Source organism: Burkholderia cepacia complex sp. TUM26381, assembly GCF_057439935.1.
Map to the genome: position 1 here is coordinate 2,881,723 of NZ_CM172006.1, position 55,151 is coordinate 2,936,873.

Genomic DNA, 55,151 nt, shown 5'->3' on the forward strand with positions numbered 1-55,151 from the left:
GTGCCCCGCCCTCGCGGCGCACCGGCTTTTCAGCCGATGGGGCAGCATCGGACGGAACAACCGCTTTGCATGGGACCTCCCTAGGCGCTGAAGCGCCAAGGGCGGTCGACGCTTTGCATGGGACCTCCCTAGGCGCTGAAGCGCCAAGGGCGGTCGACGCTTTGCATGGGACCTCCCTAGGCGCTAAAGCGCCAAGGGCGGTCGACACCGGAGAAAGTCATGGACATTCGCGGCAACGTCTTTCTGATCACCGGCGGTGCATCGGGCCTCGGCGCCGGCACCGCGCGGATGCTCGCGCAGGCCGGCGGCACGGTCGTGCTCGCCGACCTGAACGAAGCGGCGGGCACCGCGCTCGCAACCGAGCTGGGCGGCGTATTCGTCCGCTGCGACGTGTCGAGCGAGGCCGACGCACAAGCAGCCGTCGACGCGGCAACGCACGCGGGCACGCTGCGCGGCCTCGTGAACTGCGCAGGCATCGCGCCGGCCGCGAAAACCGTCGGCAAGGACGGCGCGCATCCGCTCGACGTGTTCGCGAAGACGATCAACGTGAACCTGATCGGCACGTTCAACATGATCCGGCTCGCGGCCGCCGCAATGGCCGCGACCGCGCCGACCGCGGAAGGCGAGCGCGGCGTGATCGTCAGCACCGCGTCGGTCGCCGCCTTCGACGGCCAGATCGGCCAGGCCGCCTATGCGGCGTCGAAGGCCGGCGTCGCGGGCATGACGCTGCCGATCGCGCGCGACCTGTCGCGCAGCGGCATCCGCGTGATGACGATCGCGCCCGGCCTGTTCGAGACGCCAATGCTGCTCGGCATGCCGCAGGACGTGCAGGACGCGCTCGGCGCGATGGTGCCGTTCCCGCCGCGGCTCGGCAAGCCGGCCGAATACGCGATGCTGGTGCGCCAGATCGTCGAGAATCCCATGCTCAACGGCGAAGTGATCCGCCTCGACGGCGCGATCCGGATGCAGCCGAAGTAAGCACCCAAGCAAAACGCCCGCGATGCGGGCGTTTTTTCCGGTTCCGGCAACGGCTCGATCGCGGCTCAGTCCTCGCCGTCGCGCTGCATCCGCTGCCGCAATTCGCTCACCTGCGACTCGACGACGGTCGCGTCGTCCGCTTCCGGCCGCTCGCCGAGATACTGCTCGAGATCCTCGAGCGCGGGGCGCAGGTAATCGAGCCGCGCATACGCGAAGCCGCGGTCGCGCACCTCGTCGAGCTGCTCGGGCAACAGGATCACGAGCCGCTGCTGCACCGCGAGCAGCCGCTGCCAACGTTCCGTCTGCAGATAGATCGTCTTCAGGTTGCGCAGCATCCGCGCGATGATCTCGCGGCTCGTCGCCGGTTGCAGCAGCGCGCGCAACGCGCTGTCGACCGCACCGGCCGCACGCGCGACGTACGGCTCGAGCATCTCGACCATCTCGGCTTCGGACAGCGAATGGCCATTGGTCGGATCGATGATCAGATCGCCGTCCGGCAGCGTCACGCGCAGCAGGAAATGGCCGGGGAACGATACGCCGCGCGCCGGCACGCCGACCTGCTCGGCGAGCTCCAGATACAGCACCGACAACGAGATCGGAATCCCGCGCCGCCGTTTCAGCACGGCGTTCAGGTGGCTGTTATCGGGGTCGTAGTAATCGTTGTGATTGCACGCGAAGCCGAGCTCGCGGAAAAAGAAATCGTTCAGCGCGGCGACGCGGCCTTTCAGGTCCGCATCGTCAGTGAAGCGCCGGCGCAGCCGCGCCGCCAGCATGTCGAGTTCGGCCAGCGTGCCCTGCAGGTCGAGGTCGGGATACGCGTCCTGCGCCAGCGACAGCGCGGCTTCCGTGACGGGCAGGCTGTCGTCGTCCGCCACGAGCGTGCTGAAGTAGTCGAGGACGCGGGTCATTGCGGTCGTCACTTGGCGCGCCTTCTGAAGTAAGCGTATTTGAAGCCCATCACCCACAACATACCGAAATATAGTGCAGCGAACAGCACGAGGCACGCGGCCATCAGCGCAATGCGGTCGAGCGGCTGCGCGCGCATCCCGGTCCAGTCGAAGCTGATCGAGCACCAGTGCATCAGGCCCGCGAGCACGAGCGTCGCGCCGACGAGCTGCACGAAGAAGCGCAGCCAGCCCGGCGACGGCTGGTAGATGCCGCGCTTGCGCAGCCCGATGAACAGCAGCAGCGAGTTCAGGCACGCGCCGACGCCGATGCTCAGCGTGAGGCCCGCATGGCCGATCAGCGGCACGAACACGTAGTTCGAGATCTGCGTGACGATCAGCACGCCGATCGCGATCTTCACGGGCGTCTTGATGTCCTGCTTCGCATAGAAGCCCGGCGCGAGGATCTTGATCAGGATGATGCCGACGAGGCCGATCCCGTAGGTGGCGAGCGCCCGCGCGACCATCGTGACGGTATGCGCGTCGAACTTGCCGTAGTTGAACAGCGTCGCGGTGAGCGGCGTCGCGAAGAAGAACAGCGCGAGCGCGCTCGGCGCCGCGAGCAGGAACGTGACGCGCAGCCCCCAGTCGAGCAGCGCCGAATACTCGTGCGAATCGGCGTCGACGTGGGCCTTCGACAGGCTCGGCAGCAGGATCGTGCCGAGCGCGACGCCGAGCAGCGCCGTCGGGAATTCCATCAGGCGGTCGGCGTAGTTGATCCACGACACGGCGCCCTGCCCGAGCCGCGACGCGATGTTGGTGTTGATGATCAGCGACAGCTGCGCGACCGACACCGCGAACGTCGCGGGCACCATCTTCGCGAGCACGCGCTTCACGCCCGGGTGACGCAGCGCGCGCAGCGGGTTCAGGCCGATCAGCGGCACCATGTCGATCTTCTTCAGGCCCGGCAGCTGCACGAGGAACTGCAGCACGCCGCCGACGATGACGGCCCACGCGAGCGCATAGACCGGCACCTTCAGGTGCGGCGCGACGAACACGGCCGCGCCGATGAACGCGACGTTGAGCAGCACCGGCGCGAACGCGGGCAGCGAGAAGCTCTTGTACGTGTTGAGCACGCCGGACGCGAGCGTCGTCAGCGAGATGAACACGATGTACGGGAACATGATCTGCGTCATCGTGACCGCGAGCGGGAACGCCTGGCCATCCTTGTGCAGGCCGGACGCGACCGCGAACACGACCCACGACGCGCCGGCGATCCCGGCGACCGACAGCACGGCAAGCGCCCACGCGAGCACGGTGGACATCGCGTCGACGAGCGCCTTCGTCGCATCGTGCCCCTGCTGGTTCTTGAACTCGGCGAGGATCGGCACGAACGCCTGCGAGAACGCGCCTTCGGCCGACAGGCGGCGCAGCAGGTTCGGAATGCGGAAGGCGACGTAGAACGCGTCGGTATATTGACTGGCACCGAACGCACGGGCGATCAGCGTCTCGCGGGCCAGTCCGGTCACGCGCGACAGCAGCGTGAAGCCGCTGACCGTCAGCAGGGCTCGGAATAGATTCATGGGGCGCTTATTATACGGACGTTGCGCGACCCGGCCAGCGGCGTGATGCCGAAAAGCGCGCACGCCGCCGGCACTCCGTCCGGCGAATGTCACTTCGAACTTGCCACTCGCTTGATTTTGTTGCTATAATCGCCGGTTTCTGGGCTCGTACATGCACGGCAACTGCCGTTTTCATGTCCCTGCCTCGGTTAAAATCACCGTTTTTTTATGCGCCCCTGGGCAATCGTTCTCAGGGGACGGATCGAAAAGCAGCGCTTGGCCGTCAGGCTCCAAGCTCTGGAAACAGGACAGGATAAGGAACCGTCATGGCTAACTCCGCACAAGCACGCAAGCGCGCCCGCCAGGCCGCGAAGGCAAACTCGCACAACTCGGCGCTGCGCTCGAAATTCCGTACCGCGATCAAGTCGGTTCGCAAGGCTGTTGACGCCGGCGACCAGGCAAAGGCTGCCGAGCTGTTCAAGGCTGCCGTGAAGACGATCGACACGATCGCCGACAAGAAGATCGTTCACAAGAACAAGGCCGCTCGCAGCAAGAGCCGCCTGGCCGCAGCCGTCAAGGGTCTGCAGGCAGCAGCGTAAATCCGGTGCGCCCGCTCGCGCGGGCGTTCCTGTTTCCTGCGATCGCAAAAAAGCCCGCCTAGGCGGGCTTTTTTGTTGCCTGTCGCCTGCGCATCACGCGGGCGACGGGTTTTGCCGCGGCGAGCGCATGCGCCCTCGCCGGAAGGCCTTACTTCTTCGCGCTGTAGTCCGGCAATTCGCACGCCTCGGTGACGACGAGGTTGTTGTCCTTCGCGAAATTCAGCACGAAATCGAAAGCCATCGGTTCGATGTCGCGCAGCCGCGAATCGAGGATCACGCATTTCAGGTCGCCGAGCATCGTCGGGCGCACGTACAGCGAATACTTGAGACGCGCATTCGGCCCGCTCGCCCCCGGCCCGAAGCAGGCCATCACACCGGCCAGACGTTCCGACCAGTCGCTCGGGCGAAACTTTTTCCCGTCTTTCGTGATGCCCTGGATGAAGAATTCGGTCGGAGGGGTTTCAGCCATGTGGTTACCCAAGTGACGGCCCGGCGATGTCCAGGCAACGGCGCCTGGATACGCGAACACAAAGCTGGAACGGACGGCGGCACAAGCATTCCGATATCCCCAAAACGGGACGTCGATGCGCGCCGCCGGTAGACTGCACCGGATTTGTGCAGCGCACGGCTTGTGTCCGGCAGAGCGCGAAAAGCCTTGCCTGCCGGGCTGGAGAAAACTTTCGAATTATACCGCAGCGCGCCATCGCGCGTCGTCCCGACGGCCTCCTTCCCGCGCCGTCCGCCCCCTGTCGCGATCGTGCCCCGCTTCGTGCCACGGCTCGTCAAAGCACAGAAAATCCTTTATGCTGCTTTGAGTTATCCACACCCGACGGCGGCGCCGTCCGGCCTCGCTGCCGGGTGAAACCCGCCGTATTTCGCTTCATGACCGCCAAAACCATTCGTCACTACCTGCAGTTCAAGGATTTCTCGCTGGAAGACTACGAGTACGTGCTCGAACGCACGGGTATCCTGAAGCGCAAGTTCAAGAACTACGAGACCTATCACCCGCTGCACGACCGCACGCTCGCGATGATCTTCGAGAAGAGCTCGACGCGCACGCGCCTGTCGTTCGAGGCCGGGATCTTCCAGCTCGGCGGCCACGCCGTCTTCATGAGCACGCGCGACACGCAGCTCGGCCGCGGCGAACCCGTCGAGGATTCCGCGCAGGTCATCTCGCGGATGGTCGACATCATCATGATCCGCACGTTCGAGCAGGAGGTCATCACCCGCTTCGCGGAAAACTCCCGCGTGCCGGTGATCAACGGCCTGACGAACGACTACCACCCGTGCCAGGTGCTCGCCGACATCTTTACGTACTACGAGCACCGCGGCCCGATCGCCGGCAAGACCGTCGCGTGGGTCGGCGACGCGAACAACATGCTCTACACGTGGATCGAAGCCGCGCAGATTCTCGGCTTCAAGCTGCGCCTGTCCACGCCGCCCGGCTATGCGCTCGACATGAAGCTCGTGTCGCCCGGCAGCGCGCCGTTCTACGAGGTGTTCGACGATCCGAACGAAGCCTGCAAGGGCGCCGATCTCGTCACCACCGACGTGTGGACGAGCATGGGTTTCGAGGCCGAGAACGAGGCACGCATGCAGGCGTTTGCCGACTGGTGCGTCGACGAGGAAATGATGGGTCACGCGAACCCGGACGCGCTCTTCATGCACTGCCTGCCCGCACACCGCGGCGAGGAAGTGACGGCCGGCGTGATCGACGGCCCGCAGAGCGTCGTGTGGGACGAAGCGGAAAACCGCCTGCACGTGCAGAAGGCGCTGATGGAGTTCCTGCTGCTCGGCCGCCTCAAGCACTGACGCGCCGGAACGCACACGCGTAAAAAAAGCGCCGATCGACGATCGGCGCTTTTTGTTTGGGCGCACGGAAAACGGTGCCGTGCCCGCGCTACAGGCAGACCGGTTCCGCCTCCAGTTCGACGCCGAAGTGCGCGCGCACGTCGGCCTGGATCGCCTGCGCCAGCGCGAGCACGTCGGCGCCCGTCGCGCCGCCGCGATTGACGAGCACGAGCGCCTGCCGGTCGTGCACGGCCGCCGCGCCGAGTGCGCGGCCCTTCCAGCCGCAGCGGTCGATCAGCCAGCCGGCCGCGAGCTTGACCCGCCCGTCCGGCTGCGGATACGACACGACTTCGGGGGCGCGGGCGCGCAGCGCCTCGAACTGCGCGGCGTCGATCACCGGATTCTTGAAGAAACTGCCCGCGTTGCCGAGCACGAGCGGGTCGGGCAGCTTCGCGCGGCGGATCGCGACGACTGCGTCGAACACGTCGCGCGGCGTCGCCGCATCGGGTGCGATGCCGCGCGCGTCGAGCTCGCGCGTGACGTCCGCGTAGCCGAGCCGCGGCGTCCATTGTTTCGGCAGACGGAACGTCACCGATACGATCGCGAACCGGCCACGCCCGTCCCGCTTGAAGAAGCTGTCGCGGTAGCCGAACGCGCAGCGCGCGGCGTCGAAGCGCTCGCTGCGCCCCGTCGCCAGTTCGACCGCGACCAGCGAATCGAAATACGCCTTCATTTCGAGGCCGTATGCGCCGATGTTCTGGATCGGCGCGGCGCCGACGGTGCCTGGGATCAGCGCGAGGTTCTCGAGGCCCGGCATCCCGTGCTCGAGCGTCCATGCGACGAATGCGTGCCAGTTCTCGCCGCCGCCGGCCTCGACGTACCACGCGTCGCCGTCCTCGCGCACGACGCGGCGGCCGGCGATCTCGTCGAGCAGCACGACGCCGTCGAAATCGCGCGTGAACACGACGTTGCTGCCGCCGCCGAGCACGAGCTGCGGCAGGTTCGCGACGCGCGGGTCGCGGTGCAGCGCCTCGAACTGCGCCGCGTGCGTGACGCGCGCGGCAAAGCGCGCGCGCGCGGCGATGCCGAACGTGTTGTGCGCGGCAAGCGCATGGTCGGGAAGCAGCGACAGGGTGGAATCGTCAGGAGGCATCGGCATTCGCGGTCACGTCGGCCCGGTCCGGCAAACGGCCGGTCTTGGGCAAACGGAGGGGCATCGGTAAAATGGCAAACAGTCCGCAATTATAGCGAGTGCCCGCGCGCGAGCCGGGTGCCCGCATCTCAAGGGAGAATGCCATGCCATCGTTCGACGTCGTTTCCGAAGCGAACATGATCGAAGTGAAGAACGCCATCGAGCAGTCGAACAAGGAAATTTCGACGCGCTTCGACTTCAAGGGCTCCGACGCGCGCGTCGAGCAGAAGGAACGCGAGCTGACGCTGTTCGCCGACGACGATTTCAAGCTCGGCCAGGTCAAGGACGTGCTGATCAGCAAGCTGGCCAAGCGCAACGTCGACGTGCGCTTCCTCGACTACGGCAAGGTCGAGAAGATCGGCGGCGACAAGGTCAAGCAGATCGTCACCGTGAAGAAGGGCGTGAGCGGCGATCTCGCGAAGAAGATCGTGCGCCTCGTGAAGGACAGCAAGATCAAGGTGCAGGCGAGCATCCAGGGCGACGCGGTGCGCGTGGCCGGCACGAAGCGCGACGACCTGCAGAACGTGATCGCGATGCTGCGCAAGGACGTGACCGACACGCCGCTCGACTTCAACAACTTCCGCGACTGATCGCCAGCCGATCCGTCACGTCATTCGGCCGGGCCCCGCATGCGCGGCGCGCCCGGCGCGCGGCAAGCGCCGCGCTTTCTCAGGCTTTCCCGCCGTCCTGCGCGCCGCCGTCCGCGGCCGCCTTCTTCTTGTCGCCGATCCGGCTCTCCTGCCCCGCGAGCAGCTTCGAAATGTTGCCGCGGTGACGCCACACGAGCAGCACGCTCATCGCGAGCACGGCCCACGCGACCGGGTTGTGGCCCGTGCCGAACAGGAACACGTCGAACACCGGCGCGAACACGGCTGCCACCAGCGCCGCAAGGGACGAATAGCGGAAGAAGAACGCGACGATCAGCCAGGTCAGCGCAGTCGCGAGCCCGAGCACCGGGTGCACGGCGAGCAGCACGCCGGCCGCGGTCGCGACGCCCTTGCCGCCCTGGAAGCGGAAGAACACCGGATACAGGTGGCCGAGGAACACGGCGATCGCAACCCACGCGACCGCGACGTCGGGCAGGCCCAGGCGTCGTGCGAGCCAGACGGCAAACCAGCCCTTGAACGCGTCGCCAACGAGCGTCAGGATTGCGGCCTTCTTGTTGCCGCTGCGCAGCACGTTGGTCGCGCCGGGATTCTTCGACCCGTACGAACGCGGGTCGGCCAGGCCCATCGCAGAACTGACGACAACGGCGAACGACACCGAACCGATCAGGTAGGCAACGAGGGCGGCGAGCAGGATCTGCATGCGGAGGACTCTTCTTTCAACGTATCGGTAAAGGGACGGCCGTGCGCGGCAAGCCGGCAAGCCGAAACGGCGCCCATTCTACCGAACGGGCGCGGGGTGCCACGAAGGTGAAACCCTCAGTCGACACTCGCGCACTGCACGGGCTGCGCGCCGAGCAGCGATACGAGTACCGCCGGCGCGAGGCTGACGAGGTAGCCGCGGCGGCCGCCGTTCAGGTAGATCGTCGGCAATTCGAGGATCGTCGCCTCGACGTAGACGGGCATCGTCTTGCGCGTACCGAACGGCGACGTGCCGCCGACGAGATAGCCCGAATGGCGGTTCGCGACCTCGGGCTTGCACGGTTCCACGCGCTTCGCGCCGATCTGCCGCGCAAGGTTCTTCGTCGACACGGTACGGTCGCCGTGCATCAGCACGATCAGCGGCTTCGCGTGTTCGTCTTCCATCACGAGCGTCTTCACGACGCAGTGCTCGTCCGCGCCGAGCTGGCGCGCCGATTCGCCGGTGCCGCCGTGCTCGACGTAGTCGTACGGATGCTCGCCGAACGCCACGCCATGGCGGCGCAACAGCTGGGTCGCGGGGGTTTCGGACACGTGTCTGGATTTGCTCATGGCGGCATTTTAATGGCGAACGACCGGCAGGCGGGCGGCGACGTGCGCAGGCCGGCGGTATACTCGCGGCCCGTTTTCCGCCGGACGGCCGCCTGAGCCGCCGCCCCGATTCCGCCCGCCATCATTGCGGACATCGCGAAGGGCTATTGCCCGATTGGCCGATTGTCGCGCGCGCGACGTCATGGCACGATCGTTCGCAAACAACGTCGCGCCGCCGCCCGGCGCCCTTTTCTGGAGACGCCATGTCCTCGCCCATTCGTTCGTCCGAGTCGCTCGACGTCGACGCCCTGCTCGCCGCGCTGCCGCGCCGCATCGCCGACGTGCCCGCGCGCTGGGCCGCACAGGCGCCCGCGCACCCGGCGCTGATCGAAGACGCGCGCCGCCTGACGTACGGCGAGCTGGCGCAGGCCGTCGATGCGGCGGCCGCGCGGCTCGCGAGCCTCGGCGTGCAAGGCGGCGACCGCGTCATGATCGTCGCGGAAAACTGCGTCGCGCAGATCGTGCTGCTGTTCGCGGTGGCCCGCCTCGACGCGTGGGCGCTCGTGTCGAACGCACGGCTGTCCGCCGGCGAACTCGATGCGATCGCCGCGCATGCGCGCCCGAAGCTGGCCGCATTCGCGACGGACGCATCGCCCGACGCGCGCGCGCATGCCGCGCGGCTCGGCGCGACACCCGCCGGCGCGCTGCCGGTCGACATCGGCGCGTGGTCGTATTGCATCGACGCGAGCGCGCCCGCCGAACCGGTCACGGCAGACGGCGCCACACAATGCGCGGCGCTGATCTACACGACCGGCACGACGGGCGCACCGAAAGGCGTGATGCTGTCGCACCGCAACCTGCTGTTCATCGCCGCAACGTCGAGCACGCTGCGCCGCGTGTCGCCCGACGACGTCGTCTACACGGTGCTGCCCGTGTCGCACGTGTACGGGCTCGCGTCGGTCTGCCTCGGCAGCCTGTACGCAGGCGCGACGCTGCGGCTCGCGCCGCGCTTCTCGCCGGAGGCCGTGCGCGTCGCGCTCGCCGACGAAGGCGTGACGATCTTCCAGGGCGTGCCCGCGATGCACGCGAAGCTGCTCGAGCACCTGCACACGCACGGCCACACGTGGCATGCGCCGCGCCTGCGCTTCGCGTATTCGGGCGGCTCGCCGCTCGACGCGAACCTGAAGGCGCGCGTCGAGCGTCAGTACGGCGTGCCGCTGCACAACGGCTACGGGATGACCGAAAGCAGCCCGACGATCACGCAGACGCCGCTCGACGCGCCGCGTGCCGACAGTTCGGTCGGCGTGTCGATTCCGGGCGTCGACATGCGGATCGTCGCGCCTGACGGCACCGACGTGGCGCCGGGCGACGTCGGCGAGATCCGCGTGCGCGGGCCGAACGTGATGCTCGGCTACTACCGCAACGCGGACGCGACGCGCGCCGCCGTGTCGCCGGACGGCTGGCTGAGCACCGGCGATCTCGCGCGGCAGGAGCCGGACGGCGCGGTGACGATCGCCGGCCGCAGCAAGGAACTGATCATCCGGTCGGGCTTCAACGTGTATCCGGTCGAGGTCGAGCAAGTGCTGAATGCGCATCCGGACGTCGTGCAGGCGGCCGTGATCGGCCGCGCGGTCGAGGGCAACGAGGAAGTGCTCGCGTTCGTCGAGCTGGTGCCGGGCGCGACCGCGGACGAAGCCGCGTTGCACGCGTGGTGCGCGGAGCGGCTCACGCCTTACAAGCGCCCTGCGTACATCCGCGTGCTCGATGCGCTGCCGGCCGCATCGACCGGCAAAGTGCTGAAGCACAAGCTGCGCGAGCTGGTCTGACGCCGGCCGCTGCGCGCCTGCGTACGCGTCGAGCGCGTACCGGCGCCCGCGCGGCGCCGGTACGCGCGCCCCGCGTACTAACCGCGCGGGTGGTGCTGCGCGTGCAGCGTCTTCAGCCGCTCGCGCGCGACGTGCGTATAGATCTGCGTGGTCGAGATGTCGCTGTGGCCGAGCAGCAGCTGCACGACGCGCAGGTCGGCGCCGTGGTTCAGCAGGTGTGTCGCGAATGCATGCCGCAGCGTATGCGGCGACAGGTGCGCGCGCACGTCGGCCTGCTGCGCGTGACGCTTGATGATGTTCCAGAACTGCTGGCGCGTCATCCCGTCGCCGCGCGCGGTCACGAACAGCGCGTCGGCCGCGCGCGCGCCGAGCAATGCCGGCCGTGCACCGCGCAGGTAGCGCTCGATCCAGCCGTGCGCCACTTCGCCGAACGGCACGAGCCGCTCCTTCGAGCCCTTGCCCATCACGCGCACGACGCCTTCGTTCAGGCCGACCTCGACCGTCTTCAGCGTCACGAGCTCGCTCACGCGCAGCCCGCTCGCGTACATCAGCTCGAGCATCGTGCGGTCGCGCAGGCCGAGCGGCGTGCCGACGTCGGGTGCGCCGAGCAGCGCCTCGACCTGCGCCTCCGACAACGTCGACGGGAACCGCGCCGCCTGTTTCGCGGACGTGATCCGCAGTGTCGGGTCGGCGCTCGCGCGATGCTCGCGCACGGCCCAGCCGTAATAGCGACGGAACACCGACAGCCGCCGGTTCGACGACGTCGCCTTGCCGTCGCTGCGCGCGGCGATGTAGCCCGTCACCATCGCTTCGTCGGCCGCATCGAGCGGCGCATCGTGCGTCTCGGCCAGCCATTGGGAAAACAGCACCAGATCGCGCCGGTACGCGTCGAGCGTGTTGCGCGCGAGCCCGTGCTCGAGCCACAGCGCATCGCAAAACTCGTCGATCGACGCGCGGCTCGCGAGCAGCGCGGGTGACGCCGCGGCGGCATCGCCGTCGGCTTCGGGGGAAATCATGGGTTCACTCATCAGTACGGCACGCCTTCGTGCGCCAGCAGCCAGCGCTTCACTTTCTGGTAATAGCCGTTGTCGTCGTGGTTCGCGAAGCCGCCGAGGCCGCCCGCCGCGACGACGCGATGGCACGGAATCACGAGCGGGAAGTAGTTCGCGCCGCACGCCTGGCCGACCGCGCGCGGTGCGCTGCCGATCCGCTTCGCGACCTGGCCGTAGGTCAGCACGGTGCCGGGCGGGATATCGCTGATCACGTCCCACACGCGGTGCTGGAATGCGCTGCCGACTTCCGCGAGCGGCAGGTCGAAGCGCGCCGACGCACGCTCGAAATAACGCTCGATCTGCTTGACCGCGCGCTTCGCGAGCGCCGAATCCGGATCGACCGACTTCACCGATTCGGGCAGATAGACGATCTCGCGCACCACCGCGGCATCCGTACGGATGCCGACCTTGCCGAACGGCGCGTCGATGACTGCGTTGAACATTGCCTTCTCCTGACCGGGGGATGCGCGCGGCCCCGCCACGCGCCGACGACACTTTACGCCGCCTTCACGCAGCACGCAGCGCCCATTCGACATGCTCGCGCACAACCGGCGACGGGTCGTCGGCCCGCGCGCGCAACGCGGCGACGATCGCGTCGCGCGCCGGCGGCGCGAGCCGGTCCGGACCCACGCGCAGCGCATTGCCGAGCCCGACCGCGAGATTGCGCAGCCAGCTTTCGTAGCCGATGCGCCGGATCGCGCTGCCCTGCATCCGCGTGTCGAATGTGTCGGCATCCCATGCAAACAGATCGACGAGCGTCGCGCGGTCGAGACCGTGCCGCACGTCGAAATCGGCGACGGGCGCGGCCTGCGCGAACTTGTTCCACGGACACACGAGCTGGCAGTCGTCGCAGCCGTACACGCGATTGCCGATCATCGGCCGCAACGCTTCGGGGATGCTGCCTTTCAGTTCGATCGTCAGATACGAGATGCAGCGGCGCGCGTCGACGCGGTACGGCTCGACGATCGCACCGGTCGGGCACGCGTCGATGCAGCGCGTACAACTGCCGCAGTGCGCGCCGGGCGTCTCGGGTGCGGTGTCAGGCGACGTGTGCGCGTCGGCCGGCAACGGCAGGTCGACGTAGATCTCGCCGAGGAAGAACAGCGAACCGGCATCGCGCTGCAACAGCAGCGTGTGCTTGCCGCGCCAGCCGACGCCCGCCTTCTGCGCGAGTTCGACCTCGAGCACGGGCGCCGAATCCGTGAACACGCGGTAGCCGAATGCGCCGATCTCGCCCTCGATGCGCTCCGCGAGCGTCTGCAACCGGTTGCGCAGCACCTTGTGATAGTCGCGGCCACGCGCATAGATCGACACGACGGCCGCCTGCGGATCGTCGAGCCGCGCCCGTTCGCGTGCGCGCCAATCGTGCGGCACGAGCGCGCCGGGCTCGCCGCCCGGTGCATCGCCGGCGAGCGTTTGGGCCGGCAAATAGGCGAGCCGCACGGAAATCACGCGTCGCGTACCGGCCACAAGTTCGGCCGGACGCGCGCGTTTCATCCCATGTTTCGCCATATAATCCATTTCGCCGTGGTATCCGGCTTCCAGCCAGGCGGCGAGGCCTGCTTCGGCATCCGAGAGATCGGTATCGCTGATGCCGATCGCCCCGAAACCCAATTCGCGCCCCCACGCCCTGATGCGAGCGGCAAGCGCAGTCAACGCCGCATCATCGAGCGCGCACGGCGCCGCGCCTTCGGCTTGAGTCGAAGGCCTGTCGGATGCGGCGAGTTCCGGTAATCGGTTCATCGCACTATTTTACGAGAATGCCAGCCACGTCCAGCCAATCGCCTCATGACGCCATGCTGCCCGCCCCGCTCGCGGAGCGCGTGATCGCGCTCGCCGACGAAGCGGCGACCGAGGCCTTCGGCACCCGCTTCGCGCACGCGCTCGACGCGGCGCGCATCGAACTCGACCGCGCGCATGCGTTCGACGGGCTGCAAATCCAGCTGGTCGGCGATCTCGGCGCAGGCAAGACGACCCTCGTGCGCGCGATCCTGCGCGGCCTCGGCCACCCGGGACGCGTGCGCAGCCCAACCTATACGCTCGTCGAGCCATACGCGCTCGAACGCGACGATGGGGAACTCGAGGTCTATCACTTCGATCTGTATCGATTCAACGATCCGGCCGAATGGTCCGATGCAGGCTTTCGCGAATATTTCAATTCCAGCGCGATCTGCCTCGTCGAATGGCCGCAACAGGCGGGCACCCTGCTCGGCGTGCCCGATCTGGTTTTCTCGCTCGACGTGGATGGCGACGGCCGCGCCCTCACCGTCCGGGCGTATAGCGCTTCAGGAAAGGCATGTCTCGAAAGATGTTGATCAAACCGTTCCGCTCGATCGAATCGGCGGCCACCGCGACGCACAACTGGCGCCGCCGCCAGATTCTGTGCGCGGGCGCGTCGACGCTGGTGCTCGGTCTCGTCGCGCCGCGGCTCGCGCACGCGTCGTCGGTGCTCGGCGTGCGCGTGTGGCCCGCGCGCGATTACACGCGCGTCACGATCGAATCCGACCAGCCGCTGCAGAATAGCCAACAGCTGCTGCAGGGTCCCGACCGCCTCGTCGTCGACCTGACCGGCCTCGACCTCGACCAGGCGCTGCGCGACCTCGTGTCGAAGATCGCGCCGAACGATCCGCAGATCCAGTCGGTGCGCGTCGGCCAGTATCAGCCGCACGTCGTGCGGATGGTGTTCGACCTGAAAGGCTCGGTGAAGCCGCAGGTGTTCACGCTGCCGCCCGTCGGCACCTACAAGTACCGGCTCGTGTTCGACCTGTATCCGGCCGTGGCGCCCGATCCGCTGTCCGACCTGATCGCGCAGACGGAACGCAAGGAGCAGGCGCTCAACGATACGGCGCGCGCGCAGCAGATGCAGCCGCCGACCACGCTGGCCGGCCCGGGCACGCCGCCGCCCGGCGCGGGCGACAACAGCGACGCGTTCTTCCAGCGTTTCGCGCAGAACACGCCGGCCACGCCGCACACGCCGCCGGCGGCCGGCACGCCTTCGACGCCCGCGAAGCCGGCCGTCAAGCCGCCGCCCGTCATCGCGCGCCGCGACGACAGCGACGACGACGGCGACACCTACAAGTTCACCGCGCCGAAATCCGGCAAGGGCAGCACCGTGCGCCTGCTGACGGTCGCGATCGATCCGGGCCACGGCGGCGAGGATCCGGGCGCGATCGGCGGCGGCGGCACCTACGAGAAGCACATCGCGCTCGACATCGCGAAGAAGCTGCGCGCGAAGATCGACGGCGCGCCGAACATGCGCGCGATGATGACGCGCGACGCCGACTTCTTCGTGCCGCTGAACGTGCGCGTGCAGAAGGCGCGCCGCGTCGGCGCCGACCTGTTCGTGTCGATCCACGCGGACGCGTTCACGACGCCGTCCGCGCGCGGGTCGTCGGTGTTCGCGCTGTCCGACCACGGCGCAACGAGTGCCGCGGCGCGCTGGATGGCGAACAAGGAGAATTCGTCCGACCTGATCGGCGGTATCAACATCAAGACGGCGGACGCGGCCGTGAACCGCGCGCTGTTCGACATGTCGACGACCGCGCAGATCCGCGACTCGCTGCGCTACGGCAACTACGTGCTGAAGGAAGTCGGCGGCATCAACAAGCTGCACAAGGGCTCGGTCGAGCAGGCCGGGTTCGCGGTGCTGAAGGCGCCCGACATTCCGTCGATCCTCGTCGAGACCGCGTTCATCAGCAACCCGGACGAAGAGCGCCGGCTCAACGACGACAGCTATCGCGACGAGATGGCCGACGCGATCTTCCGCGGCATCAAGCGTTACTTCTCCGCGAATCCGCCGCTCGCGAAGAACCGGATGGCCTGACGGCCGCCCGTTCCCTGCCGCCGGCACGCGCTGCGTGCCGGCGCGTCACGACGCCGCGAAGCGGCGCACCAGTTTCCCGCCGAACACGTTCACCGCGAGCCCGCCCATCACGAGCGCGGTGCCGATCAGTTGCGTGCGCGTCAGATGTTCGTCGAGCAGCAGCGCCGACGACGCGAGCCCGACGACCGGCACCAGCAGCGAGAACTGCGCGACCTGCGCGGCCGGGTAGCGCGACAGCAGCCGGCTCCACAGCCCGTAGCCAAGCAGCGTCGCGACGAACGCGAGATAGACGACCGCGAAGATCGACGCGCCGTTGAGCCCGGCGAGCGCGGTCGCGATGCGCTGCGGCCCTTCGAACCACAGCGACAGCAGGAAGAACGGCACGGGCGGCACGAGGCTCGCCCACACGACGAGCGACACGAGATTCGCCTTCCCGACCTTCTTCGTGACGATATTGCCGAACGCCCACATCGCGGCCGAGCAGATCGTCAGCAGGAAGCCCGCGAGCGTCATCGCGCGGCCGCCCTGCGCGGCGATCACGACGAGGCCGCCCGCGGCGATCGCGAGCCCGATCAGGTTCTGCACGTGCAGCCGCTCGCCGAGGAACAGCATCGCGAACACGAGCGTGAAGAACGCCTGCGACTGCAGCACGAGCGACGCGAGGCCGGCCGGCATGCCGACGTACATGCCGGTGAACAGGAACACGAACTGGCCGAGCTGGATCGTCGCGCCGTACAGCACCAGCAGGCGCCACGGAATCTGCGGCCGGCGCACGAAGAACACGGCGGGCACGGCCGCGAGCGTGAAGCGCAGCGCGCCGAGCAGCATCGGCGGCATGCCATGCAGGCCGACCTTGATCACGACGAAGTTCACGCCCCACGCCAGGATCACGACCAGCGCGAGCAGCAAGTCCTTCGGGGCCATCATCGGCGTCTCCTCGATTCGAATCATTGTGCCAGGCCCCCACCCTGTCGCTTCGCGCCAGGCACTCCGAGGGGGTCAGGAAAACTTGGGGCGGCCCAGCGTTTTCCCGAGAAGCGCGTCAGTCTACCGGGTTTCGCCGGGGGCCCGATACCCGCGCGGCGCGCATGGAATCGGCGGCGGTCGGCCAGTACAATGACCGGCATCCCCTGCCGCCCCACTGGAGCCGCCATGACCGACTCGATCAAAGCCCTGCTGAAGCCGCACGTGCGCGACATCGGCAACCTGCAGGTACGCCGCACGCTGCCCGCGCTCGCCGCACGTCTCGTCGGCCCGTTCATCTTCTTCGATCACATGGGCCCCGCTACGCTGCCGGCCGGCACAGGGCTCGACGTGCGCCCGCATCCGCACATCGGGCTCGCGACCGTCACCTACCTGTTCGACGGCGCGATCCTGCACCGCGACAGCCTCGGCTCGCTGCAGGCCATCGTGCCGGGCGACGTGAACTGGATGACGGCCGGCCGCGGGATCGTCCACTCCGAACGCACGCCCGACGCGCAGCGCGCCAGCGGCCATACCGTGCACGGGATCCAGACCTGGGTCGCGCTGCCGCAAGCGCACGAGACGACCGAGCCGTCGTTCGAGCACCATCCGGCCGACACGCTGCCGAAGCGCAACGAAGACGGCGTATCGCTGACGGTGATCGCGGGCGACGCGTTCGGGCTGCGCTCGCCCGTCACGACGTTCTCGCGCACGCTGTACGTCGCGGCCGACTTCGCGGCCGGCGGCCGGCTCGAACTCGACGCGTCGCACGAGGAGCGCGCGGTCTACGTGGTCGACGGCGAGCTTGCGATCGACGGCACGCCGGTGCCGGCCGAACAGATGGCCGTGCTCGCACCGGGCGCGACGGTCACGCTGACGAGCGGCAGCGGCGCACGCGCGATGCTGCTCGGCGGCGACAAGATCGACGGCGAACGCTTCATCGAATGGAATTTCGTCGCCAGCAGCCGCGACGCGATCGAGCGCGCGAAAGCGGCCTGGACGCGCCAGGAAATGGGCAAGGTGCCGGGCGAGACCGAGTGGATCCCGCTGCCCGAGTCGAAACCGCGTTGAAAAAGGGGCGCACCGCCCCCATCCTGACGATATTCGAACCGAAGAGAACGACATGGACACCACGCTTGCCACTTTCGAGAAAGACGTCATCGAGGCGTCGCTGGACACGCCCGTGCTGGTCGACTTCTGGGCGCCGTGGTGCGGCCCCTGCAAGACGCTCGGCCCGCTGCTGGAAAAGCTCGAAGCCGACTACGAAGGCCGCTGGAAGCTCGTGAAGGTCAACGTCGACGAGAACCAGGAACTTGCCGCGCACTTCCAGACGCGCAGCATCCCGCACGTGATCGCATTCGCCGACGGGCGCCCGGTCGACCAGTTCGTCGGCGTGCTGCCCGAAGGCCAGTTGCGCGCGTTCCTCGACCGGCTGCTGCCGGCGCCCGAGGAAGCCGAGCGCCGCGCCGCGCAGTACGCGATGGCCGAGCAGCGCTTCGACGATGCGCTCACGCACCTCGAAGCGGCGCTCGCGCTGAACCCCGGTTTCGACGACGCACGCCTCGACCTGATTGAACTGCTGCTCGCGAGCAACCAGGTCGATGCCGCCCGTGCGGAGACCGAACGCCTGTCGCCGCAGACCGTGCAAAACGGCGATCCGCGCTACCAGGCGATCAAGACCCGTTTCGACGCGCTCGAGGCCACGGCCGACCTGCCGCCGACCGACGCGCTCGAAGCACGCATCGCGGCGAACCCGGCCGATCTCGACGCGCGCTTCGACCTCGCGCAGAGCCTGATCGCGCGGCGCGCGTACGAAGGTGCGGTGGAGCAGTTGCTGGAAATCGTCACGCGCGACCGCGCGTACGGCGACGATCTCGGCCGCCGCACGCTGATCTCGGTGTTCGAACTGGCCGGCGATCGCCCGGACCTCGTCGCCGGGTGGCGACGCAAGCTGAGCATGGCGCTCAACTGACGCGCGGCACGCCGGGCCGCAATGGCCCGGCCGGGCCGCCGTCTCGCTTGCGGCGCACTACCCGCGCCGCAGCCTCATCCCGCTACGCCCGCGCGGCGCGGGCTCAGCCGGCCGCCTGCGCCGCGATCGCGCGCAGCGCATGCGCGGCGGCCGCGAACCCGAAGCTCGCGGTCACGCACACGCTCGAACCGAATCCCGCACAGTTGAGCCCCGCGACATGCGCCGCGGCGGACGGCTCCGCACCGTCCTCGATGTCGCACGCGGCGGCTTCCGGATAGATCAGCGGCTCGTCCGAATACACGGCGCTGACCTTGAAGCGCGCCTTCGGCCCGCGCGGAAAGCCGTGCTGCTTGCGCAACTGCGCGCGCACCTTCGACAGCAGCGGATCCTGGATCGTCAGCGCGAGATCGTCGATGCGGATGCGCGTCGGGTCGAGCTGCCCGCCCGCGCCGCCGACGACGACGAGCGGCTGCCGCTTCGCGACGCACCACGCGATCAGCGCGACCTTCGTGCGCACACTGTCGATCGCGTCGATCACGTAGTCGAAGCCGCCGCCGAGCAGCGCGTCGAAGTTGTCGGGTTCGACGAAATCCTCGATCCGGTTCACGCGGCACGCGGGATCGATCAGCGCGATCCGCTCGGCCATCGCGTCGACCTTCGGCTTGCCGTAATTGCCGTCGAGCGCGTGGATCTGCCGGTTCGTATTGCTTTCCGCGACGTTGTCGAGATCGATCAGCGTCAGCGTGCCGACCGCGTTGCGCGCAAGCGCCTCGGCCACCCACGACCCGACGCCGCCGATCCCGATCACCGCGACGTGCGCACGCTCGAACGCGGCGGCGGCCGGCGCGCCGTACAGGCGCGCGACGCCGCCGAAGCGCCGGGCGCGATCCACGTCAAGCTGGATTTCCGGGGTCGGGGTAAGATCAGAAGAACTGGGCGGGGAAGCTTCGGCAGCGGACATGGCAGCAAGGAAAACGTAAGTCGTGCAGCCCTCTATTTTGCCTGAACTCCCCGCTCGCACGCGCCACTGTGCACGCACGATTCTCGCGCGTTCGCTATACTGGCCCCAGATTGAAGCGTTTGCATAACATGACGACTCTCGCCGATCTCCGCATCAACTATTCACGTGCTTCGCTCGACGAAGCCGATGCCGCCCCCGACCCCCTCGCCCAGTTCGATCGCTGGTTCAAGGAGGCGCTCGCCGCCAAACTGCCCGAGCCGAACACGATGACGCTCGCGACCGTCGGCGCCGACGGCCGGCCTTCGGCACGGATCGTACTCATCAAGGGCGTCGACGAACGCGGGTTCGTCTTCTTCACCAATTACGAAAGCCGCAAGGGGCACGACCTCGCCGTGCATCCGCAAGCCGCGCTGCTGTTCTACTGGATCGAGCTCGAGCGCCAGGTGCGCATCGAAGGCCGGATCGAGAAAACCAGCGCCGAAGAAAGCGACCGCTATTTCGCGTCGCGCCCGCTCGGCTCGCGCATCGGCGCGTGGGCATCGGAGCAGAGCGCCGTGATCGACAGCCGCGCGACGCTCGAAGCGCGCGAAAAGGCCATCAGCGAACGCTACGGCGACAACCCGCCGCGCCCGCCGCACTGGGGCGGCTACCGCCTCGTCCCCGACGCGATCGAGTTCTGGCAAGGGCGCCCGTCGCGGCTGCACGACCGTCTGCTCTATACGCGCGACGCCGCGGCGTCGCCGGGCTGGACGATCTCGCGCCTGTCGCCGTAAGCGCGGCGCCGGCGCACGCCGGTCGTGTCTCGTGTTGCATCCGGGTGCCCGCTTCGCAAGCGGCGGGCGCCGGTCAAGATACTTGGCTGTATTCGATTCAACGAACAAACGGAGAATCCAAATGTTCTGGGAAAAGAAGCTGGCACAGTGGGCGGACGAAGTACGGGCGAAAGCGAACATACCGGCGCGCCTCGTGCTGTGGAACGGCGATCAACTCGATTTCGGCACCTTCAGCGCACCGCAGGTCACGCTGAAGGTGAACAGCGCGTCGGCGTTGCCGCTGCTGCTCGATCCGAGCCTCGACAATCTCGGCGAAGCGTACGTGAAGGGCAAGATCGACATCGAAGGCAGGCTGTCGGACATCATCAACATCAGCTACTCGCTCGCGCGCAGCACGGTAACGAGCGCGAGCAAGCTGGCGCGCGTGAAGCGCTACTTCAATCACTCGAAGAGCACCGACAAGAAGGCGATCCAGTATCACTACGACGTCTCGAACGAGTTCTACCGGCTGTGGCTCGACGAGAACATGGTGTACTCGTGCGCGTACTTCGAGAACGGTGACGAGGATCTCGCCACCGCGCAGATCAAGAAAATCGATCACATCCTGACGAAGATCCGGCTCGAGCCCGGCCAGCGCCTGCTCGACATCGGCTGCGGCTGGGGTGCGCTCGTGCTGCGCGCCGCGCAGAAGTTCGGCGCGACGTGTCTCGGCGTGACACTGTCGCAGAACCAGTTCGACCTCGCGACCGCGCGCGTGAAGGCCGCGGGGCTCGAAGACAAGATCGAGATCCGCCTGCAGGATTACCGCGAGATCGACGGCCAGTTCGACCGCATCACGAGCGTCGGGATGTTCGAGCACGTCGGCCGCAAGAACCTGCCGCTCTACTTCTCGCGCGTGCATGACCTGCTCGCCGACGACGGCATCGCGATGAACCACGGGATCACGTCGACCGATGCGGAAAGCGGCGAAACGGCGCTCGGCGGCGGCGAATTCATCGACCGCTACGTGTTCCCGGACGGTGAGCTGCCGCACATCAGCCTCGCGCTCGAAGCGGCGCAGCGCGGCGGACTCGAGGCGGTTGACGTCGAAAGCCTGCGGCGGCACTATGCGCGCACGCTCGAGATCTGGACGGAGAACTTCGAGGCGAAGGCCGACCAGGCGAAAGCCCTCGTCGACGACGAAAAATTCCGCATCTGGCGCGTATATCTTGCCGGCTGCGCGTATGCATTCGAGCACGACGACGTGTCGATCTTCCAGATCGTGTGCCGCAAGGCCGGACGCAGCGCGAAAACGCTGCCGTGGTCGCGGCGCTATATGTACGAACACGCGCTGCCGCGCTAGGCGGCGCTTCACGCTGGGCATGCATGGGTGACGGCAGGACGCGGCGCAAGGCGCCGCCGGAACGACAGCGGCGCGACGATGCGGACGAGTCGCACGCCGACGGGCAATTCGACCTGTTCGGCGTGCCGGCGGATGGCGCACGCGCGTCGCCGGCGCCGGCGGACGATGGCCGCCCCGCCGGCCCCGATGAGCACGTAACACCGCACGGGCAGGACGATCCGCGGCCTGCCCCTACTCCCCCGCGCCCTGTCGACGACGAACCGGCACCTGCCTCCGGCCTGCTGTGGGACGAGCCGTCGCCGCCCGTCGCGCCGCCGAAGAAAGGCCGGCGCAAGCGCGGCGTGCTGCCCGCGCCGATCGCGGCGGACGTCGCCGACGCCGCGGCCGGCCTGCCGCCGAACGTCCGGCTCGGCACGTCGTCGTGGTATTTCCCCGGCTGGAACGGCATCGTCTACGACGGCGATTTCGCGCAGACGAAGCTGTCGCGCGAAGGGCTCGAAGCATACGGCGCGCATCCGCTGCTGAGGAGCGTGAGCCTCGACCGGTCGTTCTACGGCCCGCTGTCGGTGGCCGACTACCTGCGCTACGCGCAGCAGGTGCCCGACGATTTCCGCTTCGTCGTGAAGGCGCCGGCTTCGGTGACCGATGCGGTGATCCGCGGCCGCCGCGGCGAGCCGTCGGGGCCGAACCCGACCTTTCTCGACGCATCGCTCGCGACCCGCGAATTCGTGCAGCCGTGTCTCGAAGGGCTCGGCCGAAAAGCGGGCGTGCTCGTGTTCCAGTTTTCGCCGCTGCCCGATCAATTGCTTGCCGAACCGGCTGCGCTGATCGACCGGCTGACCGCGTTTTTCGCGGCGCTACCGCCGCTGCCGCCGGAAGCCGACGGCACGCGCTACGCAATCGAGATTCGCGACGCGAGCCTGCTCACGCCGCGCTTCATCCGTGCGCTCGCCGCGCTCGGCGTGCGCTACTGCGTCGGCCTGCATGCGCGGATGCCCGACCCGTTGCGCCAGGCCGCCGCGCTCGCGCTGCTCGACGGCGACGCGCCGGGGCCGCTGATCGTGCGCTGGAGCCTGCACGGCGGCTTCAAGTACGAACAGGCGAAAGCGAAATACGAGCCGTTCGACAAGCTCGTCGACGAAGATCCGGCCACGCGCTCGGCGCTCGCCGAACTGGCCGCGCGCTACGCGCTGGCCGGGCAGCCGGTGATCATCACGATCAACAACAAGGCGGAAGGCTCCGCGCCGTTGTCGTGCATCGCGCTCGCGCGCGAAATCGCCGCCGCGTGCGCGCAGTGGCGCAACGAGGCGGCGTAACGCGCGTTTCCGCCGGCTGTCGCCGGTCATGCGCTTACGCGCCGCGCAGCGACTTCAGCCGGTGCGAGAACTTCTGCCGGAACTTCGCGAGCTTCGGCCCGATCACGACCGAGCAATAGCCCTGCCCCGGGTTCTGCGCGTAATAGTTCTGGTGATAATCCTCGGCCGGCCAGTAGTTGCCGTCGAGCGGCACCACCTGCGTGACGATCGGCTGCCCGAACACCTGCTCGCGTTCCAACTCGCGGATCACGTCGAGCGCGGTGTCGCGCTGCGCATCCGAATGCGTGAACACGACCGACCGGTACTGCGTGCCGACGTCGTTGCCCTGCCGGTTCAACTGGGTCGGATCGTGCGTCGCGAAGAAGATCTCGAGAATCTCGCGATAGCCGATGCGCGCCGGATCGAACGTCACGTTGACGACTTCCGCGTGGCCCGTATCGCCTTCGCAGATGTCGCGGTAGCCGGGATTGCGCGTATGGCCGCCCGCGTAACCCGACTGGACGGCCGTCACGCCGTCGACGTCGAGAAACACGGCCTCCGTGCACCAGAAACACCCGCCTCCCAACGTCGCGGTTTCAAGCATCTCGTTCCCCATGAAATCAGTCCCTCGTTGATGACGGCAACCGCTACGCATGTACCGGCGCCGCCGTTTCGTCTCGCCGCCGCCCGCACGCGGTGCGGACGCAGCGGCACTCCGGCAAGTATCTCACTCGCGCGCGAACCTGGCAGAGCGGACAGGTGCCGCACGCGACCGTGCCGCACATTTCTCGTCTACACTTAGGCACGCGCAAGCGGCGGCAAACCCGTCGCGCCAGCCAAGCGTCCGATGCACGCCCGACCCTGATGCAAACATCATCTGCCGGAACATCGATATGCATGCCTTAGCAGACATCCCCCGCATCGCGGGCCCGGTCGCCGCCACCTCGCGCGCCGGCACCTCAATCGCACCATCGCGATGCCGCACGGCCGTCCCGCCCCGGGCACGGCGGTCCAGTACCTCGTCTTTTCCCGCTTTCACGATCTGATGCACGGCGCCGTACGCGTCGCCGACGCGTGCATCCGCCTGCCGATCGCGCCCGCCGGCGCCATCCACGCCGAACGGCACCCGCAGTCCGCACGCCCGCAACGAACGGCCGTGCGTCCACGATCCCAACCCATCGAGAGGGCATCACCATGAGCATGCGGCCTGACCCGACGTTTCACGCCTCGCCGGCGCTTGCGATGCAGGCACCCGCCGAAGAATTTGCCTATACGTTGTTGCTGAGCCCCGATTTTTCCAGACCCGACGCGCTTGCCGTGATCGACGTGAAGCCCGGTTCGCCGACTTACGGAAAGATCGTGCATACGGTAACGATGCCGAACACCGGCGACGAGTTTCACCACTTCGGCTGGAATGCGTGCTCGTCGTCGCTGTCGCCGCTGACCGGCCATGCGTTCCTCGAACGCCGCTTCCTGATCATCCCCGGCCTGCGCTCGTCGCGCATCTACGTGATCGACACGAAGCCGCATCCGACACAGGCGCGCATCCACAAGATCATCGAGCCCGACGAGATCTTCGCGAAGACCGGCTATTCGCGTCCGCACACCGTACACTGCGGCCCCGAAGGCATTTACGTGAGCACGCTCGGCGGCGCGGGCAAGGACGGCACCGACGGCGCGCCCGGCATCTTCATCATGGATTGCGAAACCTTCGACGTGCTCGGCCGCTGGGAGATCGACCGCGGCCCGCAGGACAAGCACTACGACTTCTGGTGGAACCTGCCGCGCGACTACATGGTGTCGAGCGAGTGGGCGCTGCCGCCGCAGTTCGAAAACGGGATCGTGCCGGCAGACCTGCTCGAGAACAAATACGGGCACCGGCTGCATTTCTGGGACCTGCGCGCGCGGCGCAACGTGCAGACGATCGATCTCGGCGCGCAGCACCAGATGGCGCTCGAGGTGCGGCCCGCGCACGACCCGGCGCGCGAATACGGGTTCGTCGGCGTCGTGGTCGATACGACGAATCTCGAAGGCTCGATCTGGACCTGGTGGCGCGAAGGCAGCAAGTTCCATGTGAAGAAGACCGCGACGATCCCGGCCGAGCCGGCCGCGGCCGACGAGCTACCGCCGCTGCTGAAATCGTTCGGCGCGGTGCCGCCGCTCGTGACCGACATCGACCTGTCGCTCGACGACCGCTTCCTGTACGTGTCGTGCTGGGGGACCGGCGAGATGCGCCAGTACGACGTGTCGGATCCGCACAACCCGGTGCTCGCGGGGTCGGTACGCATCGGCGGCATCGTGCGCCGTGCGCCGCACACGAACGGGCGCAGGTTCGCGGGCGGCCCGCAGATGGTCGAGATCAGCCGCGACGGCCGGCGCGTGTACTGGACCAATTCGCTGTATTCGACGTGGGACGACCAGTTCTATCCGGACGGCGTGCCGGGCGCGCAGGTGCTCGCGCATGCGGGGCCGGAAGGCGGGCTGACGCTCGCCGAAGATTACTGGGTCGAATTCCCCGACGGCTACCGTGCGCACCAGATCCGGCTCGAAGGCGGCGACTGCTCGACCGACTCGTTCTGCTATCCGTCGGTCCGGCGTTGAGCACCGGCCTGCACGCGCAGGCCGCCCTGTGGGCGGCCGTGCTCGCGAGCGGCATCTATCACGGGCTCAATCCCGCGATGGGCTGGCCGCTCGCGGTGTCGAACGCGCTGATGACGCGCCGCGGCGCCGCGCTCGTCGCGGCGCTCGGCTATCTCGCGCTCGGCCATGCGCTCGCGGTGTTCGCGGTGATGCTGCCGTTCGGGCTGCTCGCCGCGCTGCTCGCGTGGCAGTCGGCGATCCGGATCGGCGCGAGCGCGCTCGTGATCGGCTTCGGCGCCGTGCTGCTGATCCGGCGCAGGCATCCGCGCGCGCTCGCGCGGATCCCGCCCGCGCGGCTCGGCCTGTGGTCGTTCGCGGTCGCGCTCGCGCACGGCGCGGGGCTGATGCTGGTGCCGATCTATCTCGGGCTGTGCGGGCTCGACGGCGATGCCGGCCACCGCGCGGCCGCGATGCTCGTCGATGCGCATCTCGGGATGGCGCTCGTCGTCGCGGCCGTGCATGCGGCCGCGATGATCGCCGCCGGCGGCGGGCTCGCGTGGCTCGTGTACCGCTATCTCGGGCTGAAGTTCGTATCGCGAAGCTGGTTCAATCTCGATGCGGTGTGGGCATCGAGCCTGATCGTGACAGGCGCGCTGTCCCTCGGGCTGGCAGCGGCGCGCTAGCGCGGGGATCGATGGCAGGCGTGATGCGGCGCTGCCGGTTGGCGCAGCAGGCCTGCTTGAAAAACGCGACAGAACGGCGATGCCGGCCGCCCGCGATGCGCATCGAGCAGCGCGCCGCAGTGTTCGGTACGCCACCTTGCCCCCGCAATGCACCGTCCGGCCGGGCCCGGCGGCTGCGATTCCGCTAAAATCGGGCCATGCGCACCCCTTCCCAATCGACCGCCTTGTCGCCTTTCGTCCGCCGTGCCCGCCCCGTCCGCGTCGCGCCGCGCCTGCCCGTCTCGTTCCGGATGGTGGCCCGATGAGCCGCGCCAACCCGCCGGATTTCGACGCGGCCGCGTTCCGGCAGGCACTCGGCCAGTTCGCGACGGGCGTGACGGTGATCACGACGCGCGCGCCGTCCGGGCAGCTGATCGGCATCACCGCCAGCTCGTTCAACTCGGTCTCGCTCGATCCGCCGCTCGTGCTGTGGAGCCTCGCGCACAAATCGGCGTCGACGCCCGTGTTCCGCGGCAACAGCCATTACGTGGTGAACGTGCTCGCGGCGTCGCAGCTCGACCTGTGCAAGCGTTTCTCGACCTACAAGGGCGACCGCTTCGAAGGGATCGCGCATGCGGCCGGCAACTCGGGGATGCCCGTGCTCGACGGCGCGCTCGCCTGGTTCGAATGCCACAACCGCAGCCGCTACGATGAAGGCGACCACGTGATCTTCGTCGGCGAAGTCGAACGCTGCGGCGTGCGCGCGGTATCGGACACGGCCCCGCCGCTCGTCTTTCACGGCGGCGGCTTCCACGGCCTCACACCGCTTTGATCGCCCCCGTGCGCGCCAGCCCGACCGGCGCGCCCGCTTCATCCTTCAGCGTCTGCAGCACGATGTTCGAACGGATGTCCATCACCCCGGGCGCCTTGTAGAGCCGGTTCAGGACGAAATCCGAATAGTGCTTGAGGTTGTGCGCGAGCACGCGCAGCAGATAGTGGCTCTCGCCCGTCACGACGAATGCGCCGACCACCTCCGGCCATTCGCGCAGCGCTTCCGCGAAGCGCTCGTGCCATTGATTCTCTTCGTTGCGCATCGACACCTGCACGAATGCCTCGAGCTCGAAGCCGAGCTTCTCGCGGCTCAGGCACGCGCGATAGTGCTCGATCACGCCCTGCTCCTCGAGCAGGCGCATGCGGCGCAGGCAGGCGGATGGCGAAAGCGAAATGCGTTCCGCCAGGTCGAGATTGCTGATTCTGCCCTCCTCCTGCAGTACCGCCAGAATCCGGCAGTCGGTGGCATCGAGCGTGATCGCGTGCATTTTTGGTCCCCGTTTTCCCTCTGAGTCGAATTATCTGCCAATCCGGCGGATTGTCCATGTTTATTTCGCAAGCACTTTCTGCGAGCGTCCACCTATCATTCGAAGGATCGATTCACCGATTCGTCATGCCATGGACACTCTCTGGGACATCTCGCCGCCTGTCAGCCCCGCCACCCCCGTGTGGCCGGGCGATACGCCGGTTTCCGTCGAACGCGTGTGGCGGATGGAGGCCGGCTCGCCGGTCAACGTCGCGCGCCTGACGTTGTCGCCGCACACGGGCGCGCATTGCGACGCGCCGCTGCACTACGACGCCGACGGCGCCCCGATCGGCGCCGTGCCGCTCGACACCTATCTCGGCCCGTGCCGCGTGATCCATTGCATCGGCGCGTCGCCGGTCGTGCAGCCGGCCGACATCGCGACCGCGCTCGACAACGTGCCGCCGCGCGTGCTGCTGCGCACGTATGCGCGTGCCAACGTAGAACAGTGGGACAGCCATTTCTGCGCAGTCGCGCCCGAAACCGTCGATCTGCTCGCCGCGCATGGCGTGAAGCTGATCGGCATCGATACGCCGTCGCTCGACCCGCAGGAATCGAAGACGATGGATGCCCATCACCGCGTGCGTGCGCACCGGATGGCGATCCTCGAAGGCATCGTGCTCGACGACGTGCCGCCCGGCGACTACGAACTGATCGCACTGCCGCTGAAATTCGCGACGCTCGACGCGAGCCCGGTGCGCGCGGTACTGCGCGCGCTGCCTGCACGTGCCTCCTGATTACCCCGACCCACGACCCCACATCATGATCAAGACCCGTGAAGACGCGCTCGCGCTCGACCGCGACGACCCGCTCGCCCCGCTGCGCGGCCAGTTCTCCCTGCCCGATGGCGTGATCTACCTCGACGGCAACTCGCTCGGCGCGCAGCCGAGCGCCTCGGCCGCCCGCGCGCAGCAGGTGATCGGCGCCGAATGGGGCGAAGGCCTGATCCGCAGCTGGAACACGGCCGGCTGGTTCGCGCTGCCGCGCCGTCTCGGCGACAAGCTCGCGACGCTGATCGGCGGCGCACCGGGCGAAACGGTCGTCACCGACACCATCTCGATCAACCTGTTCAAGCTGCTGTCGGCGATGCTGCGCCATCAGGCCGAACGTGCGCCCGAGCGCCGCGTGATCGTGTCGGAGCGCTCGAACTTCCCGACCGACCTGTATATCGCGCAGGGGCTGATCGAACAGCTCGGCGGCGATTACGAGCTGCGCCTGATCGACGATCCGGCCGACCTGCCGGCCGCGCTCGGCGCGGACACGGCCGTCGCGATGATCACGCACGTGAACTACCGCACCGGCTACATGCACGACATGCCGGCCGTCACGCAGCTCGTGCACGACGCGGGCGCGCTGATGCTGTGGGATCTTGCTCACTCGGCCGGCGCGGTGCCGGTCAATCTCAACGGCGCACGCGCGGACGGCGCGGTCGGCTGCACATACAAGTACCTGAACGGCGGCCCCGGCTCGCCCGCGTTCGTGTGGGTGCCGCAGCGCCATCTCGCGCATTTCTCGCAGCCGCTGTCGGGCTGGTGGGGCCACCGCGCGCCGTTCGCGATGCAGCCGGCCTTCGCGCCCGATCCGGGCATCGCACGCTTCCTGTGCGGCACGCAGCCGATCGTGTCGATGTCGATGGTCGAATGCGGGCTCGACGTGTTCCTGCAGACCGACATGCACGCGATCCGCCGCAAGTCGCTCGCGCTGACCGACGCGTTCATCGCGCTCGTCGAAGCGCGCTGCGCAGGCCTGTCGCTCAAGCTCGTCACGCCGCGCGCACATCACCAGCGCGGCTCGCAGGCAAGCTTCGAGCATCCGCACGGCTACGAAGTGATGCAGGCGCTGATCGCGCGCGGCGTGATCGGCGACTACCGCGAGCCGTACGTGCTGCGCTTCGGCTTCACGCCGCTCTACACGCGTTTCGCCGATGTGTGGGATGCCGTCGAGACGCTGCGCGACATCCTCGCCACCGACGCGTGGAAGGCACCCGAGTTCGCCGAACGCGGCGCGGTGACCTGACCGGTTTTGCCCGGCGCGCGCGCCGCGCGCCAGGCCCCCCGTCATTCAAATCTGGAGAGAGTCGTGAATTCTGGTCATATGCAGCCACCCGGCGAAGACGCGCCGGCGGGCTGCCCGTTCTCGGGCGCACGCGCCGCACAACCGGCGCAGGCCGCGCACGAGGCGCCGCACGTGCCGGGCGATGCCGGCTGGCACAACGCGCAGCTCGATTTCTCGAAGTCGATGAGCTATGGCGACTACCTGTCGCTGAATTCGATCCTCGACGCGCAGCATCCGCTGTCGCCCGATCACAACGAGATGCTGTTCATCATCCAGCATCAGACGAGCGAGCTGTGGATGAAGCTCGCGCTGTTCGAACTGCGCGGCGCACTCGACGCGGTGCGCACCGACGCGCTGCCGCCCGCATTCAAGATGCTTGCGCGCGTGTCGCGGATTCTCGAGCAGCTGGTTCAGGCGTGGAGCGTGCTGTCGACGATGACGCCGTCCGAATACTCGGCGATGCGTCCGTATCTCGGCCAGTCGTCCGGCTTCCAGTCGTACCAGTACCGGCAGCTCGAATTCCTGCTCGGCAACAAGAACACGCAGATGCTGCAGCCGCACGCGCACCGGCCCGACATCCTCGAACAGGTGCGCGCAACGCTCGAAGCGCCGTCGTTCTACGACGAAGTCGTGCGCCTGCTCGCGCGGCGTGGTTTCCCGATCGCGCCCGAGCGGCTCGAGCACGACTGGACGCAGCCGACGCGGCACGACGAAACCGTCGAAGCCGCGTGGCTCGAGGTGTATCGCCACCCGCAGCAACACTGGGAGCTGTACGAGATGGCCGAGGAGCTGGTCGACCTCGAAGACGCGTTCCGCCAGTGGCGCTTCCGTCACGTGACGACGGTCGAACGCATCATCGGCTTCAAGCAGGGCACCGGCGGCACGAGCGGCGCGCCGTACCTGCGCAAGATGCTCGACGTCGTGCTGTTCCCGGAACTCTGGCACGTGCGCACCACGCTGTAACGCGCGTCCCGCGCCCGCCGTCACGACGACGTGCGGGCCAGCTCCTCCCCTTCGCGCGGCGCCGCCTGCGTGCGCGACAGCCGCGGAATGTGCCGCCGCACCGCGAGCAGCGCGATGCACACGACACCCATCGCGACGGCCAGCATCGTCAGATACGCGCCCGCGCCGCCCGTCGTGATCACGATTGCGCCCGCGAACGCGCTGAGGATCGCGCCGAGCCGGCCGAACGCAAGCGCACTCGCGGTGCCCGTCGCACGCACGGCCGTCGGATAGATGTACGCGCAAAGCGCATACATCGTCGACTGCACCGCGTTGACGAACAGCCCGTGCAGGCCGAGCCCGACGATCAGCCAGCTCGTATGGCGGCTGGCATCGACCCCCATCAGCCACACCGCACTCGCCGCGCCGCCGATGCTGCACAGCGCGAGCGGCCAGCGCGACCCCGCATGCGCGATCGCCCATGCGCACAGCAGCGCGCCGATCACGCCGCCGAGGTTGTACGCGGTGAGCCCCGCCCCCGCGACCGACACGCTCAGCCCGCTCGCCGCGAGCATCGTCGGCAGCCAGCTGAACGCCGCGTACACCGCGAGCAGGCACATGAAGAACGCACACCACAGCGCGATCGTGTCGCGCGCCTGACCGCTCGCGAACAGCGCGCCGAAGCCGCTGCGGCCGCCGGCCGCGCGCGCGTCCTTCATGTCGGTGAACACGGTGCCCGGTGCGACCGGCCGCTGCATCCTGGCGAGCAGCGCGGCGAGTTCCGGCCAGCGCGCGGGACGCCGCGCGAGATAGCGCGGCGATTCCGGCAGCGCGCGCACGAGCACGAAACCAAGCACGAGCGGCAGCGCGCCGCCCGCGAAGAACAGCCCGCGCCAGCCGTAGCGCGGCAGCACCTCGTGCGCGAACAGGCCGGCCAGCATGCCGCCGAGCGGCACGCAGACGATCGTTGCCGTCACCATCATCGTCCGGCGCCGCGCAGGCGTGTATTCGGCCGTCATCGTCGTGGCTGTCGGCAGCGCGCCGCCGATCCCGAGCCCCGCGACGAAGCGCAGCACCGCGATCGCCGCGACGTCGGGCGCGAAGCCGATCGCGCAGGTCGCGATGCCGAACAGGAACACGCTGCCGATCACGGCCTGGCGGCGGCCGAAGCGGTCCGCGACGATCCCCGCGCACGCGCTGCCGATGCCCATCCCGATCAGCCCGGCCGCGACGGCCGGCGCGAACGCGCCGCGCGTAATGCCCCATTCGCGGATCAGCACCGGAATCGCGAAGCCGATCAGTTGGCCGTCGAAGCCGTCGAGCACGATCGCGAGCGCGGCAAGCAGCACCACGCAGCGCTGCATCGTCGTGAACGGCCCGTCGTCGAGCGTCGTGCCGATGTCGACCGACGGCGTCGGCAATCCGTCGCGCGTGCTCATGCGGCCTCCCGTGCACCGCCCATCGGCGGCAACGTGCGCGACCGGCGCGCGGCAAGACAACGGCATTCGATGGCTTTCATGGCGTCTCCAGTTGCCCGGGCTGGCGCGCGCACGCGTGCCCGGATCGCTTGCAGCGCGGCCGACGTCGATGCGCCGGTGCCCGCGCGGTGTCCCATCCGTGTCGATCCGGCGCCATCGGCTATAGGTCGTGCGCGCGGCTCGTCATGCGGCGCCAGCCGGCCGCCGGCCTGATGCTCAGTTCATCCGTGCGTCGATCAGCCGGACGAGCGCGAGCATCGTCTCCGCATGCGGCACGGGGACACCCGCTTCACGCGCGGCCGCGACGACCTTGCCGCCGATCGCGTCGATTTCCGTACGGCGGCCCGCCAGCACGTCCTGCAACATCGACGGGCGATGGCCGCGATGTTCGCGAATGGCATGTTCGACGTTGCGCGCGATGCGCTCGCCATCGACGGCGATCCCTTTCGCACGCGCGACCGCTGCGGTCTCGGCCGCGATCGCCAGCGCGAGCCGCGGCCCGTCGTGATGATTGCCGAGCTGGTCGACCGTGCAGCCGGTCGCCGCGCACAGCGTGTTGAGCGCCGCGTTGAACGCGACCTTCTCCCAGATCGCGGCCCACACGTCGGCGTCGAGCGTGCACGCCAGCCCCGCGCGCGACAGCGCATCGGCCACGGTCGCCGCGAACGGGCGTACCGCGCCGTCGGCCGTCATCATGCGGATCGTGCCCGCGCCGTGCGAGCGCACGTGTGCAGGCCCGGCCGCATCGGCCGGCCACGTCGTCACGCCGACCAGGATGCGGTCGAGCGGCACGAACGCATTCAGCGCCTCGACATTGCCGAGCCCGTTCTGCAGCGTCAGCACGGCCGTGTCCGGCGTCAGCAGCGCGTGCACGCCTTCGAGCGCCGCGCGCGTGTGCAGCGACTTCGTGAAAACGATCAGCAGGTCGAACGGTGCATGGGGCGACGCAAGCGCTTCGGCGTTCGCCGCTTCCGGCCGCACGGCCTGCAATGTGCGGATACGTCGCTCGCCGTGGTCGTCGTCGATGCGCAGCCCGTCGCGGCGAATCGCGTCGAGATGCGCGTCGTTCACGTCGATCAGCGTGACGGCCTCACCGCTTTCGGCGAGCAACCCGCCGAACAGCGAGCCCATCGCGCCCGCTCCCAGAATCGCGATCCTCATCGTCGGCAGCCTCGTCAGAACGGATAGTGGCGCGGCGCGGTCTGCACGGTGATCCAGCGCAGGTCCGTGAATGCGGCGATGCCGGCCTTGCCGCCGAAGTGGCCGAAGCCGCTGTCCTTCACGCCGCCGAACGGCATCTGCGCCTCGTCGTGCACGGTCGGGCCGTTCACGTGGCAGATGCCCGATTCGATGCGCGCCGCGACGCGCAGCGCACGCGCGACGTCGCGGCTGAACACGGCCGACGACAGCCCGAATGCGTTGTCGTTCGCGCAGCGGATCGCGGCCTCCTCCCCGTCGACGCGCACGATGCCCTTCACCGGGCCGAACGATTCTTCCGCATAGATGCGCATTGCGGGCGTCACATGGTCGAGCAGCGTCGCGGGAAACAGCGTGCTGTCCGCGTTGCCGCCGCACAGCAACGTCGCGCCATGCGCGAGTGCATCGTCGATCAGCGCGTTGCAGCGCTCGACGGCCTTCATGTCGATCAGCGAACCGAGCACGACGGGCCCGTTGCGCGGATCGCCGAGCGGCAGCGACGCGGCCTTGTCGGCGAGCTTCGCGACGAACGCATCGGCGATCGACGCATCGACGACGATGCGCTCGGTCGACATGCAGATCTGCCCGGAATTCGCGAATGCGCCGAACGCGGCCGCCGCGACCGCCGCGTCGAGATCGGCATCGTCGAGCACGACGAACGGCGCCTTGCCGCCAAGCTCCAGCACCGACGGTTTCAGGTGGCGCGCGCAGGCTTCGGCGACGATCCGTCCGACACGCGTCGAGCCCGTGAAATTCACGCGGCGCACGGCCGGATGCGCAATCAACGCATCGACGACGGTGCCTGCGTCGTCGGGCGCATTCGTGACGAAGTTGACGACGCCCGGCGGCAACCCGGCTTCCTGCAGCGCCTCGACGATCAGCCCGTGCGTGACGGGACACAGCTCCGAGCCCTTCAGCACGACCGTGTTGCCGCATGCGAGCGGCAGCGCGAGCGCGCGCGTCGCGAGGATCACCGGCGCGTTCCACGGCGCGATGCCGAGCACGACGCCGGCCGCTTGCCGCACGCCCATCGCGAGCGAGCCCGGCACGTCGGACGGAATCAGCTCGCCGCCGACCTGCGTGGTCAACGACGCGGCCTCGACGAGCCCGCTCGCGGCGAGGTGCACGTTGAAGCCGGCCCACAGCGCGGACGCGCCCGTCTCGGCCGCCATCGCGGCGACGAACTGCTCGTGCTTCGCTTCAAGTGCGGCGGCCGCCTTCAGCAGCAGCGCGCGACGCGCGCCGGGGCCGAGTGCGGCCCAGCCGGGAAACGCGCGGGCGGCCGCGTCGGCCGCCGCACGCGCATCGTCGACGGTGCATGCGGGCGCTTCGGACGCGACTTCGCCGTCGAGCGGATTGCGGCGCACGAAGGTCGCGCCACTGGACGCATGACGGCGTTCGCCGTCGATCAGCATCGATACGGTTTGCATGAATTCTCCGGAAGGACGCGCGCGGGGCGCGTCAGGCAATCTCGACTTCGACGACGACCGGCGTCGCGGCGCGCAGCGCGTCGGTCAGCGTGTCGCGCAATTGCGCCGCATCGGACACGCGCACACCGCGGCAGCCCATCCCTTGCGCAAGCGCGACGAAATCCAGGCCCGGCAGATCGGTGCCCTGCACCGGGTCGTCCGGGCCGAAGCCGAACACGGGCGCGAAATCCTGCAGCGCGGCGTAACGCCGATTGTTCAGGATCACGAACGTGATCGGCAACTTCAGCTGCGCGGCGCTCCACAGCGCCTGGATCGAATACAGGCTCGAGCCGTCGCCGATCAGCCCGATCACCCGCCGCGCCGGGTGCGCAAGCGCGACACCGACGGCGGCCGGCATCCCGTAGCCGAGCCCGCCGCTGTCCATCGTGTAGAACGTGCCGCTGCGCGTGAACGGCAGGTGTTCCTGCATCACCGGCCGCGCGCTCGGCGCCTCCTCGACGACGATGTCGTGCGCGTCGCGCACGTCGGCAAGCGTCTGCAGCGCGAATGCGACCGACATGCGCTCGCCTGCAGCGGGTGCGTCGACGCGCACGCGCGGCGCGCGCGGCGCGGGCATCGGCCGCTCGAGCGGCGCCGGGCGCGCCAGCAGGTCGCGCGCGGCCAGCCGCAGGTTGCCGACGACGGCATCGCCCGACGGCGTCCACGCGGCGACGCCCGGATCGTCGACGAGCTGCACGAGCGTCGCGCCCGGCGGCACGTGCGGACCGAAGCCTTCGATGTGATAGGTGAACGCGGGCGCGCCGAACGCGAACACGAGGTCGTGCCCGTCGAGCCGCGCGACGATCTTCTCGCGGATCGCGGGCAGGAAGCCGGCGAACAGCGGATGATCCTCGGGGAAGCTGCAGCGCCCCGACATCGGCGCGACGTACACGCGCGCACGGTGCCGCTCGGCGAGCCGCACGAAGTCGTCCCACGCACCGGCGCGATCGACGGCCGCGCCGACCACGAGTGCGGGACGCCGCGCGGCGTCGAGCGCGTCGCCGAGCCGCGCCAGCGCATCGGGATCGGGCCGCACGACGCTGCTGACGTCGCGGCGCGGCAGCAGCGCGGCCGGCTGGTCCCAGTCGTCGACCGGAATCGACACGAATACGGGGCCGCGCGGCTCCTGCATCGCGATGCGGTACGCCCGCGCGATCGCGGCCGGCACGTCCTGCGCGCGCGCAGGCTCGATGCTCCATTTCACGTACGGCTTCGGCAGCTCGGCGGCTTGCGTCGCGCCGAGGAACGGATCGAACGGCAAAGTCGCACGCGCCTGCTGGCCCGCGGTCACGATCAGCGGCGTACGGTTCTTGAATGCGGTGAAGAGGTTGCCCATCGCGTTGCCGGTGCCTGCCGCCGAATGCAGGTTGACGACCGCCGCATTGCCGGTGGCCTGCGCATGGCCGTCGGCCATCCCGACCACGACGGCTTCATGCAGGCCGAGCACGTAGCGGAAATCGTCCGGGAAGTCGCGGAACATCGGCAGCTCGGTCGAGCCGGGATTGCCGAACACGCGGTCGATGCCGAACTGGCGAAACAGGTCGATGACCGAATCGCGTACGGTGATCGGTGCGGCGGATGGGGGCGGATGGCCGGACATGCTCGGGTGTCTCCTCGATGGCTTGGCGGTTTCCACAGTATCGAAGTGCAAGCCATTCTCGGATACTGTATTTTCTGTCCAAAGCCATTACGTTCCGGCATGACTTTCGATCTCCGACAATTGCGCGCGTTCACGACGATCGTCGCGTGCGGCAGCCTCGGCCGCGCGGCCGACGCGCTGCATGTGACGCAGCCGGCGCTGAGCCGGATCCTGAAGCGGCTCGAGGATCAGGTCGGCGCGCCGCTGTTCGAGCGCCACTCGAAGGGCGTGCAGCTCACCGCGTTCGGCGAAGCGCTGCTGCCGCATGCGACGCTGCTGCAGCATGAGGCCGAGCATGCGCGCGAGGAGCTCGACGCGATGCGCGGGTTCGCGAAGGGCACGATCAAGGTCGGCACGGTGGGCAGCATCGCGAGCCTCGTGCTGCCGGTCGCGGTCGGCCGCGTGCTCGACCGCTGGCCGAACCTGCGTGTCGAGATCATCGAAGGTGTGTGGGACCGGCTCGCGGAAGGGCTGAACAAGCACGAGATCGATCTCGCGCTGTCCGCGCACGGGCCCGATACCGACGAGATCGTCGCGATTCCCGAATGCCGCTGGGAAGATCGCAGCCACATCGTTGCGGCGCCGCACCATCCGCTGCGCGCGCTCGGCCGCGCGCCGACGCTCGCCGATACGCTGCACGCGCGCTGGGCGATTCCGCCGCGCGGCACCGCGCCGTTCGACCACATGCGCGCGACTTTCGACGCGCATGGGCTCGCGCTGCCCGACATCGCGGTCGAAACGCGCTCGGTCACGACGCTGAAGAGCCTCGTGGCGCACGCGGGCTTCCTGAGCTGGATGGCCGAGCCGATGTACGGCGCCGAACAGCGCGCCGGCACGATCGATACGCTGCCCGTGCGTGAAGTCGTCGCGGTGCGCACGCTCACCGCGTTCCGGCGCCGCCACGGCATCCTGCCGGGGCCGGCCGGCAAGCTGCTCGACGAACTCGTCGCGCTGACGCGCGAAGGGCGCTGACGCCGTTTTTCCGTCCGGCCTTTCGCGCTCGCCCTGGCCGCGCGCCACCGCAGCGCACCATCGAAATGCCGTTTCCCCGCCTTGACTTTCGCTCGCCCGAATACGATCATTCGCTCACACAAAGAGCAAATGATCGTATTCGACTGGAAAGACAGGCACGAACAGGAGACACCGGATGAGCGAATCGTCCTCCGCCCGCGCGCCCGTGCTGCTGCACATCGGCGCAGGCTCGTTTCACCGCGCGCACCAGGCGTGGTATCTGCATCGCGTGAACGCGGCCGTGCCGGCCGGCGAACGCTGGTCGCTGAGCGTCGGCAACATCCGCGACGACATGCGCGCGACGATGGACGCGCTCGCCGCGCAGCACGGCGAATACACGCTCGAAACCGTCACGCCGCAAGGCGAACGCGCCTACGAGACGATCCGCGCGATCACGCGGGTGCTGCCGTGGTCGCTCGACCTCGCCGCGCTGATCGACGCCGGCGCCGACCCGGCCTGCCGGATCGTGTCGTTCACCGTCACCGAAGGCGGCTACTACCTCGACGAACACAACCGGCTCGACCTCGCGAACGCCGATCTCGCCGCCGACCTGCAGGGCGCGCGCACGACGCTGTACGGTGCGCTCGCGGCGCTGCTCGCCGAACGCGCGCAGCGTGACGCGGGCCCGCTCACGCTGCAGAGCTGCGACAACCTGCGCAACAACGGCGCGCGCTTTCGCGCGGGGATGCGCGAATTCCTCGAACGGCGCGGGCAGGCCGACCTGCTCGCATGGTTCGACGCGCACGTCGCGACGCCGAGCGCGATGGTCGACCGCATCACGCCGCGCCCGACCGCCGACGTGCGCGAGCGTGTGCGCGCGGCCACCGGCTTCGACGATGCGTGCCCGGTGATGGGCGAATCGTTCATCCAGTGGGTGATCGAGGACCGCTTCGCGGCCGGCCGGCCGCGCTGGGAACTGGCCGGCGCCGAGCTCGTCGACGACGTGCATCCGTACGAGGAAGCGAAGATCCGCATCCTCAACGCGACCCACAGCTGCATCGCGTGGGCCGGCACGCTCGCGGGCCACACCTACATCCACGAAGGCACGCACGACGCGGCGATCCGCCGCTTCGCGCACGACTACGTGACGCAGGACGTGATCCCGTGCCTCACGCCCAGCCCGCTCGATCTCGCGCGCTACCGCGACGTCGTGCTCGAGCGCTTCGGCAACCCGTACGTGCTCGACACGAACCAGCGCGTCGCCGCCGACGGCTTCTCGAAGATCCCCGGCTTCATCGCGCCGACGCTCGTCGAATCGTTCGCGCGCGGCGCGGCGCCGGTCGCCACCGCGGTGCTGCCCGCGCTGTTCCTGCGCTTTCTCGAACGCTGGGCGCGCGGCACGCTGCCATATGCGTACCAGGACGGCGTGATGGACGACAGCGCCGCGCGCGCGATCGTCGACGCCGACGACCCGGCCGTCGCGCTGTGCGCAAGCCGCCCGCTGTGGGGCTCGCTCGCGGGCAACGCGGCGCTGTTCGAGGCGCTGCGCGCCGGGCTCGCGCGCGTCGACGCATGGCTCGCGGCGCGCTGATGCGCGCACGCCGGCGCCCGGCCGCCCGGCCGGGCGAACCCGCTTGGCACAGGCCGGGCGGCACGGCTAAAGTAGCGGCTCCTCTCTGACGGAACGGATCGCTCATGTATCTCGGCATCGACCTCGGCACCTCGGAAGTGAAGGTGCTGCTGCTCGCCCCGGACGGCGCGGTCGTCGGCACCGCCGGCTCGCCGTTCACCGTGTCGCGGCCGCACCCGCGCTGGGCCGAGCAGCATCCGGACGACTGGTGGCACGGCACGCTCGCCGCGCTCGCGGCGCTGCGCGAACGGCACCGCCAAGCGTTCGCGCAGGTGCGCGGCATCGGCCTGTCGGGCCAGATGCACGGCGCCGTGCTGCTCGACCGCGACGATCGCGTGCTGCGGCCCGCGATCCTGTGGAACGACATGCGCAGCGCCGACGAATGCGCACTGCTCACCGAGCGCGCGCCCGATCTCCATGCACTGGCCGGCAACCTCGCGATGCCCGGCTTCACCGCGCCGAAACTGCTGTGGGTCGCGAAGCACGAACCCGACGTGTTCGCGGCAACCGCGTGCGTGCTGATGCCGAAGGACTACCTGCGGTTCCGGCTGACCGGCGCGAAAGTGTCCGATCCATCGGACGCCGCCGGCACGCTGTGGCTCGACGTCGCGCGCCGCGACTGGTCCGACGCGCTGCTCGCCGCGTGCGGGATGACGCGCGACCAGATGCCCCGCATCGTCGAGGGCAACGCGCCGTCCGGCACGCTGCGTGCGGACGTCGCCCGCGAACTCGGGCTGTCGGAGGCCGTCCTGGTCGCGGGCGGCGGCGGCGACAACGCGACGAGCGCGCTCGGCATCGGCGCGATCCATGCGGGCGACGGCTTCGTATCGCTCGGCACGTCCGGCGTGCTGAGCGTGGTCGGCGACCGCTTCATGCCGAATCCCGCATCGGCCGTGCACGCGTTCTGCCACGCGATTCCCGATCGCTGGCAACTGATGAGCGTCGTGCTGTCGGCCGCGAGCTGCCTGCGCTGGGTCTGCAAGCTGACCGGCACCGACGAGCCCGCGCTGCTCGCCGAAGTCGAGGCGCTCGACCCCAACGCGCTCGCGACGGCCCCGCTGTTCCTGCCCTACCTGTCCGGCGAGCGCACGCCGCACAACGATCCGTACGCGCAGGGCGTGTTCTTCGGGATGACGCACGCGACCGAACGCGCGCACCTCGGCTACGCGGTGCTCGAAGGCGTGACGCTCGGCCTTGCCGACGGCCTCGACGCGCTGCACGCGGCCGGCGTCGAAACCGACCGGTTGTCGCTGATCGGCGGCGGCGCGCGCAGCGCGTTCTGGGCGCAACTGATCGCGGACGCGCTGAACGTCAGCACGCGCCAGATCGGCGGCGGCGAAACGGGCGCGGCGCTGGGGGCGGCACGGCTCGGCTGGCTGGCCGCCGGCGGCGATCCGCATACGGTGCTGACCAAGCCGCCGGTGCGCGCCGAATATGCACCGGACGCCGCCCGCCATGCACTGCTGCGCGAACGCCTCGACGCATTCCGGACGCTGTACCGCCACGTGCGCCCGCTGTACGAACCGTCGCGCGCACGACTCGCGTAGGCGCCGCGGCCGTGCGCCCGGCCGTCGGCCGCGCGCGCGACATGCGGTACAGTGGATGCCGTCATGCGGCCCGCCGGCCGGTCCGCGGGGCGGCCCCCAGATCCGAACCGAATCGCTATCGTGTCCAAGTCCTCAGAAAAACTCGATCTCGCCACGCGCGCCGCGTGGCTCTATTACGTCGCGGGCGACACGCAGAACGAAATCGCCGAAAAGCTGCAGGTATCGCGTCCCGTCGCGCAGCGCCTCGTCGCGTTCGCGGTCGAGAAGAACCTGATCCGCGTGCGCGTCGACCACCAGCTTGCCGACTGCCTCGATCTCGGCGCGCAGTTGTCGAAGCGCTACGGCCTCGCGATGTGCGAAGTCGTGCCCGTCGACACCGATGCGCCCGACGCGATCGACCGCAAGCTCGCGGTCGCCGGTGCGCAGGTGATGGAGCGCTACCTGAACGAAACCCGGCCGATGGTGATCGCGGTCAGCAGCGGCCGGACGCTGAAGGCCGCGGTCGCGCAGATCGCGCAGATCGACCGCCCGCAGCACCGGCTCGTGTCGATGGTCGGCGCGATCGCGGCCGACGGTTCGTCGAACCGCTACGACGTCGCGCAGTACATCTCCGAGAAAACCGGCAGCAAGCATTTCCTGCTGCCCGCGCCGCTGTTCGCCGACAGCAACGCGGAACGCGCGCAGTGGTGCAATCACCGGCTGTACCGGATCGTCGAGGCGCTGTCGGGCGAAGCCGACGTCGCGTTCGTCGGGATCGGCAACATCGGCCCGCACTGCCCGCTCTACGAAGACGGCTTCATCACCGAGCAGGAGCGCGACGAGATGACTGCGCTCGGCGCGGTGGCCGAACTGCTCGGCGTGCCGATCGACGCGCAGGGTACGCAGATCACCGTGTCGACCAGCGCGCGCGTGACGAGCGTGGCGCTCGCCACGCCGCCGAAGCTGCCGACGATCGCGTTCGCCGGCGGCCCGAAAAAACGCGACGCGGTGATTGCCGCACTGCGTGGCGGCTGGCTGTCGGGGCTCGTCACCGACGAAACCTGCGCACGCGCCGCGCTCGACGCGAAGGCGGCCTGACGCCGCCGTCGAACGCGCTGTCTCAGGCCGCGCGCGGCGCCGGAAACGCATGCCGGCGCGCGCGCCACGCGCCGACCCACGCGGCCGCCAGCAGCACGACGAGCACCCACGGAATCGCGCCGGCACCCGTGGCGCCGAGCAGCATCCCGCCCGCGATGCCGCCGCCGGCGATCGCGAGATTCCATACCGTCACGAGCATCGACTGCGCGACATCGGCCGACTCCCCGGCCGCGTTCGCGGTGGCCGTCTGGAACAGCGTCGGCGCGCCGCCGAACGCGAGCCCCCACAGCACGACGCCCGCATAGACGACCGTCATCCCGGAACCCGCGCCGAGCAGCGCGGCCGCCAGCGCGAACAGCGCGATGCTGGCGAGCGTCAGGCGTCGTTGCGCGGCGCCGATCCATGCACCCGTCAGCGCGATGCCGGCCAGCGACGCGATGCCGAACACGAACAGCACCACATCGACCTGCGCGCCCATGCGCACGCCCGCGAGGAACGGCGCGACGTACGTGTACAGCATGTTGTGCGCGAGCACGTACGCGAACATCACCGTCAGCACCGGCCGCACGCCGGGCAGCGCCATCACGCCGAGCACCGGCTCGCGCGCGCCGGCCGGCTGCCCCGGATAGTCGGGCACGCGCACGCGGATCCAGCCGATCAGCGCAAGCGCCGCCAGCGTGATGCCCGCGAACGCGACGCGCCAGCCGAACGCCGCGCCCAGCGCGGTGCCGGCCGGAATACCGATCGACATCGCCACCGGCGCGCCGAGCATCGCGACCGCGATCGCGCGGCCGCGCAGCGACGCATCGACCATCCGGCTCGCATAGCCGGCCAGCAGCGCCCACAGCAGCCCGGCCGCCATGCCCGCGACGAAGCGCGCGGCAAGCGTGAGCGCGTAGTACGGCGACACGGCCGTCACCGCATTCGACACGACGAAGCCGGCCAGCGCCGCGAGCAGCAGGCCGCGACGCCGCATCGCGCGCGTCGCGGCAACGAGCGGAATCGCCGCGACGATCGAGCCGAGCGCATACACGGTCACGAGCTGGCCGATCAGCGCCTCGGGCACGCGCAGGTCGGCGCTCATCAGCGGCAAGAGGCCCGCCGGCAACGCTTCGGTGAGGATCGTGATGAAGCCGGCCGTCGCGAGCGCCAGCAGGTTCGAGACCGGCAGGCGTTCGCTCGCCGGCGCCGGCTGGCCGGCAACCCGGTCGTCCATCAACGGGCAATCGCTCATGACGCGCTCCCGGTTTCGACGCCGTAGACCGCATCGCGCACCGCGGTCACGATCCGTCCGTCGAGGCCTTTGTACAGCGTGTTGGTCAGCGCGACGACCGTCAGTCCGGCCGCGCGGTCGACGAACCACGTATGCCCGTACGCGCCACCGCCGCGCCAGGTGCCGACCGACTCCGGCGACTGCGCGGCGGCCGGATCGCGCAACACCGAAAAGCCGAGCCCGAAGCCGAAACCGGGCGCGTCCGGCAGTTCGCGCGCCCCCGGCTGGACACGCGCCATCTCGTCGCCCCATGCGGGGTCGAGCCAGCCGTCGCGGCCCGTGCGCAACGCGTCGAGCAGCGTCACGCAGTCGCGCGCGGTGCCGGCCATCCCCGCGCCGCCCGACGGCCAGGCATCGGCATCGAACACGCGCGCCGGCTCGAAACGGATGCCGATCGTGCCGTCGAACACCGGTACGAGATCGACGTCCGCCATCCGGCGCGGCGCGCCCGGCGTGGTCACGTATGGCGTCGCGAAGCGTGCGGCGTCGTGCGCGACGAACGCGGTGTCGGTCATCCCGAGCGGTGTCGTGACGCGCTCGGCCACCGCGTCGGCGAGCGGCCGCCCGTCGACCGCCTCGATCAGCGCGCCGACCACGTCGAGCGCGAGCGAATAGCCCCACGACGTGCCTGGCGCGAACTGCAGCGGCACGCTGGCGATGCGCCGCAGGTTTTCGGCGAGCGAGAGCCCCGCGCGATCCATTCCGTCGGACACGCCGGCGCGCGCATACGGGCCGTCGCCGTCCGCTTCGAGGAAGCGGTAGCCGAGGCCGGCCGTATGCGACAGCAGATGACGCAACGTGATGACGGCAGGCGTACCGTCGGTCAACGTCGGGCGGAATTCGGGCAACCAGCGAGCGACCGGTTCGTCGAGCGTGATGCGTCCCGCCGCGACGAGCCGCATCGCGGCGGCCGCCACGACCGGCTTCGTGACCGACGACAGACGGAACAGCGCGTCTTCCCGCATCGGCGTGCCGGCTTCGCGATCGGCGAGCCCGACGGCGCGCGCATAGCGCAGCTCGCCGTCCTGGGCGACCCGCACGACCGCGCCGACCATGCGCTCGTCGGCGAGCGCGCGATCGAGTGCGTCGTCGAGCCGGTGGCGCAACGCGGCGTCCGGTGCCACGCGGAAAGCGGTGACAGGCAGGGATGACATGACGTGACCTCATACGGTGAACGAGCGCTCATCGTAGGGAGCCGACGCAAGAAGAAAAACCGGGTTAGAGTTCCGGACAATCCGGACGTGGAAGTCCGCAATCGGGAACCTGCATGGAAAATCTGGGCGGCTTCGTCGTGTTCGTTCAGGTCGCGGAAACGCGCAGTTTCGTCGCGGCGGGCCGCGCGCTCGGGCTGTCGGCATCGGCGATCGGCAAGCGCATCGCGCGGCTCGAGGCGCGCCTGAACGTGCGGCTCTTTCACCGCAGCACGCGCAGCATCACGCTGACGGCCGAAGGCGCACGCTTTCTCGAACGGTGCCGGCGCGTGATCGCCGAGATCGACGCGGCCGAACAGGAACTGACGCACAGCGCGGAAGCGCCGCGCGGGCGGCTACGCGTGAGCCTGCCGACGATCGGCACGCTGCTGTTGCCGGTGCTCGCCGATTTCATGGCCGCGTATCCGGAGATCGAACTCGACATCGATTTCAGCGACCGGCTCGTCGACGTCGTCGACGAAGGGTTCGACGCGGTGCTGCGCACCGGCCAGCCGTCGGATTCGCGCTTGTCGTCGCGGCTGCTCGGCCACTTTCGCCAGCACCTCGTCGCGTCGCCCGACTATCTCGACCGGCACGGCACACCGCGCACGCCGGCCGATCTCGCGCAGCACCGCTGCCTGCACTACCGCTTCCCGACCAGCGGCAAGCTCGAGACCTGGCCGCTGCGCGCGCCGCGCGCGGGCACGCTGCCCGAGGTGCCGGTCGCGATGGTCAGCAACAGCGCGGAAGCGCGGCTGTGCTTCGTGCTGCGCGGGCTCGGCATCGCGTGCCTGCCCATCTTCTTCGTGCGCGACGCGCTCGCCGACGGCACGCTGCACGCGGTGCTCGACGAACACGTCGCGAGCTGCACGCCGGTCTACGTGCTGTGGCCGTCGGGCCGGCACCCGACGCCGAAGCTGCGTGCGTTCGTCGACTACATGGCCGAACACCTGCGCATCTGAGCGGCGCCGGCGCCGCCCGTCACGCGGCGTTTGCGTGCGCGCTCAGCCGGCGGAACGCCTGACCGTGCTCGTCGAACAGATGACAGTGCTCGGCCTGAGCGTGCACGCGCAGTGCCTCGCCGGTGCGATACGTGTCGAGCGGCGGAATCCGCGCGATCAGCCCGTCCGGCGCAACGGCCGACTCCGCATACAGGTACGCGGCATCGCCGAGCGATTCGACGGCCATCGTCCGGGCGGCAACGCCCGTGCCGGCTGCATCGACCAGCAGGTGTTCGGGCCGCACGCCGACTGTCACCGCGGCGCCGCGTTGCAGCCCCACCGCTTCCACCGCGACGCGCTGCGTCTCGCCGCTGTCGAAGCGCACGAGCACGCCGCCCGCATCGGCCGATTCGACCGTGCCCTTCAGGAAGTTCATCTTCGGCGAGCCGATGAAGCCCGCGACGAACTGGTTCGCCGGCGCGTGATACAACGCGTTCGGCGTGCCGACCTGCTGCACCGCGCCGCCTGACAGCACGACGATCTTGTCCGCGAGCGTCATCGCTTCGACCTGGTCGTGCGTCACGTAGATCATCGTCGTCTTCAGCTCGTCGTGCAGCCGCGCGAATTCCAGCCGCATCTTCACGCGCAATGCGGCGTCGAGGTTCGACAGCGGCTCGTCGAACAGAAACACCTTCGGCTTGCGCGTAATGGCGCGGCCGATCGCGACGCGCTGCCGCTGGCCGCCCGACAGCTGCTTCGGCTTGCGGTCGAGCAGGTGATCGATGTGCAGGATCTTCGCGGCCTGCTTCACGGCCTGGTCGATCTCGGGCTTTTTCGCGCCCGCGAGCTTGAGGCCGAATGCCATGTTGTCGTACAGCGTCATGTGCGGGTACAGCGCATACGACTGGAACACCATCGCGATGCCGCGTTTCGCGCTCGGCACGTCGTTGACCTTCGCGCCATCGATCAGCAGGTCGCCGTTCGAAATATCCTCGAGGCCCGCAATCATCCGCATCAGCGTGGATTTGCCGCAGCCGCTCGGCCCGACGAACACGACGAATTCGCCGTCGGCGATGTCGAGGTTCACGTTGCGCAGCACTTCGGTGTCGTCGTAGCGCTTCGCGATGTTGCGCAGGAGCACGCTTGCCATGATCTGTCTCCGTTCGTTCGTGATGCGCCGCCTTGCCGGCAGCGCGCAATCGTTGCTAGTTCGGCAGCACCGCGCCCGTCGCCTGCCAGCGCGCGACGTAGCCGGGCAGCTCGTGCATGTCGTCGAATACGTGACGCGCGCCGATGCTGCGCAGCGCGTCGATCTGGGCCGCCGACGCGTGCCCGCCGCCGACGAAGCCGAGCACGGTCATGCCGGCCGCGGCCGCCGCGGTGATGCCGGTCACGCTGTCCTCGACGACGAGGCAGTGTGCGGGCGCCGCGCCGAGCGTGCGCGCAGCCGCGAGATACACGTCGGGCGCCGGCTTCGGCCGCGCAACCGAATCCGCGCAGAACAGCCGGTCGCCGAAGAAACGCGCGAGGCCCGTGCGTGCGAGCGCCGCCTCGACGTACGCGCGATAGCTGTTGCTCGCACACGCCGTCGTCAACGGGATCGCGGCGAGCGCCGTGTCGATGCCTTCGACCATCGGCGCGTTGACGGCGGCCGCCTCGACCGCGCGGCGGATCGCCTCGACGTCGGCGGCCGACAGCGTGCGGCCGACGGCCTCGCCCGCGCCGGCCAGCACGCGCTCGATGCGCAGCCCGAGCAGCGGCATCACGGCCGGCCGCGCGTCGACGCCCGGCCAGCGCGCATCGAGCTCGCGCACGATCACGTCGGCGGCCACGGCCTCGCTGTCGATCAGCACACCGTCGCAATCGCAGATCAGGATATTCACGCTCATTTGACCGCCCCGAACGTGAGCCCGCGCACGAGCTGCTTCTGCGACAGCCAGCCGACGATCAGGATCGGCGCGACGGCCAGCAGGGAAGCCGCGGACAACTTCGCCCAGAACAACCCTTCGGGGCTCGAATAAGACGCGATGAACACGGTCAGCGGCGCGGCGTTCGAACTCGACAGGTTGATGCTCCAGAACGCCTCGTTCCACGACAGGATCACGAGCAGCAGCGCGGTGGACGCGAGCCCCGGCAGCGCCATCGGCATCAACAGATAGACGATCTCCTGCCATGTCGACGCGCCGTCGATCCGCCCGGCTTCGAGGATGTCCTTCGGAATTTCGTTGAAGTACGTGAAGGTCATCCACACGGCGATCGGCAGGTTGATCAGCGTGTAGACGATCACGAGCCCCGACACCGTGTCGAGCAGCCCCGCGTTCTTCCACAGCAGGTAGATCGGCACGAGCACGCCGACCGACGGCATCATCTTCGTCGACAGCATCCACAGCAGCACCTTCTGCGTGCGGTGGTTCGGGAAGAACGCCATCGCGTACGCGGCCGGCACCGCGAACAGCAGCGAGATCACCGTGACGCCCGCCGAGATCAGCACCGAATTCCACGCGAACGCGAAGTAGTTGCTGCGCGCGAACACCTCGCGGAAGCTGTCGAGCGTCGGCACGAAGAACAGCGTCGACGCGTACGCCTGCTGCTCGGTCTTGAACGCGGTGATCGCCATCCAGAAGATCGGGAAGAACAGCAGCAGCGCGATCAGCCACGCGAGCGTGCCGGGCAGCGCGCGCCGCACGAGGTCGAACACGGCCGGCACGCGCCGGCGTTCGAAGGTCAGGTCGCTCATTTCTCGTACTCTCCCTTCAGGTTGCGCGCGAGCATCCGCACGAGGAAGAACGACACGACGTTCGCGACCACGACGGCGATGATGCCGCCCGCGGACGCGAGGCCGACGTCGAACTGCTGCAGGCCGAGCGCGTAGATCAGGTAGGACAGGTTGGTCGTTGCGTCGCCGGGGCCGCCGCCGGTCGTCGTATAGATTTCCGCGAAGATCGACAGCAGGAAGATCGTCTCCATCATCACGACCACGGCGATCGCGCGCTTCAGGTGCGGCAGCGTGATGTAGAAGAACATCGCGATCGGGCCGGCGCCATCGATGCGCGCGGCTTCCTTCTGCTCCTGGTCGAGCGACTGGATCGCGGTGAACAGGATCAGGAACGCGAACGGCAGCCACTGCCACGCGACGATGATGATCACCGCGGTGAGCGGGTAATCGGCGAACCAGTCGATCGGCGTCATCCCGAGCGCGCGCATCGCGTTCGCGACGAGCCCGTATACCGGATGCAGGATCATGTTCTTCCAGATCAGCGCGGACACCGTCGGCATCACGAAGAACGGCGCGATCGCGAGCAGGCGCGCAACACCCTGCCCGTAGAACTTGCGGTCGAACAGCACGGCCATCAGCACGCCGCCGACCACCGTGATCGCGAGCACCGCGCCGATCAGCACGAGCGTGTGCCAGATCGCGGGCAGGAACGACGGATCGGTCGCGAGGAAACGGTAGTTGTCGAGCCCCGCGAAGCCCTTCACGTCCGGGTTCAGCAGGTTGTAGCGCGAGAACGAATACCAGATCGTCATCGCGAGCGGAATCGACATCCACAGCAGCAGCACCGCGACGGACGGCGACACGAGCCAGCTCGCGCCGCCGCGCGCGCGGCGCGGCGCGCCGGGTGGCGACGACGCGTCGCCGACCGACGGCGCGTGACTCAGGGGAAGACGCAGGTGACGCATGATCGGAGTCCCTCCGGTTGATGCGCGGGCGCGAACGACCTGCCCGCCTTTCAGCTTCGCCGGCCCGCAGCGTGTGCAACGGCGCACGCTGCGGGCCGCGTGACTGCTTGAGCGTTACTTCTTGTAGCCGGCCTGCCGCACTGCGCGGTCGGCCGCGGCCTGCCCGGCGGCGAGCGCCTGGTCGACCGTCATCTGGCCCGCGACCGCACCGGCGATCGACTGGCCGACCACCGTGCCGAACGACTGGAATTCAGGAATCCCGACGTACTGCACGCCCGTGTACGGCACCTTCTTCAGCGACGGATCGTTCGGGTCGGCCGTCTCGATCGCCTTCAGCACGAAGTCCGAGAACGGCGCGGCGGCCTTGTACTCGGGGCGCTGATACGTCGACGTGCGCGTGCCCGGCGGCACCGATGCCCAGCCTTCGTCCTTGCCGGCCATCTCGATGTACTGCTTCGACGTCGCCCACGCGATGAACTTGCGCGCGGCGTCCTGCTGCTTCGACGTCTTCGGCACGGCCAGCGCCCATGCCCACAGCCAGTGCGAACCCTTCGGTGTGGCCGCCACCGGCGCGGCCGCGAAGCCGATCTTGTCGGCCACCTGCGACTGCTGCTTGTTGTAGAGCATGCCGGCCGCGACCGTCGCATCGATCCACATCGCGCACTTGCCCGATGCGGTCAGCGTCAGGTTCTCGTTGAAACCGTTCGAGCTCGCTCCCGGCGGGCCGTCCTTCTTCAGCAGGTTCACGTAGAACGTGATCGCCTTCTTCCATTCGGGCGACGTGAGCTGCGCGTTCCAGTTCTCGTCGAACCAGCGCCCGCCGAACGTGTTCACGACCGTCGACACGTACGCCATGTTCTCGCCCCAGCCGGCCTTGCCGCGCAGGCAGATCCCGTAGGTGCCCTTCGCCTTGTCGGTGAGCTTGTCCGCGAAGTCGGCGATCTGCTCGTAGGTCGGCTGGTCGGGCATCTTCAGCCCCTTCGCCGCGAACAGGTCCTTGCGGTAGAACGTCATCGAGCTTTCGACGTAGAACGGCAGCGCATAGAGCTGGCCGTTGTACGACAGGCTGTCACGCGCGGTCTTCACGATGTCGTTCAGGTCGTAATCGGCCGGCAGGCCCGTGATCGGCGCGAGCCAGCCGCGCTTGCCCCACTGCGGCGTCTCGTAGGTGCCGATCGCCATCACGTCGAACTGGCCGCTGCCGGTCGTGATGTCGGTCGTCGCGCGCTGGCGCAGCACGTTCTCCTCGAGGATCACCCAGTTCAGCTTGATGTCCGGGTTCGCCTTCTCGAATGCCGGCGACAGCTTCTTCAGCTCGATCATGTCGGGGTTGTTCAGCGTCGCGATCGTCAGCGTGCCGGCGGACGCGGCGCAGGCCGCCGTCGCGAGCGCGGCTCCGGCGAAGCAGCGTGCGGCGGCGTCGAGCATCTTTCGTTGCATGGCATGTCTCCTGTGTTTGTTCGAAGTGTCGTCGGTGTTGCGTCGTTTCCTTCGCGGCCCGTCATGCCGGCCGCTGCATGCCGCACGCGCGCGCATAGTGCGCGATCACGTCGCGTATCCGGTGGCGCACCCACGCGCGCGGCTCTTTCGCGAGCCCGCCCGCGCGGCATGCCGCGTAGACATCCGGCAGCCACTGCGCGACGAGCGTCTCGGGCACCGGCTGCCGCGCGAGGTTGCCGAACAGTTGCTCCACCGCGGCCGCGACGGCCGGCTGCAGCCAGTAGTAGCGGATGCGGTCGCTGTAGCTGAACTGGCGCGCGAGCCGCTGCGCGGTCTCGTCGCCGCGGTAGTACGGCGCCCAGTGTTCGGGCTGCGCACGCATCGCGGCATCGACGACGTCGCGCAACCGCGAGCGCTGCGCGACGTCGTCGATCAGCGCCTCCTCGATGAAGGTCAGCGCAAACAGGGCCTCGCGCAGCGCGAACGTCAGCGCGGGGCCGACCTTCAACACCGCGAAGTGGTCGCGCACGAGCGCGGCGAGCGCATCTTCGGTCTGGTAATCGGTCGAATGTGCCTCGAACACGAGGCGTGGTGTATGCAGGATACTCGCCCCAAGCGACGCTGCCTTGGCACTGTCGTAGTCGAGCACGTGGCGATCGTCGAAATCGACGCCCGGCTGCGCGACGATCGCGACGACGCGCGTCCACGCGTCGTCGAGCCCGGCCGCCGCGAATGCGCGGCGGTGCGCGTCGAGCGTCGCGTCGATGCTGTCGCTGCGCGTGACCGCGATTTGCGCGATCGCATCGCTGCCCGCTTCGTCGCCCGCATCGCCGCTGACTTCGCCGCCCGGCGTCGGGACCTCGGTGCCGATCACGTAGACGGGCGCCGTGCCGGCGCGCCGGGCGGCATCTTCCGCCGCGCGGCACAGCTCGGCCGCGCGCGCGGCGATCGTCCGGTCGTCGAGCCGCTCGGGATCGTCCGCGCACGCCATGCTCGCATCGAGGTGGATCTTTTCGAAGCCGGCCTCGACATACGCGGCGACCATCGCGACGGCCTCGCGCATCGCGTCGGCCGCACGACGGTGCCGCCACGGGTTCGGGCCGAGATGGTCGCCGCCGAGCACGAGCGCCGACGGCGCAAGCCCGCAGCGCGCGGCGATCGCGTCGACGTCGCGGCGGAAATCGGCCGGCGTCATGCTCGTATAGCCGCCGAGGTGGTTCACCTGGTTGCAGGTCGCCTCGATCAACAGAGGCGAGCCGTCCGCGCGCGCGGCTTCGCACGCGGCCTCCAGCACGAGCCGGTGCGCGCTGCAGATCGAATAGATGCCGCGCTGCGCGTCCGCGCGGTTCGCGTCGAAGATCATCCGCAGCACGGCGTCCGCGTGCGCATGGCGCGGGCGTTCGGCAAGGGTCGTCAGGCCGGACATGCGATACCTCGTTCGGTCAGGAAGCGGTCGATCTCGGCCGCACTGCTGTTGCCCTCCATCGGGCCGCGCCGCGTGACCGCGATCGCGCCGGCCGCGTTCGCGCGGCGCAGTGCGACCTCGATCGGCACGCCCGCGACGAGGCCTGCGACCAGCGTGCCGCCGAAGCAGTCGCCGGCGCCGGTCGGATCGGTTTCGTCGACCGGAAAGGCCGGTGCGTCGACGCGGCTCGCGCGGTCGAACGCGACGCTGCCTTGCGCGCCGCGTTTCAGCACGACGCGCTCGAGCAGCGGATGCGTCGCGAGCAAACCTGCGATCGCGCGCTCGGCCGGCTGCGGTCCGCAGAAGAACGGCAGGTCGGCCTCGCTCGGCAGGAACAGATGGCACGCGGCGAGCATCTGGTCGAGCGCCGCGCGCATCGGGCGGAAACCCAGCATCTCGGGCCGCACGTTCGGATCGAACGACACCTTCGCGCCGGCACGCGCAGCCTCGATCACGCCGCGCTGCACGGCCGCGATCGCCGATTCGCTCGTCAGCGACGAGCCCATCACGTGGAAGTAGCGGCAGCCGTCGAACATTGCGCTATCGACGTCGGATGCATCGACGCACGCGGCCGCGCTGGTGGACAGCGTGAACACGAAGCTGCGCGAGCCGTCGTCGCGATACGCGACGAACGCGGTGCCGGTCGGGCGCGCGACGCGGCGGATGCGCGCGACGTCGACGCCGTCGCGTTCGAGCCGCGCGACGATCGCATCGCCGAACGCGTCGCGGCCCACGCAGCCCGCATACGCGACGCGCGCGCCGAGCCGCGCGGCCTGGTCGGCGAAGATCGCCGGCGCACCGCTCGGGAACGGTCCTGCGAACAGGCCCGGTGTATCGAAGCCCTGGCCGCGCTCGGCGGCGACGAATTCGGCGAGCAGTTCGCCTGCGACGACGATCTCGGCCATCAGGCGGCCCCTCCTGGTACGACGGCGGCCGCGGCGCGCGGCGATGCCGCAGCGTCGCGGGCCGGCCGGCGGGTGGCGCGTGCGAGCGGCGCCACGTCAGCTCATCCAGTTGCCGCCGTCGACGTTCAACGTCTGGGCGGTGACGTAATCGGCGTCGGCCGACGCGAGGAACAGCGCGGCGCCCGTCAGGTCGCCCGGCACGCCCATGCGGCCGAGCGGCACGGCTTCGCCGACGAGCCGCTTCTTCTCGCCGAGCGGACGGTTCTCGTAGCGCGCGAACAGCGCATCGACCTGCTCCCACATCGGCGTGTCGACGACGCCCGGCGCGATCCCGTTCACGTTGATCCGGTGCGGCGCGAGCGCGAGCGCGGCCGACTGCGTATAGCTGATCACCGCGGCCTTGGTCGCGCAGTAGTGCGAAACGAGTGACTCGCCGCGACGGCCCGCCTGCGACGACATGTTGACGATCTTGCCGCCGCGCCCCTGCTCGACCATCCGCTGCGCGACGGCCTGCATCAGGAAGAACAGCCCCTTCACGTTGACCGAGAACAGCCGGTCGAACACGTCCCACGATTCGTCGAGGATCGGGCGCATGTCGAACAGCGCCGCATTGTTGAACAGGATGTCGACGCCGCCGAAGCGCTCGACCGCCGTCGCGACGATCCGCTCGATGTCGTCGCGGCGCGTGACGTCCGCGGTGACGGCCACCGCGCGGCCGGGGTTCGCCTCGATCAGCCGCGCGAGCGAGCCGCCTGCCGGCTTCACGTCGACGAGCACGCAGCGCGCGCCCTCGTCCAGATAGCGTTGCGCGACCGCCTCGCCGATGCCGCTTGCGGCGCCCGTCAGGATCGCGACCTTGTCTTCCAGTCTCACTGGCTGTCTCCGGTTCGTTCTGCTGTACGACGGTCATGAGGTGAGCGAACGCTCGCTGACCGATCAATTGCTCTGTTGTTGATCGAATGATCGGATACGCGATTCGCGCTGTCAAGACGACGTGACGGCTTTCTATGACGCGCTGCGGCACGGCGGCGCACGACGGCGGCCCGTTGCGTACGCCCGGCAAGGCGCGGGGCGCGCGGTGCGGCGCAGTGGGACCGGCGATGAAGGGGACGAAGCGAGGACGGAAAGGGGAAATCGCGCTGCACGGCGCGGCGATACGTTATATCATCGCCATACTGTGTTTCATCGCCCTGCTTCACGCCATGGCTACCTCATCGTCCATTGACGCCCGGCTGTCCCGGGCCGACGCATTCGCCGCCGAGCACGGGCTCGCGTGGACGCCGCTGCGCCGCCAGGTCTACGAACGCGTGCTGGCCGCGCAGCGCCCGATCGGCGCGTACGACCTGCTCGCCGAACTCGAACCGCAGCGCGGCCGCGTGCCGCCGACGACCGTCTATCGCGCGCTGGATTTCCTCGTCGAGCACGGCTTCATCCACCGGATCGAATCGAAGAACGCGTTCTTCGCGTGCTGCGAGATCGGCGTGCCGCACGAAGGCCAGTTCCTGATCTGCGATTCGTGCGGCGACACCGTCGAGATTCCCGGCGGCGACCTCGCGAAGCAGCTGTCCGCGAGCGAGCCCGCGCACGGTTTCGAAGTCCACCACCAGGTCGTCGAGCTGAGCGGCCTGTGCGGGCACTGCAAGCGCAAGCCCGCGCAACGCTGACGCCGAATCGCGCGGCCACGCGCCGCCCCTTCCCACGAGGAGTTCCATGTCCATTGCCCTGAAGCGCGCGCCGCGGCGTGCTCTGTCGCCTGTCCGCTGGCTCGCCGCCGCCGTTGCCGCGCTGTCGCTCGCGGCGCCCGCGTTCGCGCAGGCCGCGACCGTCAACGTCGTCGCCGCCGAGAATTTCTACGGCGACGTCGCGACGCAGATCGGCGGCAGCCACGTCGCGGTCACGAGCATCCTCAGCAATCCCGACCAGGATCCGCACCTGTTCGAAGCGAGCCCGAAGACGGCCCGCGCGCTCCAGCACGCGCAGGTCGTGATCTACAACGGCGCCGACTACGATCCGTGGATGGGCAAGCTGCTCGGCGCGTCGAAGCAGGCGAAGCGCGCGACGATCGTCGTCGCCAACCTGGTCGGCAAGAAGGCCGGCGACAACCCGCATCTGTGGTACGACCCGGCGACGATGCCGGCCGCCGCGCGCGCGATCGCGGCCGAGCTCGGCCGTGCCGACCCGGCGAACAAGGCCGAGTACGACGCGAATCTGCAGAAGTTCATCGCGTCGCTGAAGCCCGTCGACGACAAGGTCGCCGCGCTGCGCGCGAAGTACAAGGGCGTGCCCGTGACGGCCACCGAGCCCGTGTTCGGCTACATGTCCGACGCGATCGGTCTCGACATGCGCAACCAGCGCTTCCAGCTCGCGACGATGAACGACACCGAAGCCAGCGCGCAGGACGTCGCCGCGTTCGAGAATGACCTGCGCAAGAAGCAGGTGCGCGTGCTGATCTACAACAGCCAGGCCGAAGAACCGATGACCAGGCGCATGCTGAAGATCGCGCGCGACGGCGGCGTGCCGACCGTCAGCGTCACCGAGACGCAGCCGGCCGGCAAGACCTTCCAGCAATGGATGGCCGGCCAGCTCGACGCGCTCGGCAACGCGCTGTCGGCCGGCAAGCAATAAACAACCGTAACGACATGACCGACACTCCCCACGCACTCGCCGTCGATCGCGTCACGCTCGAACTGGGCGGACGCACGATCCTGCGCGATGTCAGCTTCTCGATCGAACCCGGCGAATTCGTCGGCGTGCTCGGGCCGAACGG

53 protein-coding genes (1 of these 53 running past the window's edge) are annotated in these 55,151 nt (G+C 69.0%); 26 read left to right on the top strand and 27 right to left on the bottom strand.

Going from position 1 to position 55,151, the window contains the following annotated elements; translation table 11 throughout:
• Positions 1-219 precede the first annotated feature (219 nt).
• Positions 220-978: an SDR family NAD(P)-dependent oxidoreductase gene (locus ACWMMN_RS13550; RefSeq protein WP_059233377.1), complete on the top strand. Its 759-nt coding sequence runs from the start codon at positions 220-222 to the stop codon at positions 976-978.
• A 65-nt stretch (positions 979-1,043) separates the two neighbouring features.
• On the opposite strand, the gene ACWMMN_RS13555 is transcribed toward ACWMMN_RS13550, so the two are convergent.
• A complete protein-coding gene (locus tag ACWMMN_RS13555) occupies positions 1,044-1,886 on the bottom strand; it encodes a SirB1 family protein (RefSeq protein WP_059233376.1) in 843 nt (280 codons plus the stop codon).
• Between the two features lie 8 nt (positions 1,887-1,894).
• Positions 1,895-3,445 (bottom strand): murein biosynthesis integral membrane protein MurJ, encoded by a 1,551-nt coding sequence (gene murJ / locus ACWMMN_RS13560; protein ID WP_059233375.1) that lies wholly within the window; start codon positions 3,443-3,445, stop codon positions 1,895-1,897.
• A gap of 305 nt (positions 3,446-3,750) precedes the next feature.
• On the opposite strand from murJ, the gene rpsT reads away from it, so the two are divergent.
• Positions 3,751-4,023: a 30S ribosomal protein S20 gene (rpsT, locus tag ACWMMN_RS13565; RefSeq protein WP_059233374.1), complete on the top strand. Its 273-nt coding sequence runs from the start codon at positions 3,751-3,753 to the stop codon at positions 4,021-4,023.
• Positions 4,024-4,171: 148 nt separating this feature from the next.
• On the opposite strand, the gene ACWMMN_RS13570 is transcribed toward rpsT, so the two are convergent.
• A complete protein-coding gene (locus ACWMMN_RS13570; protein ID WP_048245154.1) occupies positions 4,172-4,492 on the bottom strand; it encodes a DUF3579 domain-containing protein in 321 nt (106 codons plus the stop codon).
• A 413-nt stretch (positions 4,493-4,905) separates the two neighbouring features.
• Between ACWMMN_RS13570 and argF the strand changes: the two genes are divergently transcribed.
• Entirely contained in the window at positions 4,906-5,835 is a 930-nt protein-coding gene (gene argF / locus ACWMMN_RS13575) for an ornithine carbamoyltransferase (RefSeq protein WP_059233373.1), read from the top strand.
• Positions 5,836-5,923: 88 nt separating this feature from the next.
• Here the strand turns inward: argF and murB are convergent, their stop codons facing one another.
• A complete protein-coding gene (murB, locus tag ACWMMN_RS13580) occupies positions 5,924-6,973 on the bottom strand; it encodes a UDP-N-acetylmuramate dehydrogenase (RefSeq protein WP_059233372.1) in 1,050 nt (349 codons plus the stop codon).
• A gap of 137 nt (positions 6,974-7,110) precedes the next feature.
• Between murB and ACWMMN_RS13585 the strand changes: the two genes are divergently transcribed.
• Positions 7,111-7,596, top strand: coding sequence for a YajQ family cyclic di-GMP-binding protein (locus tag ACWMMN_RS13585; protein WP_059233371.1), 486 nt, complete (start codon positions 7,111-7,113; stop codon positions 7,594-7,596).
• Positions 7,597-7,675: 79 nt separating this feature from the next.
• On the opposite strand, the gene plsY is transcribed toward ACWMMN_RS13585, so the two are convergent.
• Complete coding sequence (plsY, locus tag ACWMMN_RS13590; protein ID WP_059233370.1) at positions 7,676-8,314, bottom strand: glycerol-3-phosphate 1-O-acyltransferase PlsY; 639 nt, start codon at positions 8,312-8,314, stop codon at positions 7,676-7,678.
• 116 nt (positions 8,315-8,430) lie between these two features.
• Positions 8,431-8,922, bottom strand: coding sequence for a Cys-tRNA(Pro) deacylase (gene ybaK / locus ACWMMN_RS13595; RefSeq protein WP_059233369.1), 492 nt, complete (start codon positions 8,920-8,922; stop codon positions 8,431-8,433).
• Between the two features lie 242 nt (positions 8,923-9,164).
• Here ybaK and ACWMMN_RS13600 point away from each other — a divergent pair, with 242 nt between their 5' ends.
• Complete coding sequence (locus tag ACWMMN_RS13600; protein ID WP_486422755.1) at positions 9,165-10,727, top strand: class I adenylate-forming enzyme family protein; 1,563 nt, start codon at positions 9,165-9,167, stop codon at positions 10,725-10,727.
• A gap of 77 nt (positions 10,728-10,804) precedes the next feature.
• Here ACWMMN_RS13600 and xerD read toward each other — a convergent pair whose 3' ends face one another.
• From xerD to queG, 3 genes are all read right to left on the bottom strand, one after another.
• A complete protein-coding gene (xerD, locus tag ACWMMN_RS13605; protein ID WP_059233367.1) occupies positions 10,805-11,755 on the bottom strand; it encodes a site-specific tyrosine recombinase XerD in 951 nt (316 codons plus the stop codon).
• Positions 11,755-12,222, bottom strand: coding sequence for a methylated-DNA--[protein]-cysteine S-methyltransferase (locus ACWMMN_RS13610; protein WP_059233366.1), 468 nt, complete (start codon positions 12,220-12,222; stop codon positions 11,755-11,757). The genes xerD and ACWMMN_RS13610 overlap by 1 nt, the downstream gene beginning before the upstream one ends.
• 64 nt (positions 12,223-12,286) lie before the next feature.
• Positions 12,287-13,522, bottom strand: a complete 1,236-nt coding sequence (gene queG, locus ACWMMN_RS13615; RefSeq protein ID WP_174994277.1) for a tRNA epoxyqueuosine(34) reductase QueG — start codon at positions 13,520-13,522, stop codon at positions 12,287-12,289.
• 17 nt (positions 13,523-13,539) lie between these two features.
• Between queG and tsaE the strand changes: the two genes are divergently transcribed.
• Both tsaE and ACWMMN_RS13625 read left to right on the top strand, forming a co-directional pair.
• Complete coding sequence (tsaE, locus tag ACWMMN_RS13620) at positions 13,540-14,094, top strand: tRNA (adenosine(37)-N6)-threonylcarbamoyltransferase complex ATPase subunit type 1 TsaE (RefSeq protein WP_059233364.1); 555 nt, start codon at positions 13,540-13,542, stop codon at positions 14,092-14,094.
• The gene (locus tag ACWMMN_RS13625; protein WP_059233363.1) at positions 14,076-15,602 is read left to right on the top strand and encodes an N-acetylmuramoyl-L-alanine amidase; all 1,527 of its coding nucleotides are present in this window, start codon (positions 14,076-14,078) and stop codon (positions 15,600-15,602) included. The genes tsaE and ACWMMN_RS13625 overlap by 19 nt, the downstream gene beginning before the upstream one ends.
• A gap of 45 nt (positions 15,603-15,647) precedes the next feature.
• Here the strand turns inward: ACWMMN_RS13625 and ACWMMN_RS13630 are convergent, their stop codons facing one another.
• A complete protein-coding gene (locus tag ACWMMN_RS13630; protein WP_174994297.1) occupies positions 15,648-16,526 on the bottom strand; it encodes an EamA family transporter in 879 nt (292 codons plus the stop codon).
• A gap of 228 nt (positions 16,527-16,754) precedes the next feature.
• On the opposite strand from ACWMMN_RS13630, the gene ACWMMN_RS13635 reads away from it, so the two are divergent.
• The gene (locus ACWMMN_RS13635; protein WP_340624401.1) at positions 16,755-17,636 is read left to right on the top strand and encodes a pirin family protein; all 882 of its coding nucleotides are present in this window, start codon (positions 16,755-16,757) and stop codon (positions 17,634-17,636) included.
• 52 nt (positions 17,637-17,688) lie between these two features.
• Positions 17,689-18,537 (top strand): thioredoxin, encoded by an 849-nt coding sequence (gene trxA / locus ACWMMN_RS13640; protein ID WP_174994279.1) that lies wholly within the window; start codon positions 17,689-17,691, stop codon positions 18,535-18,537.
• 103 nt (positions 18,538-18,640) lie between these two features.
• Here the strand turns inward: trxA and ACWMMN_RS13645 are convergent, their stop codons facing one another.
• On the bottom strand, positions 18,641-19,498 hold the full coding sequence (locus ACWMMN_RS13645; RefSeq protein ID WP_059233359.1) for a tRNA threonylcarbamoyladenosine dehydratase: 858 nt from the start codon (positions 19,496-19,498) through the stop codon (positions 18,641-18,643).
• Positions 19,499-19,626: 128 nt separating this feature from the next.
• Here ACWMMN_RS13645 and pdxH point away from each other — a divergent pair, with 128 nt between their 5' ends.
• From pdxH to ACWMMN_RS13660, 3 genes are all read left to right on the top strand, one after another.
• On the top strand, positions 19,627-20,271 hold the full coding sequence (gene pdxH / locus ACWMMN_RS13650) for a pyridoxamine 5'-phosphate oxidase (RefSeq protein WP_059233358.1): 645 nt from the start codon (positions 19,627-19,629) through the stop codon (positions 20,269-20,271).
• 121 nt (positions 20,272-20,392) lie between these two features.
• Positions 20,393-21,613 carry an SAM-dependent methyltransferase gene (locus tag ACWMMN_RS13655; RefSeq protein WP_059233357.1) on the top strand — a complete coding sequence of 407 codons (1,221 nt, stop codon included), beginning with the start codon at positions 20,393-20,395 and terminating at the stop codon, positions 21,611-21,613.
• A 23-nt stretch (positions 21,614-21,636) separates the two neighbouring features.
• Complete coding sequence (locus tag ACWMMN_RS13660) at positions 21,637-22,929, top strand: DUF72 domain-containing protein (RefSeq protein ID WP_486422756.1); 1,293 nt, start codon at positions 21,637-21,639, stop codon at positions 22,927-22,929.
• A gap of 34 nt (positions 22,930-22,963) precedes the next feature.
• Here the strand turns inward: ACWMMN_RS13660 and msrA are convergent, their stop codons facing one another.
• The gene (msrA, locus tag ACWMMN_RS13665; RefSeq protein WP_059233355.1) at positions 22,964-23,524 is read right to left on the bottom strand and encodes a peptide-methionine (S)-S-oxide reductase MsrA; all 561 of its coding nucleotides are present in this window, start codon (positions 23,522-23,524) and stop codon (positions 22,964-22,966) included.
• 578 nt (positions 23,525-24,102) lie between these two features.
• On the opposite strand from msrA, the gene ACWMMN_RS13670 reads away from it, so the two are divergent.
• From ACWMMN_RS13670 to ACWMMN_RS13680, 3 genes are all read left to right on the top strand, one after another.
• The gene (locus ACWMMN_RS13670; RefSeq protein ID WP_486422757.1) at positions 24,103-25,509 is read left to right on the top strand and encodes a selenium-binding protein SBP56-related protein; all 1,407 of its coding nucleotides are present in this window, start codon (positions 24,103-24,105) and stop codon (positions 25,507-25,509) included.
• The gene (locus ACWMMN_RS13675) at positions 25,506-26,171 is read left to right on the top strand and encodes a hypothetical protein (protein ID WP_059233352.1); all 666 of its coding nucleotides are present in this window, start codon (positions 25,506-25,508) and stop codon (positions 26,169-26,171) included. Before ACWMMN_RS13670 ends, ACWMMN_RS13675 begins: the two co-directional genes overlap by 4 nt.
• Positions 26,172-26,472: 301 nt before the next feature.
• Entirely contained in the window at positions 26,473-26,982 is a 510-nt protein-coding gene (locus ACWMMN_RS13680; protein ID WP_059233351.1) for a flavin reductase family protein, read from the top strand.
• Here the strand turns inward: ACWMMN_RS13680 and ACWMMN_RS13685 are convergent.
• A complete protein-coding gene (locus tag ACWMMN_RS13685) occupies positions 26,969-27,469 on the bottom strand; it encodes an Lrp/AsnC family transcriptional regulator (protein WP_006477992.1) in 501 nt (166 codons plus the stop codon). The genes ACWMMN_RS13680 and ACWMMN_RS13685 overlap by 14 nt on opposite strands.
• Before the next feature lie 130 nt (positions 27,470-27,599).
• Here ACWMMN_RS13685 and kynB point away from each other — a divergent pair, with 130 nt between their 5' ends.
• The 3 genes from kynB (at position 27,600) to kynA (ending at position 30,522) form a co-directional block, all read left to right on the top strand.
• The gene (gene kynB, locus ACWMMN_RS13690; RefSeq protein WP_174994282.1) at positions 27,600-28,241 is read left to right on the top strand and encodes an arylformamidase; all 642 of its coding nucleotides are present in this window, start codon (positions 27,600-27,602) and stop codon (positions 28,239-28,241) included.
• Positions 28,242-28,266: 25 nt separating this feature from the next.
• Positions 28,267-29,520: a kynureninase gene (kynU, locus tag ACWMMN_RS13695; protein ID WP_059233349.1), complete on the top strand. Its 1,254-nt coding sequence runs from the start codon at positions 28,267-28,269 to the stop codon at positions 29,518-29,520.
• Between the two features lie 78 nt (positions 29,521-29,598).
• The gene (gene kynA / locus ACWMMN_RS13700) at positions 29,599-30,522 is read left to right on the top strand and encodes a tryptophan 2,3-dioxygenase (protein WP_059233348.1); all 924 of its coding nucleotides are present in this window, start codon (positions 29,599-29,601) and stop codon (positions 30,520-30,522) included.
• A gap of 20 nt (positions 30,523-30,542) precedes the next feature.
• Here the strand turns inward: kynA and ACWMMN_RS13705 are convergent, their stop codons facing one another.
• The 4 genes from ACWMMN_RS13705 to mdlC all read right to left on the bottom strand — a co-directional run bounded on the left by ACWMMN_RS13705 (position 30,543) and on the right by mdlC (position 36,245).
• Positions 30,543-31,940: an MFS transporter gene (locus ACWMMN_RS13705; protein WP_059233347.1), complete on the bottom strand. Its 1,398-nt coding sequence runs from the start codon at positions 31,938-31,940 to the stop codon at positions 30,543-30,545.
• Positions 31,941-32,195: 255 nt separating this feature from the next.
• Positions 32,196-33,140: a ketopantoate reductase family protein gene (locus ACWMMN_RS13710; protein WP_256085223.1), complete on the bottom strand. Its 945-nt coding sequence runs from the start codon at positions 33,138-33,140 to the stop codon at positions 32,196-32,198.
• A gap of 14 nt (positions 33,141-33,154) precedes the next feature.
• On the bottom strand, positions 33,155-34,606 hold the full coding sequence (locus ACWMMN_RS13715) for an aldehyde dehydrogenase (protein WP_340624405.1): 1,452 nt from the start codon (positions 34,604-34,606) through the stop codon (positions 33,155-33,157).
• Positions 34,607-34,637: 31 nt separating this feature from the next.
• Positions 34,638-36,245: a benzoylformate decarboxylase gene (gene mdlC, locus ACWMMN_RS13720; RefSeq protein ID WP_486422758.1), complete on the bottom strand. Its 1,608-nt coding sequence runs from the start codon at positions 36,243-36,245 to the stop codon at positions 34,638-34,640.
• A gap of 99 nt (positions 36,246-36,344) precedes the next feature.
• Between mdlC and ACWMMN_RS13725 the strand changes: the two genes are divergently transcribed.
• The 4 genes from ACWMMN_RS13725 to ACWMMN_RS13740 all read left to right on the top strand — a co-directional run bounded on the left by ACWMMN_RS13725 (position 36,345) and on the right by ACWMMN_RS13740 (position 41,489).
• Positions 36,345-37,256, top strand: a complete 912-nt coding sequence (locus ACWMMN_RS13725) for a LysR family transcriptional regulator (protein WP_174994286.1) — start codon at positions 36,345-36,347, stop codon at positions 37,254-37,256.
• A 175-nt stretch (positions 37,257-37,431) separates the two neighbouring features.
• Positions 37,432-38,826: a D-arabinitol 4-dehydrogenase gene (gene dalD / locus ACWMMN_RS13730; RefSeq protein ID WP_174994287.1), complete on the top strand. Its 1,395-nt coding sequence runs from the start codon at positions 37,432-37,434 to the stop codon at positions 38,824-38,826.
• A 104-nt stretch (positions 38,827-38,930) separates the two neighbouring features.
• Complete coding sequence (xylB, locus tag ACWMMN_RS13735; RefSeq protein ID WP_174994288.1) at positions 38,931-40,412, top strand: xylulokinase; 1,482 nt, start codon at positions 38,931-38,933, stop codon at positions 40,410-40,412.
• 63 nt (positions 40,413-40,475) lie between these two features.
• Complete coding sequence (locus ACWMMN_RS13740) at positions 40,476-41,489, top strand: sugar-binding transcriptional regulator (protein ID WP_081051894.1); 1,014 nt, start codon at positions 40,476-40,478, stop codon at positions 41,487-41,489.
• 22 nt (positions 41,490-41,511) lie between these two features.
• Here the strand turns inward: ACWMMN_RS13740 and ACWMMN_RS13745 are convergent, their stop codons facing one another.
• Both ACWMMN_RS13745 and ACWMMN_RS13750 read right to left on the bottom strand, forming a co-directional pair.
• Positions 41,512-42,723, bottom strand: coding sequence for an MFS transporter (locus ACWMMN_RS13745; RefSeq protein ID WP_340624409.1), 1,212 nt, complete (start codon positions 42,721-42,723; stop codon positions 41,512-41,514).
• Positions 42,720-43,916, bottom strand: a complete 1,197-nt coding sequence (locus tag ACWMMN_RS13750) for a serine hydrolase domain-containing protein (RefSeq protein WP_340624410.1) — start codon at positions 43,914-43,916, stop codon at positions 42,720-42,722. Before ACWMMN_RS13750 ends, ACWMMN_RS13745 begins: the two co-directional genes overlap by 4 nt.
• 113 nt (positions 43,917-44,029) lie before the next feature.
• Between ACWMMN_RS13750 and ACWMMN_RS13755 the strand changes: the two genes are divergently transcribed.
• Complete coding sequence (locus ACWMMN_RS13755) at positions 44,030-44,914, top strand: LysR family transcriptional regulator (RefSeq protein ID WP_174994291.1); 885 nt, start codon at positions 44,030-44,032, stop codon at positions 44,912-44,914.
• Between the two features lie 19 nt (positions 44,915-44,933).
• On the opposite strand, the gene ACWMMN_RS13760 is transcribed toward ACWMMN_RS13755, so the two are convergent.
• From ACWMMN_RS13760 to ACWMMN_RS13795, 8 genes are all read right to left on the bottom strand, one after another.
• The gene (locus tag ACWMMN_RS13760) at positions 44,934-46,043 is read right to left on the bottom strand and encodes an ABC transporter ATP-binding protein (protein WP_486422759.1); all 1,110 of its coding nucleotides are present in this window, start codon (positions 46,041-46,043) and stop codon (positions 44,934-44,936) included.
• 55 nt (positions 46,044-46,098) lie between these two features.
• Positions 46,099-46,782, bottom strand: coding sequence for an HAD family hydrolase (locus ACWMMN_RS13765; RefSeq protein ID WP_059233335.1), 684 nt, complete (start codon positions 46,780-46,782; stop codon positions 46,099-46,101).
• The gene (locus ACWMMN_RS13770; RefSeq protein WP_059233334.1) at positions 46,779-47,630 is read right to left on the bottom strand and encodes a carbohydrate ABC transporter permease; all 852 of its coding nucleotides are present in this window, start codon (positions 47,628-47,630) and stop codon (positions 46,779-46,781) included. Before ACWMMN_RS13770 ends, ACWMMN_RS13765 begins: the two co-directional genes overlap by 4 nt.
• The gene (locus tag ACWMMN_RS13775) at positions 47,627-48,574 is read right to left on the bottom strand and encodes a carbohydrate ABC transporter permease (protein ID WP_059233333.1); all 948 of its coding nucleotides are present in this window, start codon (positions 48,572-48,574) and stop codon (positions 47,627-47,629) included. The genes ACWMMN_RS13770 and ACWMMN_RS13775 overlap by 4 nt, the downstream gene beginning before the upstream one ends.
• Positions 48,575-48,688: 114 nt before the next feature.
• Positions 48,689-50,014 carry an ABC transporter substrate-binding protein gene (locus ACWMMN_RS13780; protein WP_256085231.1) on the bottom strand — a complete coding sequence of 442 codons (1,326 nt, stop codon included), beginning with the start codon at positions 50,012-50,014 and terminating at the stop codon, positions 48,689-48,691.
• Between the two features lie 61 nt (positions 50,015-50,075).
• Positions 50,076-51,440 (bottom strand): D-tagatose-bisphosphate aldolase, class II, non-catalytic subunit, encoded by a 1,365-nt coding sequence (locus ACWMMN_RS13785; RefSeq protein ID WP_486422760.1) that lies wholly within the window; start codon positions 51,438-51,440, stop codon positions 50,076-50,078.
• The gene (locus ACWMMN_RS13790) at positions 51,428-52,384 is read right to left on the bottom strand and encodes a sugar kinase (protein WP_256085233.1); all 957 of its coding nucleotides are present in this window, start codon (positions 52,382-52,384) and stop codon (positions 51,428-51,430) included. Before ACWMMN_RS13790 ends, ACWMMN_RS13785 begins: the two co-directional genes overlap by 13 nt.
• Positions 52,385-52,480: 96 nt before the next feature.
• On the bottom strand, positions 52,481-53,257 hold the full coding sequence (locus tag ACWMMN_RS13795; RefSeq protein ID WP_059233329.1) for an L-iditol 2-dehydrogenase: 777 nt from the start codon (positions 53,255-53,257) through the stop codon (positions 52,481-52,483).
• A gap of 329 nt (positions 53,258-53,586) precedes the next feature.
• Between ACWMMN_RS13795 and ACWMMN_RS13800 the strand changes: the two genes are divergently transcribed.
• The 3 genes in view from ACWMMN_RS13800 to ACWMMN_RS13810 are tightly spaced (at most 46 nt apart) and all read left to right on the top strand, a layout consistent with a single transcriptional unit that may run on beyond the window.
• Positions 53,587-54,048, top strand: a complete 462-nt coding sequence (locus ACWMMN_RS13800; protein ID WP_011546084.1) for a Fur family transcriptional regulator — start codon at positions 53,587-53,589, stop codon at positions 54,046-54,048.
• 46 nt (positions 54,049-54,094) lie between these two features.
• The gene (locus tag ACWMMN_RS13805; RefSeq protein WP_059233328.1) at positions 54,095-55,009 is read left to right on the top strand and encodes a metal ABC transporter solute-binding protein; all 915 of its coding nucleotides are present in this window, start codon (positions 54,095-54,097) and stop codon (positions 55,007-55,009) included.
• A 14-nt stretch (positions 55,010-55,023) separates the two neighbouring features.
• Positions 55,024-55,151 carry the beginning of an ABC transporter ATP-binding protein gene (locus ACWMMN_RS13810; RefSeq protein ID WP_486422761.1) on the top strand. It continues 763 nt past the right edge of the window, so 128 of the gene's 891 nt are visible here — the first part of the coding sequence; the start codon lies at positions 55,024-55,026; the stop codon falls past the right edge of the window.

Excerpts from the sequence above, each read along its gene's own strand:
- ACWMMN_RS13550 (WP_059233377.1), top strand. The coding sequence starts at position 220 with ATGGACATTCGCGGCAACGTCTTTCTGATCACCGGCGGTGCATCGGGC.
- ACWMMN_RS13555 (WP_059233376.1), bottom strand. The coding sequence starts at position 1,886 with ATGACCCGCGTCCTCGACTACTTCAGCACGCTCGTGGCGGACGACGAC.
- murJ (WP_059233375.1), bottom strand. The coding sequence starts at position 3,445 with ATGAATCTATTCCGAGCCCTGCTGACGGTCAGCGGCTTCACGCTGCTG.
- rpsT (WP_059233374.1), top strand. The coding sequence starts at position 3,751 with ATGGCTAACTCCGCACAAGCACGCAAGCGCGCCCGCCAGGCCGCGAAG.
- ACWMMN_RS13570 (WP_048245154.1), bottom strand. The coding sequence starts at position 4,492 with ATGGCTGAAACCCCTCCGACCGAATTCTTCATCCAGGGCATCACGAAA.
- argF (WP_059233373.1), top strand. The coding sequence starts at position 4,906 with ATGACCGCCAAAACCATTCGTCACTACCTGCAGTTCAAGGATTTCTCG.
- murB (WP_059233372.1), bottom strand. The coding sequence starts at position 6,973 with ATGCCGATGCCTCCTGACGATTCCACCCTGTCGCTGCTTCCCGACCAT.
- ACWMMN_RS13585 (WP_059233371.1), top strand. The coding sequence starts at position 7,111 with ATGCCATCGTTCGACGTCGTTTCCGAAGCGAACATGATCGAAGTGAAG.
- plsY (WP_059233370.1), bottom strand. The coding sequence starts at position 8,314 with ATGCAGATCCTGCTCGCCGCCCTCGTTGCCTACCTGATCGGTTCGGTG.
- ybaK (WP_059233369.1), bottom strand. The coding sequence starts at position 8,922 with ATGAGCAAATCCAGACACGTGTCCGAAACCCCCGCGACCCAGCTGTTG.
- ACWMMN_RS13600 (WP_486422755.1), top strand. The coding sequence starts at position 9,165 with ATGTCCTCGCCCATTCGTTCGTCCGAGTCGCTCGACGTCGACGCCCTG.
- xerD (WP_059233367.1), bottom strand. The coding sequence starts at position 11,755 with ATGAGTGAACCCATGATTTCCCCCGAAGCCGACGGCGATGCCGCCGCG.
- ACWMMN_RS13610 (WP_059233366.1), bottom strand. The coding sequence starts at position 12,222 with ATGTTCAACGCAGTCATCGACGCGCCGTTCGGCAAGGTCGGCATCCGT.
- queG (WP_174994277.1), bottom strand. The coding sequence starts at position 13,522 with ATGAACCGATTACCGGAACTCGCCGCATCCGACAGGCCTTCGACTCAA.
- tsaE (WP_059233364.1), top strand. The coding sequence starts at position 13,540 with ATGCCAGCCACGTCCAGCCAATCGCCTCATGACGCCATGCTGCCCGCC.
- ACWMMN_RS13625 (WP_059233363.1), top strand. The coding sequence starts at position 14,076 with ATGTCTCGAAAGATGTTGATCAAACCGTTCCGCTCGATCGAATCGGCG.
- ACWMMN_RS13630 (WP_174994297.1), bottom strand. The coding sequence starts at position 16,526 with ATGGCCCCGAAGGACTTGCTGCTCGCGCTGGTCGTGATCCTGGCGTGG.
- ACWMMN_RS13635 (WP_340624401.1), top strand. The coding sequence starts at position 16,755 with ATGACCGACTCGATCAAAGCCCTGCTGAAGCCGCACGTGCGCGACATC.
- trxA (WP_174994279.1), top strand. The coding sequence starts at position 17,689 with ATGGACACCACGCTTGCCACTTTCGAGAAAGACGTCATCGAGGCGTCG.
- ACWMMN_RS13645 (WP_059233359.1), bottom strand. The coding sequence starts at position 19,498 with ATGTCCGCTGCCGAAGCTTCCCCGCCCAGTTCTTCTGATCTTACCCCG.
- pdxH (WP_059233358.1), top strand. The coding sequence starts at position 19,627 with ATGACGACTCTCGCCGATCTCCGCATCAACTATTCACGTGCTTCGCTC.
- ACWMMN_RS13655 (WP_059233357.1), top strand. The coding sequence starts at position 20,393 with ATGTTCTGGGAAAAGAAGCTGGCACAGTGGGCGGACGAAGTACGGGCG.
- ACWMMN_RS13660 (WP_486422756.1), top strand. The coding sequence starts at position 21,637 with ATGGGTGACGGCAGGACGCGGCGCAAGGCGCCGCCGGAACGACAGCGG.
- msrA (WP_059233355.1), bottom strand. The coding sequence starts at position 23,524 with ATGGGGAACGAGATGCTTGAAACCGCGACGTTGGGAGGCGGGTGTTTC.
- ACWMMN_RS13670 (WP_486422757.1), top strand. The coding sequence starts at position 24,103 with ATGAGCATGCGGCCTGACCCGACGTTTCACGCCTCGCCGGCGCTTGCG.
- ACWMMN_RS13680 (WP_059233351.1), top strand. The coding sequence starts at position 26,473 with ATGAGCCGCGCCAACCCGCCGGATTTCGACGCGGCCGCGTTCCGGCAG.
- ACWMMN_RS13685 (WP_006477992.1), bottom strand. The coding sequence starts at position 27,469 with ATGCACGCGATCACGCTCGATGCCACCGACTGCCGGATTCTGGCGGTA.
- kynB (WP_174994282.1), top strand. The coding sequence starts at position 27,600 with ATGGACACTCTCTGGGACATCTCGCCGCCTGTCAGCCCCGCCACCCCC.
- kynU (WP_059233349.1), top strand. The coding sequence starts at position 28,267 with ATGATCAAGACCCGTGAAGACGCGCTCGCGCTCGACCGCGACGACCCG.
- kynA (WP_059233348.1), top strand. The coding sequence starts at position 29,599 with ATGCAGCCACCCGGCGAAGACGCGCCGGCGGGCTGCCCGTTCTCGGGC.
- ACWMMN_RS13705 (WP_059233347.1), bottom strand. The coding sequence starts at position 31,940 with ATGAGCACGCGCGACGGATTGCCGACGCCGTCGGTCGACATCGGCACG.
- ACWMMN_RS13710 (WP_256085223.1), bottom strand. The coding sequence starts at position 33,140 with ATGAGGATCGCGATTCTGGGAGCGGGCGCGATGGGCTCGCTGTTCGGC.
- ACWMMN_RS13715 (WP_340624405.1), bottom strand. The coding sequence starts at position 34,606 with ATGCAAACCGTATCGATGCTGATCGACGGCGAACGCCGTCATGCGTCC.
- mdlC (WP_486422758.1), bottom strand. The coding sequence starts at position 36,245 with ATGTCCGGCCATCCGCCCCCATCCGCCGCACCGATCACCGTACGCGAT.
- ACWMMN_RS13725 (WP_174994286.1), top strand. The coding sequence starts at position 36,345 with ATGACTTTCGATCTCCGACAATTGCGCGCGTTCACGACGATCGTCGCG.
- dalD (WP_174994287.1), top strand. The coding sequence starts at position 37,432 with ATGAGCGAATCGTCCTCCGCCCGCGCGCCCGTGCTGCTGCACATCGGC.
- xylB (WP_174994288.1), top strand. The coding sequence starts at position 38,931 with ATGTATCTCGGCATCGACCTCGGCACCTCGGAAGTGAAGGTGCTGCTG.
- ACWMMN_RS13740 (WP_081051894.1), top strand. The coding sequence starts at position 40,476 with ATGCGGCCCGCCGGCCGGTCCGCGGGGCGGCCCCCAGATCCGAACCGA.
- ACWMMN_RS13745 (WP_340624409.1), bottom strand. The coding sequence starts at position 42,723 with ATGAGCGATTGCCCGTTGATGGACGACCGGGTTGCCGGCCAGCCGGCG.
- ACWMMN_RS13750 (WP_340624410.1), bottom strand. The coding sequence starts at position 43,916 with ATGTCATCCCTGCCTGTCACCGCTTTCCGCGTGGCACCGGACGCCGCG.
- ACWMMN_RS13755 (WP_174994291.1), top strand. The coding sequence starts at position 44,030 with ATGGAAAATCTGGGCGGCTTCGTCGTGTTCGTTCAGGTCGCGGAAACG.
- ACWMMN_RS13760 (WP_486422759.1), bottom strand. The coding sequence starts at position 46,043 with ATGGCAAGCGTGCTCCTGCGCAACATCGCGAAGCGCTACGACGACACC.
- ACWMMN_RS13765 (WP_059233335.1), bottom strand. The coding sequence starts at position 46,782 with ATGAGCGTGAATATCCTGATCTGCGATTGCGACGGTGTGCTGATCGAC.
- ACWMMN_RS13770 (WP_059233334.1), bottom strand. The coding sequence starts at position 47,630 with ATGAGCGACCTGACCTTCGAACGCCGGCGCGTGCCGGCCGTGTTCGAC.
- ACWMMN_RS13775 (WP_059233333.1), bottom strand. The coding sequence starts at position 48,574 with ATGCGTCACCTGCGTCTTCCCCTGAGTCACGCGCCGTCGGTCGGCGAC.
- ACWMMN_RS13780 (WP_256085231.1), bottom strand. The coding sequence starts at position 50,014 with ATGCAACGAAAGATGCTCGACGCCGCCGCACGCTGCTTCGCCGGAGCC.
- ACWMMN_RS13785 (WP_486422760.1), bottom strand. The coding sequence starts at position 51,440 with ATGTCCGGCCTGACGACCCTTGCCGAACGCCCGCGCCATGCGCACGCG.
- ACWMMN_RS13790 (WP_256085233.1), bottom strand. The coding sequence starts at position 52,384 with ATGGCCGAGATCGTCGTCGCAGGCGAACTGCTCGCCGAATTCGTCGCC.
- ACWMMN_RS13800 (WP_011546084.1), top strand. The coding sequence starts at position 53,587 with ATGGCTACCTCATCGTCCATTGACGCCCGGCTGTCCCGGGCCGACGCA.
- ACWMMN_RS13805 (WP_059233328.1), top strand. The coding sequence starts at position 54,095 with ATGTCCATTGCCCTGAAGCGCGCGCCGCGGCGTGCTCTGTCGCCTGTC.